This is a genomic window from Microbacterium sp. F2E (assembly GCF_020905435.1).
Taxonomy (GTDB): Bacteria; Actinomycetota; Actinomycetes; order Actinomycetales; family Microbacteriaceae; genus Microbacterium; species Microbacterium lacticum.
In genome coordinates, this window is sequence record NZ_JAJJIB010000012.1 from 1 (window position 1) to 54,091 (window position 54,091).

The 54,091-nt window shown below is 69.8% G+C and carries 67 protein-coding genes (1 of these 67 cut by a window edge); 56 read left to right on the plus strand and 11 right to left on the minus strand.

Annotation, left to right across the window (positions count from 1 at the left end; translation table 11 throughout):
- Positions 1-50: 50 nt before the first annotated feature.
- The 37 genes from LOK55_RS14420 (at position 51) to LOK55_RS10140 (ending at position 24,238) form a co-directional block, all read left to right on the plus strand.
- Entirely contained in the window at positions 51-485 is a 435-nt protein-coding gene (locus LOK55_RS14420; RefSeq protein WP_374107647.1) for a SpaA isopeptide-forming pilin-related protein, read from the plus strand.
- Positions 486-578: 93 nt separating this feature from the next.
- Positions 579-2,075, plus strand: coding sequence for a SpaH/EbpB family LPXTG-anchored major pilin (locus LOK55_RS09965; RefSeq protein WP_229935257.1), 1,497 nt, complete (start codon positions 579-581; stop codon positions 2,073-2,075).
- Positions 2,076-2,239: 164 nt separating this feature from the next.
- On the plus strand, positions 2,240-3,082 hold the full coding sequence (locus LOK55_RS09970; protein ID WP_229935258.1) for a class C sortase: 843 nt from the start codon (positions 2,240-2,242) through the stop codon (positions 3,080-3,082).
- Positions 3,083-3,419: 337 nt separating this feature from the next.
- On the plus strand, positions 3,420-4,253 hold the full coding sequence (locus LOK55_RS09975; protein ID WP_229935259.1) for a hypothetical protein: 834 nt from the start codon (positions 3,420-3,422) through the stop codon (positions 4,251-4,253).
- 515 nt (positions 4,254-4,768) lie between these two features.
- On the plus strand, positions 4,769-5,077 hold the full coding sequence (gene rpsJ, locus LOK55_RS09980) for a 30S ribosomal protein S10 (RefSeq protein WP_005050520.1): 309 nt from the start codon (positions 4,769-4,771) through the stop codon (positions 5,075-5,077).
- Positions 5,078-5,084: 7 nt separating this feature from the next.
- Positions 5,085-5,744, plus strand: coding sequence for a 50S ribosomal protein L3 (rplC, locus tag LOK55_RS09985; protein ID WP_141380851.1), 660 nt, complete (start codon positions 5,085-5,087; stop codon positions 5,742-5,744).
- Positions 5,745-5,746: 2 nt separating this feature from the next.
- Entirely contained in the window at positions 5,747-6,409 is a 663-nt protein-coding gene (rplD, locus tag LOK55_RS09990) for a 50S ribosomal protein L4 (RefSeq protein ID WP_141380850.1), read from the plus strand.
- Complete coding sequence (rplW, locus tag LOK55_RS09995; RefSeq protein WP_229935260.1) at positions 6,406-6,717, plus strand: 50S ribosomal protein L23; 312 nt, start codon at positions 6,406-6,408, stop codon at positions 6,715-6,717. The genes rplD and rplW overlap by 4 nt, the downstream gene beginning before the upstream one ends.
- A gap of 25 nt (positions 6,718-6,742) precedes the next feature.
- Positions 6,743-7,582, plus strand: a complete 840-nt coding sequence (gene rplB / locus LOK55_RS10000) for a 50S ribosomal protein L2 (protein ID WP_141380848.1) — start codon at positions 6,743-6,745, stop codon at positions 7,580-7,582.
- Positions 7,583-7,594: 12 nt separating this feature from the next.
- Positions 7,595-7,876 carry a 30S ribosomal protein S19 gene (gene rpsS / locus LOK55_RS10005; protein ID WP_229935261.1) on the plus strand — a complete coding sequence of 94 codons (282 nt, stop codon included), beginning with the start codon at positions 7,595-7,597 and terminating at the stop codon, positions 7,874-7,876.
- A gap of 36 nt (positions 7,877-7,912) precedes the next feature.
- On the plus strand, positions 7,913-8,296 hold the full coding sequence (rplV, locus tag LOK55_RS10010) for a 50S ribosomal protein L22 (RefSeq protein ID WP_196323707.1): 384 nt from the start codon (positions 7,913-7,915) through the stop codon (positions 8,294-8,296).
- Positions 8,296-9,057 (plus strand): 30S ribosomal protein S3, encoded by a 762-nt coding sequence (gene rpsC, locus LOK55_RS10015; RefSeq protein WP_229935262.1) that lies wholly within the window; start codon positions 8,296-8,298, stop codon positions 9,055-9,057. The genes rplV and rpsC overlap by 1 nt, the downstream gene beginning before the upstream one ends.
- Positions 9,057-9,476, plus strand: coding sequence for a 50S ribosomal protein L16 (gene rplP / locus LOK55_RS10020; protein WP_018171451.1), 420 nt, complete (start codon positions 9,057-9,059; stop codon positions 9,474-9,476). Before rpsC ends, rplP begins: the two co-directional genes overlap by 1 nt.
- Positions 9,476-9,793, plus strand: coding sequence for a 50S ribosomal protein L29 (gene rpmC, locus LOK55_RS10025; protein WP_277951267.1), 318 nt, complete (start codon positions 9,476-9,478; stop codon positions 9,791-9,793). The genes rplP and rpmC overlap by 1 nt, the downstream gene beginning before the upstream one ends.
- Positions 9,793-10,128, plus strand: a complete 336-nt coding sequence (gene rpsQ, locus LOK55_RS14100; RefSeq protein ID WP_141380843.1) for a 30S ribosomal protein S17 — start codon at positions 9,793-9,795, stop codon at positions 10,126-10,128. The genes rpmC and rpsQ overlap by 1 nt, the downstream gene beginning before the upstream one ends.
- A gap of 34 nt (positions 10,129-10,162) precedes the next feature.
- On the plus strand, positions 10,163-10,531 hold the full coding sequence (gene rplN, locus LOK55_RS10035) for a 50S ribosomal protein L14 (protein ID WP_141380842.1): 369 nt from the start codon (positions 10,163-10,165) through the stop codon (positions 10,529-10,531).
- A 4-nt stretch (positions 10,532-10,535) separates the two neighbouring features.
- On the plus strand, positions 10,536-10,895 hold the full coding sequence (rplX, locus tag LOK55_RS10040) for a 50S ribosomal protein L24 (protein WP_141380841.1): 360 nt from the start codon (positions 10,536-10,538) through the stop codon (positions 10,893-10,895).
- Positions 10,895-11,476, plus strand: a complete 582-nt coding sequence (gene rplE, locus LOK55_RS10045; protein ID WP_141380840.1) for a 50S ribosomal protein L5 — start codon at positions 10,895-10,897, stop codon at positions 11,474-11,476. Before rplX ends, rplE begins: the two co-directional genes overlap by 1 nt.
- Positions 11,477-11,544: 68 nt before the next feature.
- Complete coding sequence (rpsH, locus tag LOK55_RS10050) at positions 11,545-11,943, plus strand: 30S ribosomal protein S8 (protein WP_141380839.1); 399 nt, start codon at positions 11,545-11,547, stop codon at positions 11,941-11,943.
- 6 nt (positions 11,944-11,949) lie between these two features.
- Positions 11,950-12,486 (plus strand): 50S ribosomal protein L6, encoded by a 537-nt coding sequence (gene rplF / locus LOK55_RS10055; RefSeq protein ID WP_141380838.1) that lies wholly within the window; start codon positions 11,950-11,952, stop codon positions 12,484-12,486.
- A 2-nt stretch (positions 12,487-12,488) separates the two neighbouring features.
- Positions 12,489-12,848 (plus strand): 50S ribosomal protein L18, encoded by a 360-nt coding sequence (rplR, locus tag LOK55_RS10060; RefSeq protein ID WP_141380837.1) that lies wholly within the window; start codon positions 12,489-12,491, stop codon positions 12,846-12,848.
- A complete protein-coding gene (gene rpsE, locus LOK55_RS10065) occupies positions 12,845-13,537 on the plus strand; it encodes a 30S ribosomal protein S5 (protein ID WP_141380836.1) in 693 nt (230 codons plus the stop codon). Before rplR ends, rpsE begins: the two co-directional genes overlap by 4 nt.
- The gene (rpmD, locus tag LOK55_RS10070) at positions 13,537-13,722 is read left to right on the plus strand and encodes a 50S ribosomal protein L30 (protein WP_023954062.1); all 186 of its coding nucleotides are present in this window, start codon (positions 13,537-13,539) and stop codon (positions 13,720-13,722) included. The genes rpsE and rpmD overlap by 1 nt, the downstream gene beginning before the upstream one ends.
- Entirely contained in the window at positions 13,722-14,273 is a 552-nt protein-coding gene (gene rplO / locus LOK55_RS10075) for a 50S ribosomal protein L15 (RefSeq protein ID WP_229935263.1), read from the plus strand. Before rpmD ends, rplO begins: the two co-directional genes overlap by 1 nt.
- 131 nt (positions 14,274-14,404) lie before the next feature.
- Positions 14,405-15,733: a preprotein translocase subunit SecY gene (gene secY, locus LOK55_RS10080; protein ID WP_196323704.1), complete on the plus strand. Its 1,329-nt coding sequence runs from the start codon at positions 14,405-14,407 to the stop codon at positions 15,731-15,733.
- Complete coding sequence (locus LOK55_RS10085; RefSeq protein WP_229935264.1) at positions 15,730-16,317, plus strand: adenylate kinase; 588 nt, start codon at positions 15,730-15,732, stop codon at positions 16,315-16,317. Before secY ends, LOK55_RS10085 begins: the two co-directional genes overlap by 4 nt.
- 10 nt (positions 16,318-16,327) lie before the next feature.
- The gene (gene map / locus LOK55_RS10090) at positions 16,328-17,170 is read left to right on the plus strand and encodes a type I methionyl aminopeptidase (RefSeq protein ID WP_229935265.1); all 843 of its coding nucleotides are present in this window, start codon (positions 16,328-16,330) and stop codon (positions 17,168-17,170) included.
- A gap of 199 nt (positions 17,171-17,369) precedes the next feature.
- Positions 17,370-18,356: a hypothetical protein gene (locus tag LOK55_RS10095; RefSeq protein WP_229935266.1), complete on the plus strand. Its 987-nt coding sequence runs from the start codon at positions 17,370-17,372 to the stop codon at positions 18,354-18,356.
- A gap of 196 nt (positions 18,357-18,552) precedes the next feature.
- Complete coding sequence (locus LOK55_RS10100; protein ID WP_229935267.1) at positions 18,553-19,239, plus strand: thioredoxin domain-containing protein; 687 nt, start codon at positions 18,553-18,555, stop codon at positions 19,237-19,239.
- A gap of 134 nt (positions 19,240-19,373) precedes the next feature.
- Positions 19,374-19,838: a DUF5979 domain-containing protein gene (locus LOK55_RS10105; protein WP_229935268.1), complete on the plus strand. Its 465-nt coding sequence runs from the start codon at positions 19,374-19,376 to the stop codon at positions 19,836-19,838.
- Between the two features lie 132 nt (positions 19,839-19,970).
- Positions 19,971-20,192, plus strand: coding sequence for a translation initiation factor IF-1 (gene infA, locus LOK55_RS10110; protein ID WP_028496510.1), 222 nt, complete (start codon positions 19,971-19,973; stop codon positions 20,190-20,192).
- 81 nt (positions 20,193-20,273) lie between these two features.
- Complete coding sequence (rpmJ, locus tag LOK55_RS10115; RefSeq protein ID WP_005050492.1) at positions 20,274-20,390, plus strand: 50S ribosomal protein L36; 117 nt, start codon at positions 20,274-20,276, stop codon at positions 20,388-20,390.
- A 134-nt stretch (positions 20,391-20,524) separates the two neighbouring features.
- Entirely contained in the window at positions 20,525-20,899 is a 375-nt protein-coding gene (rpsM, locus tag LOK55_RS10120) for a 30S ribosomal protein S13 (protein ID WP_196323698.1), read from the plus strand.
- Between the two features lie 42 nt (positions 20,900-20,941).
- Complete coding sequence (gene rpsK / locus LOK55_RS10125; RefSeq protein ID WP_141380968.1) at positions 20,942-21,340, plus strand: 30S ribosomal protein S11; 399 nt, start codon at positions 20,942-20,944, stop codon at positions 21,338-21,340.
- 118 nt (positions 21,341-21,458) lie between these two features.
- Positions 21,459-22,448, plus strand: a complete 990-nt coding sequence (locus tag LOK55_RS10130; protein ID WP_196323697.1) for a DNA-directed RNA polymerase subunit alpha — start codon at positions 21,459-21,461, stop codon at positions 22,446-22,448.
- Positions 22,449-22,495: 47 nt separating this feature from the next.
- On the plus strand, positions 22,496-23,059 hold the full coding sequence (rplQ, locus tag LOK55_RS10135; protein ID WP_229935269.1) for a 50S ribosomal protein L17: 564 nt from the start codon (positions 22,496-22,498) through the stop codon (positions 23,057-23,059).
- Between the two features lie 87 nt (positions 23,060-23,146).
- Positions 23,147-24,238 (plus strand): GNAT family N-acetyltransferase, encoded by a 1,092-nt coding sequence (locus LOK55_RS10140; protein ID WP_229935270.1) that lies wholly within the window; start codon positions 23,147-23,149, stop codon positions 24,236-24,238.
- 26 nt (positions 24,239-24,264) lie between these two features.
- Here the strand turns inward: LOK55_RS10140 and LOK55_RS10145 are convergent, their stop codons facing one another.
- A complete protein-coding gene (locus tag LOK55_RS10145; protein ID WP_229935271.1) occupies positions 24,265-26,319 on the minus strand; it encodes an acyltransferase family protein in 2,055 nt (684 codons plus the stop codon).
- A 188-nt stretch (positions 26,320-26,507) separates the two neighbouring features.
- On the opposite strand from LOK55_RS10145, the gene LOK55_RS10150 reads away from it, so the two are divergent.
- From LOK55_RS10150 to LOK55_RS10160, 3 genes are all read left to right on the plus strand, one after another.
- The gene (locus tag LOK55_RS10150) at positions 26,508-27,413 is read left to right on the plus strand and encodes a carbohydrate kinase (protein ID WP_229935272.1); all 906 of its coding nucleotides are present in this window, start codon (positions 26,508-26,510) and stop codon (positions 27,411-27,413) included.
- 4 nt (positions 27,414-27,417) lie between these two features.
- On the plus strand, positions 27,418-28,266 hold the full coding sequence (gene truA, locus LOK55_RS10155) for a tRNA pseudouridine(38-40) synthase TruA (protein ID WP_229935273.1): 849 nt from the start codon (positions 27,418-27,420) through the stop codon (positions 28,264-28,266).
- A gap of 77 nt (positions 28,267-28,343) precedes the next feature.
- The gene (locus LOK55_RS10160; protein ID WP_229935274.1) at positions 28,344-29,027 is read left to right on the plus strand and encodes an endonuclease/exonuclease/phosphatase family protein; all 684 of its coding nucleotides are present in this window, start codon (positions 28,344-28,346) and stop codon (positions 29,025-29,027) included.
- Between the two features lie 61 nt (positions 29,028-29,088).
- Here the strand turns inward: LOK55_RS10160 and LOK55_RS10165 are convergent, their stop codons facing one another.
- The 3 genes from LOK55_RS10165 to LOK55_RS10175 form a co-directional block, all read right to left on the minus strand.
- Positions 29,089-30,255, minus strand: coding sequence for a response regulator transcription factor (locus LOK55_RS10165; RefSeq protein WP_308066658.1), 1,167 nt, complete (start codon positions 30,253-30,255; stop codon positions 29,089-29,091).
- 55 nt (positions 30,256-30,310) lie between these two features.
- Entirely contained in the window at positions 30,311-30,844 is a 534-nt protein-coding gene (locus tag LOK55_RS10170) for a peptidase M23 (RefSeq protein ID WP_229935275.1), read from the minus strand.
- A 132-nt stretch (positions 30,845-30,976) separates the two neighbouring features.
- Complete coding sequence (locus tag LOK55_RS10175) at positions 30,977-31,570, minus strand: low molecular weight phosphatase family protein (protein ID WP_229935276.1); 594 nt, start codon at positions 31,568-31,570, stop codon at positions 30,977-30,979.
- A gap of 471 nt (positions 31,571-32,041) precedes the next feature.
- Here LOK55_RS10175 and rplM point away from each other — a divergent pair, with 471 nt between their 5' ends.
- From rplM to glmM, 3 genes are read left to right on the plus strand one after another with little or no spacing between them, the layout of a single operon-like run.
- Positions 32,042-32,488 carry a 50S ribosomal protein L13 gene (rplM, locus tag LOK55_RS10180; RefSeq protein WP_141381398.1) on the plus strand — a complete coding sequence of 149 codons (447 nt, stop codon included), beginning with the start codon at positions 32,042-32,044 and terminating at the stop codon, positions 32,486-32,488.
- A 26-nt stretch (positions 32,489-32,514) separates the two neighbouring features.
- A complete protein-coding gene (gene rpsI, locus LOK55_RS10185; protein WP_141381397.1) occupies positions 32,515-33,000 on the plus strand; it encodes a 30S ribosomal protein S9 in 486 nt (161 codons plus the stop codon).
- Positions 33,001-33,005: 5 nt separating this feature from the next.
- Positions 33,006-34,349 carry a phosphoglucosamine mutase gene (glmM, locus tag LOK55_RS10190; protein WP_229935277.1) on the plus strand — a complete coding sequence of 448 codons (1,344 nt, stop codon included), beginning with the start codon at positions 33,006-33,008 and terminating at the stop codon, positions 34,347-34,349.
- 55 nt (positions 34,350-34,404) lie between these two features.
- Here glmM and LOK55_RS10195 read toward each other — a convergent pair whose 3' ends face one another.
- The gene (locus LOK55_RS10195) at positions 34,405-35,349 is read right to left on the minus strand and encodes a Ppx/GppA phosphatase family protein (protein WP_196322969.1); all 945 of its coding nucleotides are present in this window, start codon (positions 35,347-35,349) and stop codon (positions 34,405-34,407) included.
- 189 nt (positions 35,350-35,538) lie between these two features.
- On the opposite strand from LOK55_RS10195, the gene coaA reads away from it, so the two are divergent.
- The 9 genes from coaA (at position 35,539) to LOK55_RS10240 (ending at position 43,662) form a co-directional block, all read left to right on the plus strand.
- The gene (coaA, locus tag LOK55_RS10200; protein WP_229935278.1) at positions 35,539-36,486 is read left to right on the plus strand and encodes a type I pantothenate kinase; all 948 of its coding nucleotides are present in this window, start codon (positions 35,539-35,541) and stop codon (positions 36,484-36,486) included.
- A 179-nt stretch (positions 36,487-36,665) separates the two neighbouring features.
- On the plus strand, positions 36,666-38,516 hold the full coding sequence (glmS, locus tag LOK55_RS10205) for a glutamine--fructose-6-phosphate transaminase (isomerizing) (protein WP_229935279.1): 1,851 nt from the start codon (positions 36,666-36,668) through the stop codon (positions 38,514-38,516).
- A 50-nt stretch (positions 38,517-38,566) separates the two neighbouring features.
- Entirely contained in the window at positions 38,567-39,004 is a 438-nt protein-coding gene (locus LOK55_RS10210) for a holo-ACP synthase (protein WP_229935280.1), read from the plus strand.
- Positions 39,001-40,125 carry an alanine racemase gene (gene alr, locus LOK55_RS10215; protein WP_229935281.1) on the plus strand — a complete coding sequence of 375 codons (1,125 nt, stop codon included), beginning with the start codon at positions 39,001-39,003 and terminating at the stop codon, positions 40,123-40,125. The genes LOK55_RS10210 and alr overlap by 4 nt, the downstream gene beginning before the upstream one ends.
- A 120-nt stretch (positions 40,126-40,245) precedes the next feature.
- Positions 40,246-40,749 (plus strand): tRNA (adenosine(37)-N6)-threonylcarbamoyltransferase complex ATPase subunit type 1 TsaE, encoded by a 504-nt coding sequence (gene tsaE / locus LOK55_RS10220; RefSeq protein WP_141920282.1) that lies wholly within the window; start codon positions 40,246-40,248, stop codon positions 40,747-40,749.
- A 114-nt stretch (positions 40,750-40,863) separates the two neighbouring features.
- Entirely contained in the window at positions 40,864-41,544 is a 681-nt protein-coding gene (gene tsaB / locus LOK55_RS10225) for a tRNA (adenosine(37)-N6)-threonylcarbamoyltransferase complex dimerization subunit type 1 TsaB (RefSeq protein WP_229935282.1), read from the plus strand.
- Positions 41,541-42,047: a ribosomal protein S18-alanine N-acetyltransferase gene (gene rimI, locus LOK55_RS10230; protein ID WP_141381390.1), complete on the plus strand. Its 507-nt coding sequence runs from the start codon at positions 41,541-41,543 to the stop codon at positions 42,045-42,047. The genes tsaB and rimI overlap by 4 nt, the downstream gene beginning before the upstream one ends.
- Positions 42,044-43,204, plus strand: a complete 1,161-nt coding sequence (tsaD, locus tag LOK55_RS10235) for a tRNA (adenosine(37)-N6)-threonylcarbamoyltransferase complex transferase subunit TsaD (protein ID WP_229935283.1) — start codon at positions 42,044-42,046, stop codon at positions 43,202-43,204. Before rimI ends, tsaD begins: the two co-directional genes overlap by 4 nt.
- The gene (locus tag LOK55_RS10240) at positions 43,201-43,662 is read left to right on the plus strand and encodes a hypothetical protein (RefSeq protein WP_229935284.1); all 462 of its coding nucleotides are present in this window, start codon (positions 43,201-43,203) and stop codon (positions 43,660-43,662) included. The genes tsaD and LOK55_RS10240 overlap by 4 nt, the downstream gene beginning before the upstream one ends.
- A 9-nt stretch (positions 43,663-43,671) precedes the next feature.
- Here the strand turns inward: LOK55_RS10240 and LOK55_RS10245 are convergent, their stop codons facing one another.
- Positions 43,672-44,880 carry a class I SAM-dependent methyltransferase gene (locus LOK55_RS10245; RefSeq protein ID WP_229935285.1) on the minus strand — a complete coding sequence of 403 codons (1,209 nt, stop codon included), beginning with the start codon at positions 44,878-44,880 and terminating at the stop codon, positions 43,672-43,674.
- Between the two features lie 154 nt (positions 44,881-45,034).
- Between LOK55_RS10245 and groES the strand changes: the two genes are divergently transcribed.
- The 3 genes from groES to LOK55_RS10260 all read left to right on the plus strand — a co-directional run bounded on the left by groES (position 45,035) and on the right by LOK55_RS10260 (position 47,931).
- Positions 45,035-45,331 (plus strand): co-chaperone GroES, encoded by a 297-nt coding sequence (groES, locus tag LOK55_RS10250; RefSeq protein ID WP_141381326.1) that lies wholly within the window; start codon positions 45,035-45,037, stop codon positions 45,329-45,331.
- A gap of 121 nt (positions 45,332-45,452) precedes the next feature.
- Positions 45,453-46,385 carry an EamA family transporter RarD gene (gene rarD, locus LOK55_RS10255; protein ID WP_229935286.1) on the plus strand — a complete coding sequence of 311 codons (933 nt, stop codon included), beginning with the start codon at positions 45,453-45,455 and terminating at the stop codon, positions 46,383-46,385.
- Positions 46,386-46,578: 193 nt separating this feature from the next.
- Positions 46,579-47,931, plus strand: a complete 1,353-nt coding sequence (locus LOK55_RS10260) for an ABC transporter substrate-binding protein (protein WP_229935287.1) — start codon at positions 46,579-46,581, stop codon at positions 47,929-47,931.
- A 220-nt stretch (positions 47,932-48,151) separates the two neighbouring features.
- Here LOK55_RS10260 and LOK55_RS10265 read toward each other — a convergent pair whose 3' ends face one another.
- The 4 genes from LOK55_RS10265 to LOK55_RS10280 are packed head-to-tail and all read right to left on the minus strand — an operon-like array spanning position 48,152 to position 52,202.
- On the minus strand, positions 48,152-48,898 hold the full coding sequence (locus LOK55_RS10265; RefSeq protein ID WP_141381335.1) for an ABC transporter ATP-binding protein: 747 nt from the start codon (positions 48,896-48,898) through the stop codon (positions 48,152-48,154).
- Between the two features lie 47 nt (positions 48,899-48,945).
- Positions 48,946-49,956, minus strand: coding sequence for an ABC transporter ATP-binding protein (locus LOK55_RS10270; protein WP_268252497.1), 1,011 nt, complete (start codon positions 49,954-49,956; stop codon positions 48,946-48,948).
- On the minus strand, positions 49,946-50,926 hold the full coding sequence (locus LOK55_RS10275) for a branched-chain amino acid ABC transporter permease (protein WP_229935288.1): 981 nt from the start codon (positions 50,924-50,926) through the stop codon (positions 49,946-49,948). Before LOK55_RS10275 ends, LOK55_RS10270 begins: the two co-directional genes overlap by 11 nt.
- Positions 50,927-50,933: 7 nt before the next feature.
- Positions 50,934-52,202: a branched-chain amino acid ABC transporter permease gene (locus tag LOK55_RS10280; RefSeq protein ID WP_374107648.1), complete on the minus strand. Its 1,269-nt coding sequence runs from the start codon at positions 52,200-52,202 to the stop codon at positions 50,934-50,936.
- Between the two features lie 286 nt (positions 52,203-52,488).
- Between LOK55_RS10280 and guaB the strand changes: the two genes are divergently transcribed.
- On the plus strand, positions 52,489-53,991 hold the full coding sequence (gene guaB / locus LOK55_RS10285) for an IMP dehydrogenase (protein WP_229935289.1): 1,503 nt from the start codon (positions 52,489-52,491) through the stop codon (positions 53,989-53,991).
- 67 nt (positions 53,992-54,058) lie between these two features.
- Here the strand turns inward: guaB and LOK55_RS10290 are convergent, their stop codons facing one another.
- A protein-coding gene (locus tag LOK55_RS10290) for an FAD-dependent oxidoreductase (RefSeq protein WP_229935290.1) crosses the window boundary here: on the minus strand, positions 54,059-54,091 show its 3' portion. The gene runs 1,122 nt beyond the window's last position; 33 of the gene's 1,155 nt are visible here — the last part of the coding sequence; its start codon lies off the right edge, out of view — the gene reads right to left on this strand; it ends in the stop codon at positions 54,059-54,061.

The following is a 54,091-nucleotide window of genomic DNA, read 5'->3' on the forward strand; positions in this document are numbered from 1 at the left end:
ACCCCCGCCGAGACCCGGGCCGCCTACTACGCCCAGACCGCAACCGCGGCCTGAAATCCACAAAGAGATCGTCTACGAAGCTTGACACAGCCCACGGGCCCGCGCCGGCATCCACTGAGTTCGCTGTCATCGACTGCGTCGGCCAGAACCAGCCGAGCGCCGTTGCCTGCGCTGTCGACAAGGATCAGCGGGGCGGGTACTTCCAGATCGAGAACCTCGCCTGGGGTGCCTACGAACTGATCGAGACGCGTGCACCTGCAGGTTACGTCCTCGATTCCACGCCGCGACCGTTCACCGTGAGTGCGACTTCCCTGCAGGCATCGATCGGCGAGATCGTCAACGTGCAGCGCGAGAGCCCCGCGTTGCCGCTGACCGGCGGTCTCGGAAGAGACTTCTTCACCATCGTCGGCCTCGGTGTGCTCGGGCTCGGGATGGCGTTCGCGATCCTCCTGCGGATCCGGATGCGACGCCGGGAGGTCACCTAGGACTTGCCCATGAGCTCACACAACCGAACTGACGCACCACAAGCGTTCCAAGAACATCCAACAGATCTAGATCGAACGAAAGTATGGGGAGATATGACTATCAAAAGCACAGCAGTCAGGCGAGTGATCGCCGGGGCGGGGGCGTTCGCCCTGGCGGTGACGGGCGTACTCGCATCGGGCATGGCGGCTTCCGCCGTCGTCGGTCCCGGTCCTGACCAGCCCGGCGCCCCGGAGTCGGGCAGCCTGACGATCAACAAGTACAAGGGTCAGCCCACAGCGAACCCGGCCGTCGATGACCTCCTCTCCGGTGTCCAGTTCATCGTGACGCAGGTCGGTCGCACGGTCGATGGGACCTGTGAGCCGCTCGACCTGACCGAGATCTCGGAGTGGGACGGGATCGAGGCGCTGTTCCCGGCCGCAGCCGGCGCGCCGGCATCCGCGCCCTCGGATCCGTTCTGCCTCACGTCGAACGTGTACGACGAGACCACGGACGGCAACGGACAGATCGTTCTGGACGACCTTCCGTTGAGCCTGTACTTCGTGCAGGAGGGCACGGACAACGGCGACAACAGCATCGTCTCGAAGGTGCCCGACTTCTACGTCTCGGTGCCGACCTCGCTCGATGCAGCCGCCGGCTGGGAGTACGACGTCGTCGTGAACCCGAAGAACGCCGTGCTGAACCAGCCGTCCAAGGCGATCGACGAGGACCAGCAGGATCTTGTCGTCGGGTCCGATGTCACGTGGACGCTGGACGTGCCGATCCCGGTGCTGAACAACGACGAGACCTTCACCGAGGCGGTCGTCACGGATGTGCTGGATTCCCGTCTGAGCTACTCGGGAACCACGAGCGTTGAGATCGCCGGTACTCCGACGACCGACTTCGTCTACGACGCAGCTGCCGGCACCTGGACCTTCGGCGCGACCGCGCGTGCGGCCCTCGACGCGGCGGCAGAGGGCTCCAGCATCACGATCGTGTTCACCACCACGGTCAACGCCGTCGGCGACGGCTCGATCCCGAACGACGACTACAGCAGCACGTTCAACGGCACCACCATCCCGGGCGAGGTCGTGCCCTTCACCTATTGGGGTCAGCTGAGCATCCAGAAGAACGACAACTCCACTCCCGTACGCGCACTGGAGGGTGCGGAGTTCCAGGTGTTCGACGCGGCCGACGAGGGCGTGTGCCCCGCCGAGGCCCCGGCCTCGGGCGAGATCGCCACCGGTGTCTCGGACGCGAGCGGCGTAGTGCAGTGGGCCGGCGTGACCCCGACCAACGTGCTCGGACTCTGGGTGGCCAACACCCAGACCGAGGACGCGAGCGTCTCAAAGGTCTACTGCGTCTACGAGACCGTGGTGCCGGCCGGTCACACGGCTGTGCCGTTCGCTCCGGAGGTGACGATCACCCCCGGCGCCCCGGTCACCGGTGAGTCGGCCCTAACGGTGGTCAACGACAAGCAGCAGGGTCCGAACCTGCCCCTGACCGGTGGCACCGGATCGTGGGCGCTCGCGATCGGCGGCCTGCTACTCGTTGGCGGCGGTGTGGCCAGTCTGGTGATCGCGCGCCACCGTCGCGAGAAGGTCGTCGACTGATCGCCTGACGACATCGATGTGGCGGCGGCGCCTCGGTACCGCCGCCACATTCGTGTTTCGATACGGAAGGAACATAGCGCATGTATGCCGCCGATGGTGAGCCTCGCGGTCTCGGCGACCGCCGCCCCTGGCACCTTCCGGTCACCTCCGCCGTCGCGTGCATCGTGATCCTCCTCGGCACGTGCATCTTCCTCTACCCGCAGGTGGCGTCGTGGTTTTCGCAGCGTGAACAGTCGCGGGTGACGGAGCTGGCCCAGGAGTTGATGCAGAAGCCCCCCAATGACAGCGCCGCCCACCGTGCGGAGCAACTAGAGCGCGCCCACAAGTACAACGAAGCGCTGGCATCCGGCGCGGTGTACAAGGCGGGCGAGCACGTGGCCACAGGCGACGGCACCTCGACGGACGAATCGCTGGTCTACGAGGACTTGCTGCGAGTGACCGACACGGGATTCATGGGGCGCCTGCGGTACGACGCTCTCGGTATCGATCTGCCGATCTATCACGGGACATCCGATGCGACGCTCGAGGAGGGGATCGGCCACCTCGAGGGAACCTCGCTTCCCGTTGGCGGTGTGGGGACGAGAGCCGTGCTGACGGCGCACCGGGGGCTTCCCACAGCCACTCTGTTCAACGACCTCGACAAGGCAGCCGTCGGCGACACGTTTGCGATCTCGGTGCTTGGCGAGGTGCTTACCTATCGCGTTGTCGAGACGAAGGTGATCGACCCGAGCGATACCGAGTCGATCCTCGCCGATCGTGACCGCGACCTCGTGACATTGGTGACCTGTACACCGCTCGGCATCAATACGCACCGCATTCTCGTCACCGCAGAGCGGGTCACGCCAACCGCCCCGAAGGACATCGCCGAGGCGGCTAAAGCCCCCGACCTTCCGGGCTTCCCGTGGTGGATCGTGATCCTCAGCGCCGTCGTGCTCGCCCTCGGGCTGTACATCTGGCGCAGCGGCTACCCGCCCGCCGCACCTCGCGCCGCAGCCGACCCGTCCTAAGGTCGCGGTTCGGTTCCCCCGCGAGGTGGTCACTTCCATCGCGACCTGGTCACTTCGCTAGCGAGAAGGTGCACCATCTCGCGATGGAACCGACCTTCTCGGCGGAGAAGTGACCCGGTCGCGAGGTGGGGCATCGCCTCCTCCACAGGAGACCCTGCGCGGGAGTTGTCCACGGATCCGGGGATGCCGCGCCCACGGGGCGTGCGTGTCGGGCACAGTGCCAGGCATGACACCTCGTCCCGACTCCGCACAGCTCTTGCCCCGGTTTCCGGTACAGGACCCGGGAATCCCCGTTGAGTCCCTCACGCGCGTGCGCTCCGGTGCACTCGTTCGTACCGTGGAGTGGGAAGCGCTCTTCGCAGAGGGGCGGCTGCGCACCCTCGCGCGCGCGGTCGCCAACCGCGCGGCCACTGCGCTTGCCACCTTCTCGCACACGACGGCGGCGGCGCTGCACGGCATCCCGGTGTACCGCGACCGCGGCGACCGTGTGCACCTGATCGTGCCGGGGGAGCACACGCGCAAGGATTCGCGGGATGTCGTGCGGCACCACTACGCGCTCGCGGAGAGCGAGGTGGTCGTGCTTGCCGGCTTGCGCGCGACCGGGCTCGATCGCACCGTGTACGACGTCATCCGCACGACTCCCATGGCTGCGGCAGTCGTCTGTTTCGACGCGGCGCTGCGCGCTGTCGCCTGGGACGAGGATTCCCGCACCTACGACCGTGAGCTGGCCGAGCGGTTCCGGGCGTCGATCTTGGAGAGGATCCGTCGAGGGACCGGCGCCCGCGGCATCCGACAGGCGCGGTTCGTGACCGAGTTCGCGGACGGTCGCGCACAGCTGCCGGGAGAGAGCGTGACGCGCTTGTGGATGTACCAGCTCGGCATCCCGCGGCCGGAGTTGCAATACCGTGTCGACCTCACCGGCGGCCGGTACGCGCTCCTCGACTTCGCGTGGCCCCACCTGGGACGCTGGCAGGATTTCGACGGCGAGAGCAAGTACACCGACCCGGACCTTCTCGCGGGACGAACTGCCGAGCAGGTGCTCCAGGAGCAGCAGGTGCGCGAGCGTGAGGTCATCCGAGCCACCGGCTGGTCCGTGACGCGCCACGGCTTCGCCCAGATGGCCACCTTCGACGCTTTCGCCGCCTATCTCCGCTCCATCTACCTCCTCTGACCCCACCGCCTCGCACCTCACCGCGTCTCACCCCACCGCCGACCTGGTCACTTCTCCGCCGAGAAGGTGCTTCGCGCCGCGAGGAGGTGCACCTTCTCGGGAGCAAACCCACCACCTCGCGGGAGAAGTGACCAGGTCGGGGACACGACCACCACCTCGGCGACGGGCGGGGCGACACGCGGGGCGCGACACGCCCGGGTTTGCGACACGCCCGGGCGGCACGTAGACTAGTGAGGTTCCACATTCCTGCGCCGCTTCGGCGAGAGCGGGATCACTGCCAGGGCAGTGCATAGATCGGCGGCAGTCCTCGGGACTGCGGCGGGAGTCTAGGCCGCGGGCAGCAGAACAACTCAATCCGATCCTCCTGCAAAGGGAAGCCGTGCGCGTGCGTGCGGCGATCGGGCCTGACATCAGAACAGTGGTGCGCCTCGAAAGAGTAGTGCCCGGCACAGATCCCTGTGCCTCGTGCGTCCAATGCCCCCGAGGTAAGACGCGAGAAAGAGAGTGAGCAGACAATGGCGGGACAGAAAATCCGCATTCGCCTGAAGTCGTATGACCACGAGGTCATCGACACGTCGGCGCGCAAGATCGTCGACACCGTGACCCGTGCGGGCGCGACCGTCGTCGGCCCCGTGCCGCTTCCGACCGAGAAGAACGTCGTGTGCGTCATCCGGTCGCCCCACAAGTACAAGGACAGCCGCGAGCACTTCGAGATGCGCACCCACAAGCGCCTCATCGACATCATCGACCCGACGCCCAAGGCCGTCGACTCGCTGATGCGTCTCGACCTCCCGGCCGACGTCAACATCGAGATCAAGCTCTGAGGTCCTCATGTCTGACATCAACACCAAGGTTTCCAAGGGCCTGCTGGGCACCAAGCTCGGCATGACGCAGGTCTGGGACGAGAACGGCAAGCTCGTTCCCGTCACCGTCATCGAGGTCGCGCCCAACGTCGTGACCCAGGTGCGCACGCCTGAGCGCGACGGCTACAACGCCGTGCAGATCGCCTACGGCCAGATCGACCCCCGCAAGGTCAACAAGCCCCAGACGGCCCACTTCGAGGCCGCCGGGGTCACCCCGCGCCGCCACCTCACCGAGGTGCGCACGGCGGATGCCTCTGACTACTCACTCGGTCAGGAGCTCACCGTCGATGCCACCTTCGAGGCCGGCCAGCTGGTCGACGTCGTCGGCACCAGCAAGGGCAAGGGCACCGCGGGTGTCATGAAGCGTCACAACTTCAAGGGCGTCTCCGCTTCGCACGGTGCGCACCGCAACCACCGCAAGCCCGGTTCGATCGGCGCCTCGTCGACCCCGAGCCGCGTCTTCAAGGGCATGCGCATGGCCGGCCGTATGGGTGGCGAGCGCGTGACCGTCCTCAACCTCACGGTGCACGCCGTCGACGCCGAGAAGGGTCTGCTGCTCGTCAAGGGCGCCGTCCCCGGTGCTCGTGGCCGCATCGTCTACGTCCGCAACGCAGTGAAGGGTGCCTGATCATGGCTGACTCGACTCTCGCGCTCGACGTCCTGAAGGCCGACGGCAAGAAGGCCGGCTCCGTGGAGCTGCCCGCCGCGATCTTCGACGTCAAGACGAACATCCCCCTCATCCACCAGGTCGTCGTCGCGCAGCTCGCGGCGGCTCGCCAGGGCACCCACTCGACCAAGCGTCGCGGTGAGGTCTCGGGCGCCGGCCGCAAGCCCTTCAAGCAGAAGGGCACGGGTAACGCCCGTCAGGGCTCGATCCGCGCGCCGCACATGACCGGTGGTGGCATCGTGCACGGCCCGAAGCCGCGCGACTACTCGCAGCGCACCCCCAAGAAGATGATCGCCGCCGCCCTGCTGGGTGCGCTGAGCGACCGCGCCCGGGGTGGCCGTCTGCACGTCGTCGACTCCTTCGGCATCGAGGGCACGCCCTCGACCAAGGCTGCCGCTGCGGTCCTCGCCCAGCTCGCTCCGACCAAGAACGTCATGGTCGTCATCGAGCGCGGCGACGAGCTGACCCTCAAGAGCATCCGCAACCTCGGCTACGTCCACGTGCTCGAGGTCGGCCAGCTCAACGCCTACGACGTGCTCGTCTCCGACGACATCGTCTTCACCAAGGCCGCCTACGACGCGTTCATCGCGGCGAAGGCCGGCGAAACCTCGGAGGTCTCGGCATGAGCACTGCGAACGTCTCCCTGAACAAGGACCCGCGCGACATCATCCTGAAGCCGGTGGTTTCGGAGAAGAGCTACGGCCTGATCGACGAGGGCAAGTACACGTTCCTCGTGGACCCGCGCGCCTCGAAGACCGAGATCAAGCTCGCCATCGAGAAGATCTTCGGCGTCAAGGTCGCCGCGGTCAACACGCTCAACCGCGCGGGCAAGACCCGTCGCACCCGCTTCGGCACCGGCAAGCGCAAGGACACCAAGCGTGCCATCGTCACACTGAAGTCGGGCACCATCGACATCTTCACGGCCGTCGGCTGACCGCTGGGATAGAGGACTACACACCATGGCTATTCGCAAGTACAAGCCCACGACCCCGGGTCGCCGCGGTTCGTCGGTGGCCGACTTCGCCGAGATCACCCGGTCGACGCCTGAGAAGTCGCTGCTGCGCCCGCTGTCCAAGACCGGCGGTCGCAACAACCAGGGCCGCATCACGACCCGTCACATCGGTGGTGGACACAAGCGCCAGTACCGCGTCATCGACTTCCGTCGCAATGACAAGGACGGCGTCAACGCCAAGGTCGCTCACATCGAGTACGACCCCAACCGCACCGCGCGCATCGCGCTGCTGCACTACGTCGACGGCGAGAAGCGCTACATCCTCGCGCCGAACAAGCTGGCGCAGGGCGACATCGTCGAGTCCGGTGCCTCGGCCGATATCAAGCCGGGCAACAACCTGCCGCTGAAGAACATCCCCACCGGTACGGTCATCCACGCCATCGAGCTCCGCCCCGGCGGCGGCGCGAAGATGGCGCGCTCGGCGGGCGCCTCGGTGCGTCTCGTCGCCAAGGACGGCCCCTACGCCCAGCTGCGTCTGCCCTCGGGCGAGATCCGCAACGTCGATGCGCGCTGCCGCGCGACCATCGGCGAGGTCGGCAACGCGGAGCAGTCGAACATCAACTGGGGCAAGGCCGGCCGCAAGCGTTGGAAGGGCGTGCGCCCGACCGTCCGCGGTGTCGCCATGAACCCGGTCGACCACCCGCACGGTGGTGGTGAGGGCAAGACCTCCGGTGGCCGTCACCCCGTCACTCCCTGGGGCCAGGCTGAGGGTCGCACCCGCCACCCCAACAAGGAGAGCGACAAGTACATCGTCCGCCGTCGCAACGCCGGCAAGAAGCGCAAGTAGGAGTAGAGGAAGATGCCTCGCAGCCTGAAGAAGGGCCCCTTCGTCGACGAGCACCTGCTCCGTAAGGTCGCCTCGCAGAACGAAGCCGGTACCAAGAACGTCATCAAGACCTGGTCGCGCCGTTCGATGATCATCCCCGCCATGCTGGGACACACCATCGCCGTGCACGACGGACGCAAGCACATCCCGGTGTTCGTGTCCGAGGCCATGATCGGCCACAAGCTGGGCGAGTTCGCGCCCACCCGCACCTTCCGCGGCCACGAGAAGGACGACAAGAAGGGTCGCCGCCGCTAACGCGGGGCGCCTCAGAGAGGACAGAGGAGGAGACAAATGGTGGATTCCATCGCACGCGTTAAGCACATCCGCGTGACCCCTCAGAAGGCTCGTCGTGTCGTCGCGCTCATCAAGGGCAAGCAGGCTCAGGAGGCCCTGGCCATCCTGAAGTTCGCGCCGCAGGCCGCCAGTGAGCCCGTCTACAAGCTCGTGGAGTCGGCGATCGCCAACGCCCGCGTGAAGGCGGACAAGGACGGCGAGTACCTGGACGAGCAGGACCTGTACGTGAGCAACGCGTACGTCGACGAGGGCACGACGCTCAAGCGTTTCCGCCCCCGCGCCCAGGGTCGCGCGTTCCAGATCAAGAAGCGCACGAGCCACATCACGATCCAGCTCGCGACCCCCGAGGTCGCCGAGACCAACAAGAAGGCGAGCAAGTAATGGGACAGAAGGTCAACCCGTACGGCTTCCGCCTCGGGATCACCACCGACCACGTGTCGCGGTGGTTCTCCGACTCGACGAAGCCGGGTCAGCGTTACGCGGACTACGTGGCCGAGGACATCAAGATCCGCAAGCTCCTGCAGACGCAGCTCGACCGCGCCGGCGTCAGCGGGATCGAGATCGAGCGCACGCGTGACCGCGTCCGCGTCGACATCCACACCGCCCGCCCGGGCATCGTGATCGGCCGCCGCGGCGCCGAGGCCGAGCGCATCCGCGCCGACCTCGAGAAGCTCACCGGAAAGCAGATCCAGCTGAACATCCTCGAGGTGAAGAACCCCGAGGCCGACGCTCAGCTGGTCGCGCAGGGCATCGCCGAGCAGCTCTCCGCGCGCGTGGCCTTCCGTCGCGCGATGCGCAAGGGTCTGCAGGGCGCCCAGCGTGCCGGTGCCAAGGGCGTCCGCATCCAGGTCTCGGGCCGTCTCGGCGGCGCCGAGATGAGCCGGTCGGAGTTCTACCGCGACGGTCGTGTGCCCCTGCACACCCTGCGCGCGAACATCGACTACGGCTTCTACGAGGCCAAGACCACCTTCGGCCGCATCGGCGTGAAGGTCTGGATCTACAAGGGCGACCTCACCAACAAGGAGCTCGCGCGCGAGCAGGCGAACGCGCCGAAGGCGCCCCGTGGTCGCGATGACCGTGGTGGCGACCGTCGCCGCGGCCCCCGCAACGACGCACCCGTCGCAGAAGGAGCATCGGCATAATGCTTATCCCCCGCAAGGTCAAGTACCGCAAGCAGCACCACCCCGGCCGTTCCGGCCAGGCGACCGGCGGCACGAAGGTCTCCTTCGGTGAGTTCGGCATCCAGGCGCTGACCCCCGCGTACGTGACGAACCGTCAGATCGAGTCCGCTCGTATCGCGATGACCCGTCACATCAAGCGTGGTGGAAAGGTGTGGATCAACATCTACCCCGACCGTCCGCTCACCAAGAAGCCCGCCGAGACCCGCATGGGTTCGGGTAAGGGTTCGCCGGAGTGGTGGGTCGCCAACGTCAAGCCGGGTCGCGTCCTCTTCGAGGTCGCGGGCGTGAACGAGGAGCTCGCACGCGAGGCCCTCACCCGGGCAATCCACAAGCTGCCGCTGAAGGCACGCATCATCAAGCGCGAGGAGGGCGACGCGTAATGGCCGTCGGAACCAAGACGCTCGCACCGAGCGAGCTCGACACCTTCGAGGACCAGCGCCTCGTCGAGGAGCTGCGCAAGGCCAAGGAAGAGCTGTTCAACCTGCGCTTCCAGTCGGCCACCGGCCAGCTCGAGAGCCACGGCCGCATCCGTGCGGTCAAGCGCGACATCGCGCGGCTCTACACCGTGATCCGTGAGCGCGAGCTGGGCATCCGTTCCACGCCCGCCCCCGTCGAGGCCGCGCCGAAGACGAAGAAGAAGGCGACGAAGAAGGCGGATGCCGCCGGCGACGCCGCTGCGAAGGAAGAGGCTGAGTGATGGCCACCAAGAAGGCTGAAGAAGCTGTCGTCGAGACGGCGGAGGGCCACGAGCACGCCGCGCACGACGTGCGCGACGCGGAGGCCCGCGGCTACCGCAAGGCCCGCCGAGGCTACGTGACCAGCGACAAGATGGACAAGACGATCGTCGTCGAGGTCGAGGACCGCGTGAAGCACCCCCTCTACGGCAAGGTCATCCGTCGCACGTCGAAGGTCAAGGCCCACGACGAGCTGAACGCCGCCGGCATCGGCGACCTCGTGCTCATCAACGAGACCCGTCCGCTGAGCGCCACCAAGCGCTGGCGTCTGGTCGAGATCCTCGAGAAGGCCAAGTAAGGCCTCGGCCTGCTTGGAACCCAAGGAGTAACAAGTGATTCAGACAGAGTCCCGCCTCAAGGTCGCCGACAACACCGGCGCCAAGGAGCTGCTCACGATCCGCGTGCTCGGTGGCTCGAACCGCCGCTACGCGGGCCTGGGCGACATCATCGTGGCGACCGTCAAGGACGCGATCCCCGGCGGCAACGTCAAGAAGGGCGACGTGGTCAAGGCCGTCGTCGTCCGCACCGTCAAGCAGACCCGTCGTGCCGACGGGTCCTACATCAAGTTCGACGAGAACGCCGCCGTCATCCTGAAGAGCGACGGGGAGCCCCGCGGCACCCGCATCTTCGGACCGGTCGGTCGTGAGCTTCGTGACAAGAAGTTCATGAAGATCGTCTCGCTCGCCCCGGAGGTGATCTGACCTTATGGCCAAGATCAAGAAGGGTGACCTCGTTCAGGTCATCACAGGCAAGAAGCAGGACAAGGGCGGCGACCGCGGCAAGCAGGGCAAGGTGCTCGACATCCTCGTCGGGCAGAACCGTGTCATCGTCGAGGGCGTCAACTACGTCACCAAGCACACCCGCGTGGGCCAGACCCAGCGGGGCACCAAGACGGGCGGCATCGAGACGATGGAAGCCCCGATCCACATCTCCAACGTCGCCCTCGTCGACCCCTCGACCAAGAAGCCGACCCGTGTCGGTCACCGCGTCGAGGAGCAGACGAAGGACGGCGTGAAGCGCACCGTCCGCGTGCGCTACGCGAAGAAGAGCGGTAAGGACCTCTGATGAGCACCACCACTGCCACGGAGACTGGCAAAATCCAGCCCCGTCTGAAGCAGAAGTACAACGCCGAGATCAAGAAGGCGCTGCAGGACGAGTTCGGCTACGACAACGTCATGCAGATCCCCGGGATCGTCAAGGTCGTCGTCAACACCGGTGTCGGTGAGGCGGCTCGCGACTCCAAGGTGATCGATGGTGCGGTCGACGACCTCACCAAGATCACCGGCCAGAAGCCGGTCGTGACGAAGGCTCGCAAGTCCATCGCGCAGTTCAAGCTGCGCGAGGGTCAGGCCATCGGCGCGCACGTCACCCTCCGCGGTGACCGCGCGTGGGAGTTCCTCGACCGTCTCGTGACGCTCGCTCTGCCCCGCATCCGCGACTTCCGGGGCCTGTCGCCCAAGCAGTTCGACGGCAACGGCAATTACACGTTCGGCCTGCAGGAGCAGTCGGTCTTCCACGAGATCAACCCGGACAAGATCGACCGCGTCCGCGGCTTCGACATCACGGTCGTCACGACCGCGAAGTCGGATGCCGAGGGCCGCTCGCTCCTGCGTCAGATCGGCTTCCCCTTCCAGTCCGAGGACTGATCGACCCATCAAGAAGGTCGGGTGTCGCGTAACGGCATCCGAAACCACGTGAACAAAGGAAACAACACATGACGATGACAGACCCGGTCGCAGATATGCTGACCCGTCTGCGCAACGCGAACTCGGCGCACCACGACTCCGTGTCGCTGCCGAGCTCGAAGCTCAAGACCAACATCGCCGAGATCCTCAAGCAGGAGGGCTACATCTCCTCCTGGGAGGTCTCGGACGCCCGCGTCGGGCAGACCCTGACGCTGACGCTCAAGTACGGCCCGAACCGCGAGCGGTCGATCGCCGGCATCAAGCGCGTCTCGAAGCCGGGTCTGCGTGTCTACGCACGCTCGACCGAGATCCCCACCGTCCTCGGTGGCCTCGGTGTCGCGATCCTGTCCACCTCCTCCGGTCTTCTCACCGACCGTCAGGCCGAGCAGAAGGGCGTGGGTGGGGAAGTCCTCGCCTACGTGTGGTGATCTGACATGTCGCGTATCGGACGTCTCCCCATCGTCATCCCCGCCGGCGTCACCGTTTCGGTGGACGGCCAGGATGTCGCCGTCAAGGGCCCCAAGGGCGAGCTCGCGCTCTCCGTGGCCAAGCCCATCGAGGTCTCCGTCGAGGACGGCCAGGTCCTGGTCTCCCGCCCCGACGACGAGCGCGAGTCGCGGTCGCTCCACGGCCTGACCCGCACGCTCATCAACAACAACATCATCGGCGTCACCGAGGGCTACACCAAGGGCCTCGAGGTCGTCGGCACCGGTTACCGCGTCGCGCAGAAGGGTGCCGCGGTCGAGTTCGCGCTCGGCTTCTCGCACCCGGTGCTCGTGGAGCCCCCGGCCGGCATCACGCTGACCGTCGAGGGCAACAACAAGGTCACCGTCAGCGGCATCTCCAAGCAGGCGGTCGGCGAGGCCGCCGCGAACATCCGCAAGATCCGCAAGCCCGAGCCGTACAAGGGCAAGGGTGTGCGGTACGCCGGCGAGGTCGTCCGCCGCAAGGCCGGAAAGGCTGGTAAGTAATCATGGCTGTGAAGTCGAAGTCCGACGCGCGTTCGCGTCGTCACGCCCGCCTTCGCAAGAAGATCGTGGGCACCGAGGCGCGTCCGCGCCTGGTCGTCACCCGTTCGGCCCGCCACGTGTTCGTGCAGCTCGTGGACGACAGCAAGGGCCACACCGTGGCCTCGGCATCCACGCTCGAGAACGACCTGCGCGCGTTCGACGGTGACAAGACCGCCAAGGCCCGCAAGGTCGGCGAGCTGGTCGCCGAGCGTGCGAAGGCCGCCGGCGTCGAGGACGTCGTGTTCGACCGCGGTGGCAACCGCTACGCGGGTCGTGTCGCGGCGATCGCCGAAGGCGCGCGCGAGGGAGGTCTGAACCTGTGAGTGACGCAACTACTCAGAATGTGGAGAACGACGTGACCGCAGAGGCCACTGAGCAGACGGCCGCCGCCGAGGCGCCCGTCGAGCGCGAGCGCGAGCCGCGCCGCGGAGGCCGCGAGCGCAGCCAGACGCGTGACCGCGGTGGGCGTGACGCCGACAAGAGCCAGTTCCTGGAGCGCGTCGTCACCATCAACCGTGTGTCGAAGGTCGTCAAGGGCGGTCGCCGCTTCAGCTTCACGGCGCTCGTCGTCGTGGGCGACGGCAACGGTCTCGTGGGCGTCGGCTACGGCAAGGCGCGTGAGGTCCCCCTCGCCATCTCGAAGGGTGTCGAAGAGGCCAAGCGCAACTTCTTCCGCGTTCCCCGTGCCGGCTCGACGATTCCCCACCCCGTCCAGGGTGAGGCCGCCGCCGGTGTGGTGCTGCTGCGCCCCGCCGCTGCCGGTACCGGTGTCATCGCCGGTGGTCCCGTCCGCGCCGTGCTCGAGTGCGCCGGCATCCACGACGTGCTCTCGAAGTCGCTCGGCTCGTCGAACACGATCAACATCGTGCACGCGACTGTCGAGGCACTCAAGAGCCTCGAGGAGCCCCGTGCGGTCGCCGCCCGTCGAGGTCTCGACTTCGACCAGGTGGCCCCCGCGCGTCTGATCCGGGCCGAGGCTGACGCCGCGGCCGCAGCGAAGGCAGGTGTCTGATGGCCGCGCGCCTGAAGGTGACCCAGGTCAAGTCCAAGGTGAGCGAGAAGCAGAACCAGCGTGACACGCTGCGTTCGCTGGGTCTGAAGCGGATCGGCGACTCGGTCGTCCGTCCCGACGACGCGCAGACGCGCGGTTACGTCAAGACCGTCGCCCACCTCGTGAAGGTTGAGGAGATCGACTGATGGCCGAGAAGGCTGAGAAGGTGACCGAGAAGGTCGCCGAGAAGAAGAGCACGGCTGCGAAGAAGCCTGCTGCGAAGAAGGCGCCCGCGAAGAAGGATGCCGAGGTCTCGCGCCCCGGTGTGCTGAAGGTGCACCACCTGCGTCCCGTCCCCGGGGCCAACACCGCCAAGACCCGTGTCGGTCGCGGTGAGGGCTCGAAGGGTAAGACGTCGGGCCGTGGTACCAAGGGCACGAAGGCGCGCTACCAGGTCAAGGTGGGCTTCGAGGGTGGGCAGATGCCCCTCCACATGCGCACTCCGAAGCTGCGCGGGTTCAAGAACCCGTTCCGCGTCGAGTACCAGGTGGTCAACCTCGACAAGCTCGCGGAGCTGTACCCGACCGGTGGCGACGTCACCGTCAGCGACCTCGTCGCCAAGGGTGCCGTGCGCAAGAACGAGAAGGTCAAGGTGCTCGGCACCGGCGACATCTCGGTCAAGCTGACGGTGTCCGTCGACAAGGTCTCGGGTTCGGCCGAGCAGAAGATCGTCGCCGCGGGCGGCGAGATCAAGTAAGTCCACGGCAGGGGCCGGCACGACCACTCGATTCGTTCGAGGACCGGGTGCCGGCCCCTGTTGCCGTACTCTGGGAGACGGTGTCTGCGGCCACGGCCGCCTGACCCGTCCGACCACTGGAGGAAATCCCCTTGTTCAGCGCCATCGCGCGGGTCTTCCGCACTCCGGATCTCCGCCGGAAGATCTTCTTCACCCTGTTCATCATCGCGATCTATCGCCTGGGTGCGCACGTCCCGACCCCGTTCGTGAACTACCCGAACGTGCAGAGCTGTCTGCGTGAGACCGGCTCGGCCAGCGAAGGCCTGCTGTCTCTGGTGAACCTCTTCTCCGGCGGTGCGCTGCTGCAGCTGTCGATCTTCGCGCTGGGCGTCATGCCCTACATCACCGCGACGATCATCGTGCAGCTGCTGCGCGTGGTGATCCCGCACTTCGAGGCGCTGTACAAGGAGGGCCAGGCCGGTCAGGCCAAGCTCACCCAGTACACCCGCTACCTCACGATCGCGCTGGCGCTCCTGCAGTCGACGACCCTCGTCACGGTCGCCCGGTCGGGCCAGCTGTTCGGCACCACCTCGATCGCTTCCTGCAACAGCCTGCTGACCAACGACGCGTGGTGGGCGCAGCTGCTCATGATCATCACCCTGACCGCCGGCACGGGCCTCATCATGTGGTTCGCCGAACTCGTCACCGAGCGCGGTGTCGGCAACGGCATGTCGATCCTCATCTTCACCTCGATCGCGGCGACCTTCCCGGCCGCGATGTGGTCGATCGCGCAGTCGCGCGGCTTCGAGGTGTTCCTCCTCGTCCTCATCGTCGGCATCATCGTGATGGGTCTCGTCGTCTTCGTCGAGCAGTCGCAGCGGCGCATCCCCGTGCAGTACGCCAAGCGCATGGTCGGCCGTCGCACGCTCGGCGGCACGAACACCTACATCCCGATCAAGGTCAACATGGCCGGCGTCGTGCCCGTCATCTTCGCCTCGTCGCTGCTGTACATCCCTGCGCTGATCGCGCAGTTCAACCAGACGCCGGATGCCAATGGCAACGTGCCGGGCTGGGTGACGTGGATCCAGTCGTACCTCACCCAGGGCGATCACCCGCTGTACATGCTGCTGTACTTCCTCCTGATCGTCGGGTTCACGTACTTCTACGTCGCGATCACGTTCAACCCGGTCGAGGTCGCCGACAACATGAAGAAGTACGGCGGCTTCATCCCGGGCATCCGTGCCGGACGCCCGACGGCCGAATACCTCGACTACGTGCTCACGCGCATCACCCTGCCGGGCGCGATCTATCTGGGTCTGATCGCCCTGCTGCCGCTGATCGCGCTGGCGACGGTGGGTGCCAACCAGAACTTCCCGTTCGGCGGCGCCTCGATCCTCATCATCGTGGGTGTCGGTCTCGAGACGGTGAAGCAGATCGACGCTCAGCTGCAGCAGCGTCACTACGAAGGGCTCCTGCGATGACGCTTCCGCGGCTTCTGATCATCGGACCCCAGGGGTCGGGCAAGGGCACGCAGGGCGCGCGCGTCGCCGAGGCGTTCCGGATCCCGGCGATCTCCACCGGCGACGTCTTCCGCGCGAACGTCAAGGAGGGTACGCCCCTCGGGCAGCAGGTGCAGGCGATCATCGAGGCGGGCGACCTCGTTCCCGACGAGCTCACCGGCGCGATCGTGCGCGACCGCCTCGCGCAGGACGACGCCGCCGGCGGCTTCCTGCTCGACGGCTACCCGCGCAACATCGGCCAGGTCGGCGACCTCGACGCGTTCCTCGAGGAGCGCGACGAACCGCTCACCGGCGTGATCGAGCTGTCGGTGCCCCGCGAGGAGTCGATCCGCCGCATCGCGCTGCGGGCCGCCGAGCAGGGGCGCAGCGACGACAACGACGAGTCGATCGCGAAGCGGCTCTCGATCTACGAGTCCGAGACCGCGCCGATCCTCGACGTCTACCGCGACCGCGGCGTCGCGTTCGAGGTCGACGGCGTGGGCACGCTCGACGAGGTGTTCGAGCGGATCATCACGGCGCTGGCCGCGCGCGGCATCGTCGCCTGAGCGGCTGACCGTGGGACTGCGCCGCTCACTGTACAAAACGCCCGCCCAGCTGCGGGCGATGGTCGAACCCGGCCTCATCACCGCCGCTGCGCTCGACGCGGTGCGGGCGCTCATCGCGCCGGGCGTGACGACGGGCGAACTGGATGCCGCGGCATCCGCCGTCATCACCGCCCGCGGTGCGCAGTCGAACTTCCAGCTGGTGCGCGGCTACCGGCACACGACGTGCGTGTCGGTGAACGACCAGGTGGTGCACGGGATCCCCGGAGACCGGGTGCTGGAGCCGGGCGACATCGTGTCGATCGACGCCGGTGCGCAGCTGCGCGGCTGGAACGGCGACTCGGCGATCACGATCGTCGTGCCGGGCGGCGACCCCGTCGTCACCGCGGCGCGCGAGCGTCTGTCGGAGGTCACGCGCGGCTCGCTCTGGGCCGGGGTGGCGGCCCTGGCATCCGCTCGCCGCGTCGGTGAGATCGGCGATGCCGTGCAGGGCTACATCGAGCGTGCCGCCGCAGAAGACGGTCGCGAGTACGGCATCCTGCGCGACTACGTCGGGCACGGGATCGGCCGCAAGATGCACGAGGGGCCGACGGTGTTCAACTACCGGGTCGCCGACCTCGGACCCGAGGTGCGTCCGGGGCTCTGCCTCGCGATCGAGCCGATGGTGACCGCCGGATCGGATGCCACGTTCGTCGAGGACGACGACTGGACCGTCACCACCGTCGACGGCTCCGACGGCTCGCACTGGGAGCACAGCGTCGCCGTGCACGAGGGCGGTATCTGGGTGCTGACCGCCCCCGACGGCGGCGCCGCCGACCTCGCTCCCTTCCACATCACCCCCACCCCCCTCGCCTAACCCCGGTTTCCCCGCCGAGCCGCTACGCCGCGTGCGAGCCGCTACGCCGCGGACGGTACGGATCGTGGCGGTTCGGCCGCGCCGTAGCGGCTCAGCGCAGAGGGCGGGGAGTTCTCCACAGGGGGCGAGTTTGTGGATTCGTCCACCGACTGGGGGGTGGGGCGTCCAGAGAGGGCGGCACTGGGCCAGGGTGAGCGGCATGCTCATTCACGAAGCACGTGCGGCGATCAGGTCCCGCGCCCAGATCGAGGCCGCGGGACTGTCGACACGCGAGATCACTGCGCGCGTGCGCGCCGGCACACTCGTCCGCATCGACCAGGGCTGGTACGCGGATGCCACGGCCTGGCGCGACTCGTACACGGAAGGTCGGCACCTCATGCGCGTCGTCGCGGCCGACGCGCGCCGCACCGGCGGCTCGGACCTCGTGTACTCGCACACGGCGGCCGCGGTGATCTGGCGGCTGCCGCTGTTCCGCATCGAGCCGCAGCGCGTCCACCTCAGCGGTCGCAGCGCGAGCGGGCACGTCCTGGCATCCACCCCGACCGTGGCCCGGCACGAGGTCGCCGTCCCCACCGCCGACACCGTCGAACGCGAGGGGCTGCGCTGCACCTCGCTGCCGCGCACCGTCGCCGACCTGCTTCGCGGGACGAGCGAAGAGACCGGCCTCGCCCTCGCGGACGCGGCCGTACGCCTGCGGGCCTATGACGAGAGGACCGGCCTCTACGACGAGGCCGCCGCGGAGGCACTCCGGGCGCAGGTCGCCGCCCGCCTGCCGCGCGGGGGACGCGGCGTGCGTCAGGCGCGTCGGATCCTCGGGCTCGCGGACGGCCGGGCGGCGTCGCCGGGCGAGAGCGTGAGCCGGCTCTACCTGCTCGACCTCGGCTTCGCGGTGCCGCGCCTCCAGGTCGCCATCCCGGGCCCCGCCGGCCGGAACTACTACGTCGACTTCGGGCTCGACGACGCGGATGCCTGGGGCGAGTACGACGGCGAAGGCAAGTACCTCGATCCGCGGCTGCGGGGCGCGGGCGTCGATGCGGCGCAGGTCGTCCTCGAGGAGAAGATGCGCGAGGACTGGATCCGCGGCACGACCCACCGTCGCTTCCCCCGCTGGGGGAAGGCCCACACCGTCTCCGCCGCCGCCCTCGGCGCCCGCCTCGCCGCCTTCTCCGTCCACCCGCCTCGCTGACCCCCGCCGAGCCGCTACGCCGCGTCCGACCCGCCATGGTCCGGACCGTCCGCGGCGTAGCGGCTCGCACGCGGCATAGCGGCTCGGCGAGAGGGGAGAGGGAGAGGGAGGGGGCGGGGTTCTCGGGGGATGCATAGGTGGGGATGGGGGAAGATAGGAACGCGCGGCGTGGGCCGCAGGTGAGAGAGGCACAGACATGGCGAATGCGGCAGCGGGCAAGACCAACTGGTTCGCGATCTGGGTGAGTGTGGCCGTCGTGGCGGTCGTCGCCGTGGTCGTCGCGCTCGTCGTCTGGATGAACAACAGCGCGACCGACCCCGGCACCGCGCCGAGCGGGTCGGGCATCGACCAGCAGACCGGCGCCGTCGTCGTCGGCTCGGGCGAGCAGACCCTCGACATCTACATCGACTTCATGTGCCCGGCCTGCAGCCAGTTCGAGCAGACGTACGGCGACGAGATCCTCGACCTCGTGAACGACGGCACGATCACCCTGAACATCCACCCCATCGCGATCCTCGACCGCTATTCGCAGGGCACGGAGTACTCCACCCGCTCCGCGAACGCGATGTACTGCGTCGCCGAGGCCGACCCCGACGCCGCCGTCCCGTTCATGCAGGCCATGTTCGCCCAGCAGCCCGACGAGAACTCCACCGGCCTCACCGACGACGAGATCCTCGCGATCGCGAAGAGCGTCGGCGTCGAGGGCATCGACTCGTGCGTGACCGACGGCACGTACAAGAAGTTCGTCGCCTCGATGACCGACAAGACGCCGATCGCCCCGGGCTCGAGCGGCATCGGCACCCCGACGATCGCGGTCAACGGCGAGGTCATCTCCAACACCACCATCCCGGCCAAGGGCCAGTTCAAGACGCTGTTCCAGTAAGCGGCAGGGATGCCTGGACGGGCCGTGCCGAGCGATCGGTGCGGCCCGTCCGCCGTCTCCGCCGAGAGCGCCGAGACGAGACCAGCGAGACGAGCGCAGCCGGTGCCCCCCGGGTTCGTCTGGGCGGAGCCCGTGTGGACGGTGGACGGCGAAGTCACCGACTCGCCGACGGCCTGAGCTTCGACGACTCGTTCTCGGGCACGGTCGTCTGCACGGCGGACGGGCAGTCGACGACCTATCCCTGGACCGCGTCGGCGGGCGAGGCGACGGCCGCGACCGAGGTGCCGGTCGGGAGTTCGTGCACCGTCACCGAGACGACGCCCGCGAACCCCGCCGGCGGCACGTGGCAGTCGCCGGTGATCACCCCGGCATCCTTCACGGTGGATGCCGCGGGCACCGCGATCTCGGTGACCGTCACGAACACGCTGCAGCCCGACGAGCCCGTGACGCCCGTCGAGCCCGACCAGCCGCTGCAGCCGGGGCTTCCCGGCACGGGCGGCACGGTGCCGTGGTGGGCGATCGCGCTCGGCGGTGTGCTCGTCGTGGGCGGCGCGTCGGCGCTGATCGTGGCGGCGCGTCGCCGCCGGCACGGTGAATGACCGGCGGTTTGCCGCGCGACGAAGTATCACCTACACTGGATCTTTGGTGCCTTGCGCCTTCATTGGCGTGTCGCAGCACCGAACAATCCCATCCACCGCAGACCGACCGGTCTGCCGAGCGTAAGCGAGCGTATGGCGAAGAAAGACGGAGTCATCGAGATCGAGGGTGTGATCTCCGAGGCGCTGCCCAATGCGATGTTCCGCGTTGAGCTGACCAACGGGCACAAGGTCCTCGCGACGATCTCCGGCAAGATGCGGCAGAACTACATCCGCATCATTCCCGAGGACCGAGTCGTCGTGGAGCTCTCGCCCTACGACCTCACCCGCGGACGCATCGTCTACCGCTACCGCTAGACCGGTCGAGAAGTAACACCCCTCCGCCCAGAGCGCCGCTCGGGCGCGGAGTCGGGTGAAGACAGCGAGCAAGGAAACATCATGAAGGTCAACCCGTCCGTCAAGCCCATCTGCGACCACTGCAAGGTCATCCGTCGTCACGGTCGCGTCATGGTCATCTGCAAGTCGAACCCGCGTCACAAGCAGCGCCAGGGCTGAGCGTCAGACGAGCTCACTCACAACTCAATACACACAACAGGCAGCGTCAGATTCCGCGCGAGCGGAGGACACCCCGGGTGGAGGCCCGGGCACCGATGCTGCTCCACACCTCCACCTACTCCTAGGAGAACCGCATGGCACGTATTGCCGGCGTTGACATCCCGCGCGACAAGCGCGTGGTGATCGCCCTCACCTACATCTACGGCGTCGGCCGTACCCGCTCGGTCGAGATCCTCAAGGCCACCGAGATCGACGAGTCGATCCGCGTCAAGGACCTTTCCGCCGACCAGCTCGTCGCACTCCGCGACTACATCGAAGGCAACTACAAGGTGGAAGGTGACCTGCGCCGCGAGGTCGCCGCAGACATCCGCCGCAAGGTCGAGATCGGCTCGTACCAGGGTCTGCGCCACCGTCGCGGCCTTCCCGTGCGCGGCCAGCGCACGAAGACCAACGCGCGTACCCGCAAGGGCCCCAAGCGCACCGTCGCCGGCAAGAAGAAGGCGCGCTAAGCGCAGCGCCCGGTCAACACAGGGTTTTAGGAGAACACGCACATGGCACAGGCCAAGACCGCCGCGCGCAAGCCGCGCCGCAAGGAGAAGAAGAACATCGCGCTGGGCCACGCCCACATCAAGTCGACGTTCAACAACACGATCGTCTCGATCACCGACCCCTCGGGCGCCGTGATCAGCTGGGCGTCCTCGGGTGGGGTGGGCTTCAAGGGCTCGCGCAAGTCCACGCCGTACGCCGCAGGCATGGCCGCCGAGTCGGCCGCCCGCCAGGCGCAGGAGCACGGCGTGAAGAAGGTCGACGTCTTCGTGAAGGGCCCGGGTTCGGGCCGCGAGACCGCGATCCGTTCGCTGACCGCCGCGGGCCTCGAGGTCGGATCGATCTCCGACGTCACCCCGCAGGCACACAACGGCTGCCGCCCCCCGAAGCGCCGCCGCGTCTGACTCTCGATGACGGATGCCACGGACACCGTGGCATCCGTCGCCGTCGACTTTCCACAACTCAACACCTCTTGCAATCGCACGTGTCATATAGCGGGCACGTGACGGAAAGGAACACATAGTGCTCATTGCACAGCGTCCCACTCTGACCGAGGAGAAGATCGGCGAGTTCCGCAGCCGATTCGTGATCGAGCCGCTCGAGCCCGGCTTCGGTTACACCATCGGCAACGCGCTGCGTCGCAGCCTGCTCTCCTCGATCCCCGGGGCTGCGGTCACCAGCATCCGCATCGACGGCGTGCTGCACGAGTTCAGCACCATCCCGGGCGTGAAGGAGGATGTCACCGAGATCATCCTCAACATCAAGCAGCTCGTGGTCTCGTCGGAGCGCGACGAGCCGATCACCGCCTACCTGCGCAAGACCGGCGCCGGTGAGGTCACCGCCGCCGACATCTCCGCTCCGGCCGGTGTCGAGGTGCACAACCCCGAGCTCGTCATCGCGACGCTCAACGACTCGGCCCGCTTCGAGCTCGAGCTGACGATCGAGCGTGGCCGCGGCTACGTCTCGGCGACGCAGAACCGCAACGAGTACGCCGAGGCCGGGCAGATCCCGATCGACTCGATCTACTCGCCCGTGCTGAAGGTCTCGTACCGCGTCGACGCCACCCGTGCCGGTGAGCGCACCGACTTCGACAAGCTCGTGCTCGACGTCGAGGCGAAGCCCTCGATCACCCCGCGCGACGCCGTCGCCTCGGCCGGTCGCACGCTGACCGAGCTGTTCGGTCTCGCCCGCGAGCTGAACGTCGAGGCCGAGGGCATCGAGATCGGCCCCGCGCCGGTCGCCGAGGTCGTCTCGGGCGAACTGTCGATGCCGATCGAGGATCTCGACCTGTCGGTCCGTTCGTACAACTGCCTGAAGCGCGAGGGCATCAACACGGTGTCCGAGCTCGTCGCCCTCTCGGAGACGCAGCTGATGAACATCCGCAACTTCGGTCAGAAGTCGGTCGACGAGGTGCGCGACAAGCTCATCTCGCTCGGTCTGTCGCTGAAGGACTCCGTGCCCGGCTTCGACGGCGCGCACTTCTACGGCGGCTACGACGACGAGACCATCTGATCGACGCCCGACCGGTCTGCTGACATTTTCCCTCTGGAGTAACTGACATGCCCAAGCCCACCAAGGGTCCCCGCCTCGGAGGCGGCCCCGCCCACGAGCGCCTGCTGCTCGCCAACCTCGCCGCCGCGCTCTACACGCACGGTGCGATCACGACGACCGAGACGAAGGCCAAGCGCCTGCGTCCGCTCGCCGAGCGCCTCATCACCTTCGCCAAGCGCGGCGACCTGCACGCCCGTCGCCGGGTGCTGTCGGTCATCGGTGACAAGGAAGCCGTGCACGTGCTGTTCGCTGAGATCGCGCCGCAGGTCGCCGACCGTGAGGGGGGCTACACCCGCATCACGAAGATCGGCAACCGCAAGGGCGACAACGCCCCCATGGCCCGCATCGAGCTCGTGCTCGAGCCGGTGAACCCGAAGCCGAAGTCGGCCAAGAAGTCGGCCGCCGCGGCGCCCTCCGCCGAGGCTCCGGCCGAGGAGGTCGCCGTCGAGGGGACCCGCGCCGAGGTCGAGGTCGAGGAGACCCAGGCCGCCGAGGCCGGCGCCGAGTCGCAGGCCGAGGGCGAGGCTGCTGAGGCCGCCGCTGCCGACGCCGTCGAGGAGAAGTCCGAATAAGCGTCTCCCCTCGTTTCGAGGCCCGCACCCTTCCGGGGGTGCGGGCCTCGTGCGTTGCGGCGGGGAAGGCGCGGGTAGGGTGACAGCGTGACCGAGTCGAGCCTGATCTCCCGTATCGACCGCCTGCGCCACGGCGCTCCGACGGGGATGGCCCAGCACGAGGCCGTCGCGCAGTGGCGCCCGCCGACCGAGGCCGACATCGATGGCATCCATGCGGTCGCGGCGGCCGCCGACGCGGTCGACCACCCGAACTGGGGGACGGCGCGGGAGGAGATCGCCGACACCTTCGATCTGCCGCACATCGACCACGCCCGCGACTCGCTGGTGGCGGTGGATGCCGAGGGCGCGATCATCGCGTTCGGATCGGCGTTCCTGCACCCGGCGCGCGTGGGCGTACTCACGGTGAACCTCGCCGGCGCGGTGCATCCCGACTGGCGTCGCCGCGGCATCGGCACGGCGCTGTTCGGCTGGCAACGGGCGCGGGGACTGGAGGCGGTCGCGGAGGCCGCCGCCGAGGTCGGCGCCGGCGACGGCGCCGCGGGTGCGGGCGGTGCCGAGGATGCGGGCACGGCGTGGACGGCCGACCTCAAGACCTACGCCGAGGAGGGCAACCTCGACGCGCGCGCCATCGCGGAGAAGGCCGGCTTCACCGCCGAGCGCTGGTTCACGTCGATGGAGCGCGACATGCGGCTGCCCGTGCCCGAGATCACGGCGCGCGACGGCGTCACCGTCGTCCCCTACACGCGCGATCGCGACGACGACGCGCGCCTCGCGCACAACGACTCCTTCCGCGACCACTGGGGCAGCCAGCCCTCGCAGCCCGAGACGTGGGCGAAGTTCGTCGGCGGGCCGTTCTTCCGCCCCGACCTGTCGCGGCTGGCGATCAGTGCCGACGGCGCCGTGGTGGGCTATTCGCTCGTGTCGGTCAACGAGGACGACTGGGTGGCGATGGGCGCGTCGAGCGGGTACATCGAGCTCATCGGTGTGGTGCGCGCGTATCGCGGGCGCCGGATCGCCCCCGCGGTGATCGCGGGCACCCTCACGGCGATCCAGGCCGCCGGGCTTGAGCGCGCCGTGCTCGACGTCGACACTGCGAGCCCGACGGGCGCCCACACGCTCTACGAGGGGCTCGGCTTTCACCCCACCGAGCGGTCGGTCGCGCTCGTCGAGCGGGTCTGACGGCGGCGGATCCGACGCGGGGTGCGTCAGCGGGCGTCGAGTGCCCGTCCCTCCGCCTGCGCCAGCGCCCAATGGACCATGCCCGCCCGGTAGCCGACGTCGGCGGGACGGTTGGCGAGCGCGTCGAGGGCTCCCGCGACGGTGTCGGCGTAGACCGCGCCCCCGGTCGGACCCGGGTGGATCTGGTCGCCGGCGAGCAGGTCGACCTTCGGCGCGATCGCCCGTGACCAGTCGGCGACCGCAACTCGCGGATGGGTCGCGGCGAACGAGGTGAGCTCGGTGTTGACCCCGTCGATCCAGTCGCGCGGGGCGAACGCGTTCACGAGCACCAGGCAGCGCTCCGGGCCCACCGCGTCGTACAGGGTCTGCAGCTCCTCGTCGTCGACCGGGCCGTTCGTGCCGAGCCCGATGACGACGTAGTCGCGCAGGGCGCCCTGTGCGGCGAGGGTCTGCACGATCTCGCCGCCCTGCCACATCGACCGCGACACGGCCGCGTCGATCTGCATCCCGGGCCGTTCGTCGAGCAGGCCGCCGGCCGAGGCGAGCATGACCGAGTCGCCGACCGCCGTGATCCGGTCGCCGGGGACGGGGGTGTGGACCGGCGGCAGCGGGCGGCCGTCGTCGGCCCGCGGCGGTCGGGCCGCGACGCCGGGCGCCGGCGGAAGGGCGCCAGGTACGGCCTCCCCCGGTGCGGCCGACGTAGACGCGGACGGCTCCGGTGCGCGCGGCGTGGGGCTGGCCGCGGGCGGCGTGGGGGTGCCGTTCGGCGCGGGGGCGGCGGATGCCTCGGCGAGCGCCTCGAGGCCCGCCTGCACGACGGCCTCGCTCGAACTCACCGGGGGAGCGGCGGCCACCGCGGCGGCGGTGCCCACCGCGCCGAGCGCGCCGGCGGCGACGACGGTGATCGCGCCGAAACGGCGCACCGGGGTGGCGCGCAGTCGGAGGCCGAGAGCGCGCACGGCGCCGCGCGCGCCGAGTCGGCGAACGGGCTGCTCGAGCACGCGGTACGACACCGCCGACGCGCCGAGGGTCACCACGAGCGCGGTGACGCCCACGGCGAGTGGAATGGCGGTGTCGACGATCGTTCCCGTGGCGGCGATCGTCAGCAGCACGACCACCGGCCAGTGCCAGAGGTAGATGCCATAGGAGCGCTCGCCGACCCAGCGGAGCGGAGCGACGTCGAGCGCCCGGCCGAGGGGCGAACCGGGCGAGACCGCGGCCGCGATGACGACCGCCGTCAGCACCGACGCGATGAGCGGAACGGCGGGGTAGACGGACGCGCCGTCCGGCCACGACGACACCACGAGGAGCCCGATCAGCGCCGCACCGCCGACGAGAGGCATCCCCACCGCGATGCCGGCGCGGCCCGTCGTGGGAGTGGCACCCCCGGCGGTCGCGCTGCCGGCCATCCTGCTGCTCGAACGGTCGAGGGCGAAGGCCAGCGCGACGCCGAGCAGCAGGCCGAACGCGTGCGTGTCGGTGCCGTAGTAGGCGCGCGTGAGGGTCGCGCCCGACGCGAGCGCACCGACCGCCCAGGTCGCCGACCCGGCGGCGAGGACGAGCGCCGCTCCCACCCGCATCCAGCGGCGTCGGGCCAGCATCAGCACGGGAAGCATCAGCGGCCAGACGAGGTAGAACTGCTCCTCGACCGCGAGCGACCACAGGTTTCGGAACAGCTCGGGCTCGCCGGCGCTGAAGTAGGTCGAGCCGCCGGCGATCGCGAGCCAGTTGTACGAGAACGTCGCCGCGCCGAGCGCCTGCCGCCCGAGTCCGACGAGCACATCCCCGCCGATCAGCCAGGCGAGACTCGCGCAGACCGTCACGACCGCGGCGAGGGCGGGGAGCAGCCGCCGCGCGCGGCGTTTCCAGAACGCGGCGAGGGCGATCCGCCCGGTCGCCGCGCGCTCGCGCAGCAGCAGCGAGGTGATGAGAAAGCCCGAGATGACGAAGAACACGTCGACGCCGACGAAGCCCGATCGCAGGAACCAGGCCGGGAAGAGGTGGTAGAGCACGACGATCAGCACGGCGACGGCGCGCAGGCCGTCGAGCCCGGCGTAACGGGGCGCGGTGGGTGTGATCATGATCCAGAGGCGGTGCGAAGCGGGCGGCCGAAAGTCGGCGGGGGCGCCGCGGCGGGGCGGGGCGGATGCCGACGGTGGAGCCATCAATTCTACGTCCGCCACCTGTGCGACGCGCGCACGGAGGGCGACGAACACGGGTCCGGATGCCGGCGTTCGCGGTGGGCGCCGGAGTCGGGTAGGACTGAGGCATGGATACGGATGTGCTGGTCGTCGGCGAGGCCCTGATCGACATCGTGGCCGGTGACGACGGCGCCGATCGTGAGCTCGTCGGCGGCAGCCCTGCGAACGTCGCGGTCGGTCTCGCGCGGCAGGGGCACGCGACGCGGCTGCTCACGCGTATCGGCCGCGACGAGCGCGGCCGGCGCATCGCGACCCAGATCGAGGAGTCGGGCGCCCGCGTCGACGAGCGCTCGTTCACCGACGCACCGACCTCGACCGCGCGGGCGCGGCTGCGCCCCGACGGCTCGGCCGAGTACGAGTTCGCGATCGACTGGGCGGTCCCCGCCGCCGACGCCCGCGACCTCGCCGGCGTGCGCGCCGTGCACACCGGATCGATCGCGCTCTTCCTCGAGCCGGGCGGCACGGCCGTGCTCGACACGCTCCGCGCCGCGGCGGCAGCGGGCGCGATCGTGAGCGTCGACCCGAACATCCGGCCCGCGCTCGTCGGCGACCACGCCGGCGCGCTCGCGAGGTTCGGCGAGGCCGTGGCATCCGCCGATCTCGTCAAGCTGAGCGATGAAGACGCGCGCTGGCTGTACCCCGATCTCGACGACGAGGAGGTGCTCACGCGGATCGCGGAGCTGGGGCCCGCTCTCGTCGTGATCACCCGCGGAGGGGAGGGCCTGCTCGCGCGCGGTGCGCACGGCGTCGTCGCTGCGGCCCCGTACGTCGTGACGGTGGCCGACACGATCGGCGCGGGCGACGCCGCCATGGCGAGCCTCGTGTCGAGCGTGCTGGACGACCCGCGGGTGCTCCCCGAGGCGTACGCGCTCGAGACGGTCCTCCGCCGCGCGGCGGTCATGGCCGGCATCACGGTCTCGCGCGCGGGCGCCAACCCGCCGACGCGTGCCGAGGTCGACGCCCGGCTAGGCTGACCGGGTGCGCCTGCGCCTCGATCTCGCCTACGACGGCACCGGCTTTCGCGGCTGGGCCCGCCAGCCGGGCCTGCGCACCGTGCAGGGCACGCTCGAGACCGCGATCGCCCGCGTACTCGGCGGCGATCCGCAGCTGGTCGTTGCGGGCCGCACCGATGCCGGCGTGCACGCGTCGGGCCAGGTCGCCCATCTCGATCTGAGCGACGCGCAGCGCGCGCGGCTCGAGAAGGGGCGGAACCCGACACCCGCAGCGCTCGCCGCCCGACTGACGGGGGTGCTCGGTCCCTACCCCGACGTCGCCGTGCACCGCAGTGCCGAGGCGCCCGCGGGGTTCGACGCGCGGTTCTCCGCCGTCTGGCGGCGCTACGAGTACCGCATCGCCGACCTCGAGACCTCCTACGACCCGCTCGAGCGGGGACGCACGACGACGGTGAAGGCGCGCCTCGATGTCGAGGCGATGGATGCCGCGGCCCGCTCGCTGATCGGACTGCACGACTTCGCCGCGTACTGCAAATGGCGCGAGGGCGCGACGACGATCCGCACCCTGCTCGAGTTCGGCTGGCGGCGCGACGAGCACGGGATCCTCGTGGCGAACGTGAAAGCGGATGCCTTCTGCCACAGCATGGTGCGCGCGCTCGTCGGCGCGTGCGCGGCGGTCGGGGAGGGGCGCATCGACGTGTCGGAAGCCGCGGCGATCCGCGACGCCGGCATCCGCACCAGTGAGACGAAGGTGCTCGCCGCGCGCGGACTCACCCTGACCGAGGTCGGCTACCCGGCCGACGACCTGCTCGCGCTGCGTGCCGAGCAGACGCGCGCACGCCGTTCCCCCGCCGGCGACGGCGGTGAGGACTGACCGGAAAGCGACCGCACGGGGAACACTGTGTCGAGTCGGAGCGCGTTCATGGGTTGCGGCTCTAGGCTGGCGGCACGATGAAGGTGATCTCGTACAACCTCAACAAGCACAAGGCGATCGGCGAGCTCGACGATCTGGTCGAGGCGACCGGCGCCGACATCCTGTGCCTGCAGGAGGCGGTGTCCGGTGAGCTCGCTCCCGAGATCGCGGGGCTGCAGCTCGTGGAGGCGACGGCGCGCAACCGTCTGGGGCTCGCGGTCTACCTGCGCCGGAACAGCTTCGACGCCCTCGAGGTGCGCTCGCTCGCGCTGAAGAAGTCGCTGCACGACCGGGTGCTCAAGCCCGCGGAGGAGCGGATGCTCGCGGTGCGGCTCCGTGACATCGACCACGGGCGCGAGTTCATCGTCGCGAGCTTCCACGCGGCCCCGCTCACCGCGCTGAATTCGCTGCGCCGCAAGCAGATCTCCGCCGCGCTCGGCGAGCTCGCGAGCCTCGGAGACAACCTGCCGATCCTCATGGTCGGCGACTACAACTACCCCGTGTTCAAGGAGAACCTCGGCCAGAAGGTGCGCGAGGCGGGATACGAGCTGAGTCTCAGCGACGCCCGCACCTACACGCGGTACAAGTTTTTCCGCGGGCACTACGACTTCGCGACGAGCGTGGGGTTCGACATCGACACCATCACGACACTGCCGCAGGGGCGCAGCGACCACCTGCCGATCCTCGTGACGGCGACGCCGAAGACGGCATCCATCGTCTGAGCGGTCCGCGTGCGCGCGGCGTCGGGTTGACCCAGTCTTGAGCGAAAACTGAGTCGGCGAATCAGAGAGTACTGGTGCTCGGCGTGCCGCCCGGCACGATCGCACGGTATCCCACGGCGCGGAGCGTCTCGATGACGCGGGGTTCGGCGGCGCTGTCGCCCAGCTTGCGGCGCAGGTTCGTCATGTGCGTCTCGATCGCGCGCTCGTCGGCGTCGGACACCAGGCTGCGACCGCCGCCGTGCCCTGGCCGCAGCGCGCCGGCGAGGTGCGCCTTGCTGCGCACCTCGGGGGCGGCTTCGAGGAGCGTCGCCAGCAGTTCGAACTCGGTGCGGGTGAGCAGCACGGGGTGGCCGTCGATGGTGACGCTGTGGGTGGCGCGATCGACGACGAGACCGGCGTTGCCGGACAGCCGCGACGGAGTGGCCGAGGGCAGCACGGCGACGGGGGCGGGCTGCGGGTCGGCGTCGCGCGCGCTGTCAGCGCCGGCCGGGGCGGAACCGCGCGGTCGGCGTCGCTGGGCCGCCAGCACCCGCGCGCGCAGCTCACGCGCGCGGAACGGTTTGGTGACGACGTCGTCGGCGCCGACGCTGAATCCGAGGACCGCATCGGCCTCTTCGGTGAGGGCGGTGATCAGCAGGATGTAGGTGTTGCTGTGCTCGCGGATGCGGCGGGCTGTCTCATACCCGTCGATGCCCGGCATGTTCACGTCGAGGGTGGTGATGTCGGGGTCGTGGCCACGGACGGCATCCACGCCGTCGAAACCGTTGTCGACCGCGAAGACGTGGAAACCGGCGCTCGTGAGCACCTGGACGAGGAGGTCTCGAACGTCGGCATCATCGTCGATGACGACGGCGGTCTGCCGTGCGGCCTCGCCAATCGGCGACCCCCTTGCTGCGTGTGTTGGTCCGATTGTGCCAGACTCCGCGGGCCGCTTCCGCGTCGCTCGAGGCGCGGATGCCTCCTCGATCGATCCAGGGCGGTGGGATGAGCCACACCAGGGCGTCGACTCCGACCCCGTCGATCGTGATCTCCCACCCCTCGGCCTGATCGCTTCGCCGACGCTCGAACCGGTGGTCGCCTGGATGAGCGCGACGGGGGAGCGGAACCCCTGCTTCTTGGCGATCGAGTCTTTGCCGAGTTCGACGCGCGACTGCCGGGCGATCTCGCTCGCGACCGAGGCGAACGCCGCATCGACGTGTCGCTTCAGCGCACCGAAGGCGGCGTTCACCGCGATGAGCTCACCCGGCGTGAGCGCCGCGGCGGGGTGCTCCGCGACCCGTGCCTCACGGATCGAGCCCGCTCTCTTCGCCGGAGAGCGCCTCGATGAGCGACACAGCGCGGGGCCAGTACCAGGCGTAGTGGTCGGGATCCTGGTTGATCTGCGTGCGGTGCGCGACGAGAGTCGGTGCGAGGGTGTCACGGTCGGGCACGCGCATGATCATCGCGCGGTAGAAGAGCATCGCAGATATATAGGGGTCGAGCCGTTCTGCCCGGCTGCCCCAGCCGTCCTGCTGTTGGAAGAGTCCGATCGAGGTCGTCGGCGTCCCGTCGGGGTTGGTGACCCCGCTCGTCTCCCAGTCGCCATGGTCGATGTTCCGCAGCGACGACTCGCCCATCGCGGTCATGATCCCGATCGCCTGGTCGCGCACCGACAGGCCGAGGTCGCGCGCGGCGCGCATGATCGTCGCGGCGTTGTCGCGCTGCTCCTGGTCGTAGTCGGCGACGACCGGCGGTGAGCTGAGTGGAGCGAGCGAGCGGATGCCCGAGAACGCCCCCAGGGCGGATGCCACGATCAGTCCCGCAGCGAGCAGAGGCATCCCGGCGATCGCGATGACCGTCCAGACGCGATCCCGTCTCCTGGGTGGCGTGCGCACCATAGAGGGCATCGTCGCACGGCGGGCTGAACGGATGCCGGGGCGCGCGCAGCGATCGGCGGTGACGCGCGGCGGTCAGCGTGTGGCGAGTGACACCACTCGGGCGACCTGATCGAGCCCGGGGCTCATCTGAGCTGCGGACAACTGATAGGTCGCCCACGGGCGGCGATAGGGGTCGACGACGTCGTCGTCGGCGGGGTCGTCGGGCGGAGCGCTCAGCCCCCGCCTGGCCGCGACGATCGCCACCGCCGCCCGCACGCGTGCTGCCGCGTCCGGTCCCGCGGATGCGACAGCGCTGACGATGTCGGCGTCCGGAATTCCGGTCGCGAGTCGGGCGAACTCGCGAACGGTGAAGGACGAGCGCAGTCGCGCCGGGGCTAGCTGGGCGACTCGTCCTCGGTGCTCCCGGCTCATCGCGAGGACCAGGTCGGGCGAGTCGAGGTGGGCCGCTGTGAGGTAGCGGGACCGATGCGCGCTCGCTGCCCCGGCGTCGGTGCCCATGGCCACGACAAGGCGCTGCGCCTCCGGCGTCATCGGCGCCGCATCCAGTCCCTGTGTGCCCGCGCTGTGCACGCGCCCGCCCAGCCGTTCGAGGGTGCCGCGCAACACCACTTCCGCCAGCGGCGACCGGCAGATGTTTCCCGTGCACACGACGAGGATCTCGAACATGCCGTCAGCGTATCGAGCGCACCGGGCGTGACCGGCGGCGCGGGCGGAAAACGCGGCGGCGCGGCGATGGCGGCGCGGAGCGCGACCCGATAGGGTTTGAGGTGTTGCGGATCCCGACCGCGACATGATCCGGCGCGACTCCTGCCAACCTGCACTCCGCTGCGGGCGGGCGGAGCTCGTACCCGCAGACCCCCGGCTGTGTCCCCCACACAACCGGCTCGGTGTTCGCCGACCCCCACGCGCGGACACCATCCGGGAGGCCGAGGCTCGAACCCGGCCTCCCGGACTTCTCTCGCAGTTTGGCCGAGGCATCCACATGGCGTAGACTCGACGTTTGGTGTCCGTGCTGCCTGCGGCCGGCGCCACGAACGTGAGCCCTCCACTGGCGTGTTCCCTCCGATCACCGGAACGGAACCACCCCGGAGTGGGATTCACGAACCTCTCCGTTCGAATCAAGAAAGCAGCACTACTGTGACGCGCACCTACACCCCCAAGGCCGGTGAAGTGACCCGTGAGTGGGTCGTCATCGACGCGACCGACGTCGTTCTCGGACGCCTCGCCTCGCACGCCGCCGCGATCCTCCGCGGCAAGAACAAGCCCACCTTCGCCAACCACATCGACACCGGTGACTTCGTCGTCGTCATCAACGCCGACAAGGTTGCGCTGACGGGTCAGAAGCTCCAGAAGAAGATGGCCTACCGTCACTCGGGCTACCCGGGCGGCCTCACGGCGACCTCCTACGCGGAGCTGCTCGAGAAGAACCCGGTCCGCGCCGTCGAGAAGGCGATCCGCGGCATGCTCCCCAAAAACAGCCTGGGTCGCCAGCAGCTGTCGAAGCTGAAGGTCTACGTCGGTGCCGAGCACCCGCACGCGGCTCAGCAGCCCACTCCCTACACCTTCGACCAGGTCGCCCAGTAAGCGCCGCCGACCACAAGGAACAGATCATGGCGAACATCGCTGACTCCATCGAAGAGACCCCCGAGTCCTACACCACCGAGACCGCGGCCGCTCCGGCCGCCGCCGCCCCGCGCCCCGTCCTCTCGGTGCCCGGTTCGGCTGTCGGTCGCCGCAAGCAGGCCATCGCCCGCGTGCGCCTCATCCCCGGCTCCGGCACCATCACGGTCAACGGCCGCGAGTTCGAGGACTACTTCCCGAACAAGCTGCACCAGCAGCTGATCACCGACCCCTTCACCCTGCTCGACCTCACGGGTGCGTACGACGTCATCGTCCGCATCTCGGGCGGCGGCCCCTCGGGCCAGGCCGGCGCGCTGCGCCTCGGCATCGCCCGCGCCCTCAACGAGATCGATGCCGAGAACAACCGTCCGGCCCTCAAGAAGGCCGGCTTCCTCTCGCGCGACGCCCGCGTCATCGAGCGCAAGAAGGCTGGTCTCAAGAAGGCCCGCAAGGCTCCGCAGTACTCGAAGCGCTAAATCCTATGGCGCTGTTCGGGACGGACGGTGTGCGGGGGCTCGCGAACGGCACCCTCACCGCCGACCTGGCACTCACCCTGGCCCAGGCGACCGCTGTCGTCCTGGGCCAGGGGCGCATCGCCTCGGCCCGCAAGGCCGCCGGCAAACGCCTCACCGCGGTGGTCGCGCGCGACCCGCGCATCTCGGGGCAGTTCCTCTCCGCCGCCGTCGAGGCGGGCCTCGCCTCGTCGGGCGTCGACGTGCTCGAGGCGGGCACCCTCCCCACTCCGGCGACGGCCTTCCTCATCGACGACATCGACGCCGACTTCGGCGTGATGATCTCGGCCTCGCACAACCCCGCGCCCGACAACGGCATCAAGATCTTCGCCCGCGGGGGAGTGAAGCTGCCCGACATCGTCGAGCAGCGCATCGAAGAGGCCATGACCGGCCCCAAGCTCCAGCCCACCGGCGGTGACGTGGGGCGCGTGACGCGATTCTCGGATGCCGAGGACCGCTACGTCATGCATCTTCTGGCCTCTCTGCCGCACCGCCTCAACGGGCTCCACGTCGTCGTCGACTGCGCGCACGGCGCGGCCTCGGGCGTCTCGCCGGAGACCTTCCGCAACGCCGGCGCCAAGGTGACCGTCATCGGTGCCGACCCCGACGGCATCAACATCAACGACGGCGTCGGATCGACCCACCTCGACAAGCTCGCCGCCGAGGTCGTGCGCACCGGCGCCGACGTCGGCATCGCGCACGACGGCGACGCCGACCGCTGCCTCGCCGTCGACGCCGACGGCACCATCGTCGACGGCGACCAGATCATGGCGATCCTCGCCCTCTCGATGAAGGAGCGCGGCGTGCTCCGCGGCGACACGCTCGTCACGACGGTCATGAGCAACCTGGGCCTGCACCGCGCGATGGCCGCGAACGGCATCCGCGTCGAGACGACCGCGGTCGGCGATCGGTACGTGCTCGAGCGCATGAACGAGGGCGGCTACTCCCTCGGCGGCGAGCAGAGCGGCCACGTGATCATGAGCCGCTTCGCCACGACCGGCGACGGCGTGCTCACCGGACTGCACCTGTGCGCCGAGATGGCGCGCACCGGCAAGACGCTCGCGCAGCTGGCATCCGTCATGACCGTCTTCCCTCAGGTGCTCGTCAACGTCCGCGGCGTGGAGCGCACCCGCGCGACCGACGCCGACGTCGTCGCCGCCGTCGAGGTGGCCGAGCGCGCCCTCGGCGACAGCGGGCGGGTGCTCCTGCGCCCCTCGGGCACCGAGCAGATGGTGCGCGTGATGGTCGAGGCGGCGTCGGAGGCGGATGCCCGGCGCATCGCCGACGAGCTCGCCGACATCGTGCGCGGCTGACGGATTCGGGTTCGCTTGCGGTCCGCATCCGGCGGGCGGTCCGCTCGGTGCGGCTTCAGCCGGCGGGCTCTGACCAGCTGAGCGACTCGATGTAGCGCAGTAGCACGCCTTCGCGAAGCGCCCACGGACTCACTTCGAGCTCCTCGACGCCGAGCGCGGTCATGGCGGTGTGCAGCACCACGGCCGCCGCGACGATCTGGAAGGTGCGGTCGGGCGTGATGCCGGGAAGCTCCTGCCGGGCCGAGGCGGGAAGGCGCGCGAGCCGCGGGATCCACGAGCCGAGCGCCGTGCGCGGCAGCAGCATCCGCTCGCTGCCCGACCACCCCGCCGCCGGGTATCCGGCGAGCTTCGCGAGCGAGCGGATCGCCTTCGACGACCCGACGACGTGGTTCGGCTTCGGCTGCGCGGCCATGAGCGCGGCGATCGGGGCGAGCGTGACGGCGGCGTGGGCGCGCAGGCGTTCGACGGCCTCCTCGCCCGGCGGGTCGTTCGGGAGGAACTCGACGGTCGCGCGGCCGGCGCCCAGCGGCACGGATGCCGCGACCTCGGGCAGCTCGTCGGCGCCGGCGGCGAGTTCGAGCGATCCACCGCCGATGTCGAACAGCAGGATCTGCCCCGCCGACCACCCGAACCACCGGCGGACGGCGAGGAACGTGAAGCGCGCCTCGCTCTCGCCCCCGAGCACCTGCAGGTCCTGGCCGAGCGCCTCCTCGATGCGGGCGATCACCTCGGCGCCGTTCGTCGCGTCGCGGACGGCGCTCGTGGCCGTCGCGAGCAGCTCCGACACGTTCTCACGCTCGGCGACGACGCGCGCTTCGGCGACGGCCGAGACCAGGGCATCCACACCCTCCTCGCTGATCGAGCCGTCGGGTTCGAGGTAGCGCATGAGGCGGAGCACCGTGCGGGTGCTGCTCGTGGCGAGCGGCCGGCCGCCGGGGTGTACATCGGCGACCAGCAGGTGAACCGTGTTCGAGCCGATGTCGAGTACTCCGAGGCGCATGCGGCCAGCGTAGCGGCGGGCGGGGTGGGCGCCGCGCGCCTGCCACGTGGGGTGACGGTGCGGGCGGGGTGCGCGCCGCGTGCGCGCCGGTGCGCGCCGGTAGAGTGGGCGCCGGTGCGTGACGGTGCGCGCCGGTGCGTGACGGTGCGCGCCGCGTGCGCGCCGGTGCGCGCCGGTAGAGTGGGCGCGATGTCCACCGACGAACAGGCGACCGACGTCGCCTCGCTGTATCGCGAGGTCGACCGCGCGGAGTGGGCGGCGCTCGCGCCGGGTGTGCCCAACCCCCTCACCGAGACCGAGGTCGTGCAGCTGCGCGGCATCGGCGACCGCCTCGACCTCGCCGAGGTGCGCGAGGTGTACCTGCCGCTCAGCCGACTGCTGTCGACGTACGCCGAGAACACCAAGCGCCTGGGCGGTCAGGTCTCGTCGTTCCTGCGCGAGCCCGACGCGACGACGCCGTTCGTCGTCGGTGTCGCCGGCTCGGTCGCGGTCGGGAAGTCGACCATCGCGCGCCTGCTCCGCGAGTTGATGAGCCGCTGGCCCGGCACCCCGCGGGTCGAACTCGTGACCACCGACGGATTTCTCTACCCGAACGACGAGCTCGAACGCCGCGGCATCATGCACCGCAAGGGCTTTCCCGAGTCGTACGACCGGCGTGCGCTCGTGCGGTTCCTCACCGACGTGAAGTCCGGCGCCGCGGAGGCGCGGGCACCCTTCTACTCGCACATGCGCTACGACATCATGCCCGACGCGCACATCACGGTGCGCCGCCCCGATGTCGTCATCGTCGAGGGGCTGAACGTGCTCTCCCCGCCGCCGACGCCCAACGACGTCGCGGTGAGCGACCTGTTCGACTTCTCGATCTACGTCGACGCCGACGCCGACGACATCGCGCAGTGGTACGTGCACCGCTTCCTCGCGCTCCGGCAGGGCGCGTTCAACAACCCGAGCTCGTTCTTCAAGGTGTTCGCCGACCTCTCCGATGCCGAGGCCGTCGACACCGCGATGGGCTACTGGAACGACATCAACCTGCCGAACCTCCGCGAGAACGTCGAACCCACCAAGCACCGCGCGACCCTCGTGCTGAACAAGGCCGCCGACCACACCGTCGAGAGCGTCCTCCTCCGCAAGCTCTGACCCCGGCATCCTCCCCACCGCCGAGCCGCCATGATCTGTGCGAGCCGCCACGATCCGGCCCGCACATCCCGTAGCGGCTCGCATGGGGGATAGCGGCTCGGCGTGAGGGCCGCGGCATCCCCCGGCGGCGCGGGGTTTGGCAGGGATCCGCGCAAACGGGCGCGGCTACCCTAGAGCGCATGTGTGGAATCGTCGGATACGTCGGCCCGCGGGACAGCCAGGCCATCCTCCTCTCGGGGCTCGCCCGGCTCGAATACCGCGGCTACGACTCCGCCGGCATCGCGGTCATCGACCAGGGCGGCTCCCTCGACATGCGCAAGCGCGCCGGCAAGCTGAAGGTGCTGCGCGACGACCTGGCATCCCACCCCATGCCCGACGGCACGACGGGCATCGGGCACACGCGCTGGGCGACGCACGGCGGGCCGACGGATGCCAACGCGCACCCGCACCTCGCCGACGATGACCGCCTGGCGGTCATCCACAACGGCATCATCGAGAACTTCGCCGAGCTGAAGGCCGACCTGCTCTCCCTCGGATACACCTTCCGCTCCGAGACCGACACCGAGGTCGCGGCGGTGCTCCTCGGGCACGAGTACCGGGCATCCGGCGATCTCGTCACGGCGTTCCGCTCGATCGTGCGCCGCCTCGAAGGCGCGTTCACGCTCCTCGCGATGCACCAGGACCAGCCCGGCCTCGTCGTCGGCGCCCGCCGCAACTCGCCGCTCGTGATCGGCCTCGGCGACGGCGAGAACTTCCTCGGCTCCGACGTCGCGGCCTTCGTCGAGCACACCCGCAACGCCCTCGCGATCGGGCAGGACGAGATCGTCGCGATCACCCCCGAGGGCGTCGAGATCACCGACTTCGACGGCAGCGCCGTCGAGGCCTCTCCCTTCGAAGTGGTGTGGGATGCCTCGGCCGCCGAGAAGGGCGGATGGTCTTCCTTCATGGCGAAGGAGGTCTCCGAGGAGCCCGACGCCGTCGCGAACACGATCCGCGGCCGCGTGCAGGACGGGCAGGTCGTGATCCCGGAACTCGACGGACTCGACGAGATCTTCACGGGTATCCGCCGCATCATCGTCATCGCGTGCGGCACGGCCGCCTACGCCGGTCAGACCGGCGCCTACGCCATCGAGCAGTGGACGCGTGTGCCCGTGTCGGTCGAGCTCGCGCACGAGTTCCGCTACCGCGATCCGGTGCTCGGCGACGACACGCTCGTCGTCTCGATCAGCCAGTCCGGCGAGACCATGGACACCCTCATGGCCGTCAAGTACGCACACGAGCGCGGCGCGAAGACGCTGTCGATCTGCAACACCCAGGGAGCCACGATCCCGCGCGAATCGGATGCCGTGATCTACACGCACGCGGGGCCTGAGGTGGCCGTGGCATCCACCAAGGCGTTCGTCGCGCAGATCACCGCGCTGTACCTCCTCGCCCTGCACGTCGCGCGGGTGCGCGGGTCGCTCGCCGCCGCCGAGGCGGCCGATCACGTGCGTGAGCTCGAGGCCGTGCCCGGCAAGATCTCGCGCGTCCTCGAGACCGAGCAGGCCCACATCGAGCAGTTCTCGCGCTGGATGGCCGACACGCAGTCGGTGCTCTTCCTCGGCCGGCACGTCGGCTACCCGATCGCGCTCGAGGGCGCGCTCAAGCTCAAGGAGATCAGCTACATCCACGCCGAGGGCTTCGCCGCCGGCGAGCTCAAGCACGGTCCGATCGCGCTCATCGAGCCGGGCCAGCCGGTGTTCGTGATCGTGCCGTCGCCGCGCGAATCGGCCGAGCTGCACAAGAAGGTCGTCTCGAACATCCAGGAGATCCGCGCGCGCGGCGCCCGAGTGATCGTCGTCGCCGAAGAGGGGGATGCCGCCGTGCTGCCCTTCGCCGACGAGGTGCTGCACATCCCGCTCGCCGGCCCCTTCTTCGAACCGCTGCTCGCCGTCGTGCCGCTGCACATCTTCGCGATGGGCCTCGCGACCGCGAAGGGCCTCGACGTCGACCAGCCCCGCAACCTCGCCAAGTCCGTCACGGTGGAGTGAGGGCGGCCGGCCGGGCGGTCGGCGCCGCGGGCGGTGGGTAGGCTGACGGGGTGATCGTCGGAATCGGCGTCGACCTCGTCGACATCCCGCGCTTCGAGCGTTCGCTCGCGCGGACGCCGCGGCTTCTCGACCGGCTGTTCACGCCGGCCGAGCAGACGCTCAAGCCGCACTCGCTCGCCGCGCGCTATGCCGCCAAGGAGGCCCTGATCAAGGCCCTCGGGGGTTCCGACGGCGTGCACTGGACCGACATCGAGGTCGCCTCCGAGCCGAGCGGCCGCCCCGTGTTCGCCCTCGCCGGCGAGACCGCCGCGACCGTCGAAGCCCGCGGCATCACCGCCGTGCACCTCTCGCTCAGCCACGACGGCGGCCTCGCGATCGCGTACGTGGTGGCCGAGGCACCCGATGCGCCGATGGATGCCTCGGGGGCCGGCGCGTCCGCCGGTGCCGTGGCCGAGGCATCCGTCGACCCGACCGGAGGCGCCCGATGAGCCACCTGCCCGCCGGCGTGATGCGCGAGACGCTCATCGACACCGCCGCGATCACCGAGAACGTGCGGCACCTGCGGCGCCTCACCGACTCGGAGGTGATCGCCGTCGTCAAGGCCGACGGCTACGGTCACGGCGCCGTGCGCTCCGCGATCGCGGCGCTCGCCGGCGGCGCGACGCGTCTCGGGGTCGCCGACGTGTCCGAGGCGATCGCCCTCCGCCGTGCGGGGATCGACGCGCCGATCCTCGCCTGGCTGCACGCGCCGGGCGCCTCGTTCGTCGAGGCCGCCGGACGCGGGATCGAGCTCGGTATCTCGAGCTTCGATCAGCTCGTCGCCGCGGCGTCCGCCGCCACCGCCGACCGCGCCGTCGGCGTGCACCTCAAGGTCGAGACGGGGCTCGGGCGCAACGGCATCGCGCCCGCCGACGCGCCCGTCGTGTTCGCCGAGACGGCACGACTCGAGCGCATCGGCAAGCTCCGCGTGGTCGGCATCTTCAGCCACCTCTCCAACACGAGCGCGGACGACGACCGCGCCGCCCTCTCCCGGTTCCAGGAGGCGCTCGCGCTCGCGGCGCGGCTCGGGCTCACCCCTCCGCTCACGCACATCGCCGCCTCGCACGCCGCCATCGACCTGCCCGAGGCGAGGCTCGGCTGCGTGCGGATCGGCATCGGGATGTACGGACTGTCGCCCTTCGCCGACCGCAGCTCTGCCGACCTCGGTCTGCGCCCCGCGATGACCCTCCGTGCGGCGGTCGCCGCCGTGCGCCGGGTGCCGGCCGGGCAGGGCGTCTCGTACGGCTACACGCATCGCACCGACGCCGACACGACGCTCGCGCTCGTCCCGCTCGGCTACGCCGACGGCGTGCCCCGCGCGGCATCGGGGTCGGGCGCCGTCCGCATCGGCGGCGAGACCTTCCCGGTCGCGGGCCGCATCGCCATGGACCAGTTCGTCGTCGACGTCGGCGATCACCCGATCGCGGTCGGCGACGAGGCGCTGCTCTTCGGCGACCCGACGCTCGGCGCCCCGCCGGTGGAGGCGTGGGCCGACGCCGCCAACACGATCAACTACGAGATCGTCACCCGCATCGGGCCGCGCGCGGTGCGCCGCGAGGGGGCGCGGTGATCTCGTTCGCCGTTCGCACTTCCGTCTCCGCGCCGCGGGCCCGGCGCGGCGGCCCCGGGTTTCGGCGGAATGCCCGCGGCGACCGACGCGTTCGGACTGAACTGTGAACGGGAGGATGCCATGAGCGGGCTCGACGAGTTCGTCGGCGACCGCGAGATCGCGTCGCCCGACGAGATGGAGAACCTCGGCCGCCGGTTCGGCGCGGCGCTCGGCGCCGGAGACCTCGTCGTGCTCACCGGCCCGCTCGGCGCCGGCAAGACGACCCTCACGCGGGGCATCGCCGCGGCGCTCGGCGTGCGCGGCCGCGTGCAGAGCCCGACCTTCGTGATCGCGCGCACGCATCGCTCGCTCACCGACGGTCCGCCCCTCGTGCACGTGGATGCCTACCGTCTCGGCACCGACGGAGAGCTCGACGACCTCGACATCGACTTCGCCCACTCGGTCGTCATCGCCGAGTGGGCCGCGCCCTACGCGGCGGCCGTCGCCGACCGCTGGTGGGAGGTCGAGATCGACCGCGGATGGTCGGGCACCGGCGTCGACAACGCGTGCGGCACCGCGGGCCCGCACGTCGCCGACATGGAGGACGCCGCGCCGCGGCTCGTCCGCATCTCGCGCCGGCCATGACCTCGCGACGGTCGACCTCGGCGTAGGGTGCCGCAACCCGCCCCGGCACCGCATCCACCCGGACACCCCCATCCGGACACCCCACCCGCACCGGCCCCGACTACCCTGGATGACGTGATCCTCGGCATCGACACCTCCCTCGGCACGGCCGTCGCCGTCGTCGACCGCGACGGTGCGGTGCGAGCCGACCGTGCGAGCGAGAATCCTCTCGGGCACGCCGAGGCGATCGGTACGCTCCTGGTCGACGCGCTGACGGACGCCGCCCGTGGCCCGATCGGGCAGACCGGCGCCGCCGAAGAGGTTGCGCTGACGCATGTCGCCGCAGGCATGGGTCCCGGTCCCTTCACCGGGCTCCGGGTCGGCATCGCCGCGGCGCGCGCCTTCGCGCTCGGCCGGGGCATCCCGGTCGTCGCCGTCCCGAGTCACGACGCGGCGGCGCTCGGCGCGCTGCTGTCTGCGGCGCTCGCCGACCCCTTCGGCGACCCGCCCCGCTTCGCCGTCGTCACCGACGCGCGCCGCCGCGAGTTCGCCTACTCCGTCTACGACGGGCTCGACGACGACGGCATCCCCGTGCGCGCGGCCGGCCCTGCCCTCGCACCGCGCGCCGAGATCGACGACGTGCTCGCCGGGATCGGCGGCGAGCGGCTCGACGTCACCGCCATCCCGGCGGCGATGGTCGCCACTCTCGCCGCGCGCGCGCTCGCCGCGGGCCGAGAGCTCACGGGCCCCGAGCCGCTGTACCTGCGCGCTCCCGACGTGACCCTGCCTGCCGCCCCGAAGCGGGTGGGCGCATGAACCTGCGCACCGCGACCGCCGACGACCTCGGCGCGATCATGGCCCTCGAGCGGGCGTCGTTCCCGACGGATGCCTGGAGCGAGACCCTCATGGCCGCCGAGCTCTCCTCGCCGCACGGCCGCTACGTCGTCGACGTCGAGGCCGGGCGCCTCGCCGGCTACGGGGGAGTGCGCGCCGTGCAGGGCGCCGCCGACGCGGACATCCAGACGATCGCGATCGCCGAGCACGCCCGCGGAACGGGACGGGGGCGCGCGCTCCTGCACGCGCTGCTCGCCGCGGCTCGGGAGCGCGGGGCCCGCGAGGTGTTCCTCGAGGTGCGCGCCGACAATCCGGTCGCCGAATCGCTGTACGTCTCCGAGGGCTTCACCGAGATCGCCCGCCGCCCGCGCTACTACCAGCCCGATGACGTCGACGCCGTCGTCATGAGGCTCGATCTCGTCGGCTGGGCGGTTGCCCAGCGGCCGGCCGACTCCGTCGCGTCCGAGGCGGGGGCCTGCTCATGAACGCCCTCCCGACCCGAGACCGGCTCCCCGCTCACACCGCCGAGAACCGCGAACCGCTCGTGCTGGGCATCGAGACGAGCTGCGACGAAACCGGCATCGGCATCGTGCGCGGCTCGACGCTGCTGAGCAACACGATCGCGAGCTCGATGGACGAGCACGCCCGCTACGGCGGCGTCGTGCCCGAAGTCGCCGCGCGCGCGCACCTCGAGGCGCTGCAGCCGACGATCGAAGCCGCCGTCGCCGAGGCCGGCATCACGCTCGACGAGATCGACGCCGTAGCCGTCACGAGCGGGCCGGGTCTCGCCGGGGCGCTCATGGTCGGCATCGGCGCCGCGAAGGCCCTCGCGGTGAGCCTCGACAAGCCGCTCTACGCGGTGAACCACCTCGTCGGCCACATCGCCGCCGACCTCCTCACCGGCGAAGATGTCGAGTACCCGACGATCGCGCTCCTCGTGAGCGGCGGTCACACCTCGCTCCTCCTCGTCCGCGACCTCGTCTCCGACGTGGAACTCCTCGGCGAGACCCTCGACGACGCCGCCGGCGAAGCCTTCGACAAGGTCGCCCGCATCCTCGGCCTGCCCTATCCCGGCGGCCCCGAGATCGACCGCGCCGCCGCGACCGGCGACCCGGCCGCGATCCGATTCCCGCGGGGCCTCTCCAAGGCATCCGACCTCGCGGAGCACCGCTACGACTTCTCCTTCTCGGGGCTGAAGACCGCCGTCGCGCGCTGGGTCGAGCAGGACGCCGCCCGCCAAGCGGAGAGCGGAGACGCCCCCGCCATCTCGGTGCCCGACGTCGCCGCGTCGTTCCGCGAAGCGGTCGTCGACGTGCTCGTGACGAAAGCCCTGGATGCCTGTGCGCGCTACGGCGTGCCGCGCCTGCTGCTCGGCGGCGGCGTCATCGCCAACCGGCGCCTGCGCGAGGTCGCGCTCGAGCGGGCGACCGCGGCCGGCGTCGCGGTGCGGATCCCGCCGCTCAGCCTCTGCACCGACAACGGCGCGATGATCGCCGCGCTCGCCGCGCAGCTCATCATGAGCGGCCACCGCCCGTCGACCCTCGCCTTCGGCGCCGACTCCACGCTGCCGGTCACCGAGATCCAGGTCGACGAAGTCGAAGCAGGCGAACAGACCCGCGACGAGTCGGCGGCAGTCCGATGAGCGAGCGCGACGAACGGATGCCCCGCCCCGCCGGCCCCGCCGAGGCGCCCACCGTCGCGGGCGCCTCCGACGACGTGACGGTCGCCGACTCGGCGGCGCTGCCCGGCGAGCACCGCGGCGGTTTCCAGAGAGAGTTCACCGAGCCCGTCCCGATCACCGAGACCACCGTGGTCGAGCCCGAGTGGGCGACCGCGCCCGCCCCCTCCGCCGACAGCGCGCTGCCGCGCAGCGGCGCCTGGGCGCTCGTCTTCGGCATCCTCGGGCTCGCGGTGTCGTTCCTCGTGGGCTGGGCCTTTCTCATCGGCCTCGTCGGCGCGGGCCTCGCGATCGCCGCACTCCGCCGCCCGTGGGAGTCGCGTCAGCTCGCCGTCTGGGCGCTCTGCCTGAGCCTCGTGTCGGTCGTCTACAGCGCGGGCTGGCTGTGGTGGGCGTCGACGCAGGGCCCGCTGTTCGGCTGACGCCCCCCCTCAGACGCGGTCGGCCAACAGGGTCACGCGACGGTCGCCGACGCGCGTGACGAACAGCGTCGCCTGCTCCGGACCGCGCAGCTTGAGCTTCGTGCGCAGGCTAGCCGGGTCGACGTCGACCCCGCGCTTCTTGATCTCGAGGGTGCCGATGCCGCGCTCCCGCAGCGCCTTGCCGAGCGCCTTCGGGTCGTTCGGCAGCTGCTCGCGCACGCGGAAGCTCTGCACGAACGGGCTCGCCGTGCCGTCCGAGGAGCCTGCGGCCGGGGCATCCGAGGTCAGATACGCGATCTTCGCGTCGATCATCCCGGCATCCAGCGACCGCGCGACCTCGCCGATCAGCCGGGCGCGGATGACCGCGCCCTCGGGCTCGTGCAGGTACGCGCCGAGCTCCCGCACCGGAGCGTCGTCGGCATCACCCGCCGCGGTGAGCTCGGTCGCCGAGCCGCCGCGGATGACGAGCGCCGAGCGACGGATGCCCGGCCGCGCGAGCTTTCCCGTCCAGACGACCAGCTCCACGGTCGAGCCGTCGACCGAGATCCACTGCGCCTCGGCGTCCTCCGGGATCAGGGTCCGGTCGAACGCCGGACCGAGCTTCACCCCGGCGGGAACGCGGGCGGCGAGATCCCACACCCAGTCGAGCGGCGGCGACCAGTCGCCCGCGCCCACGCGGGTGGTCTCGGTGTGGCCCGCGGTGCGGCGGGCGGGGTCGAGCCAGACGGCGTCGACGCCCGCGAGGTCGACCTCCTCGGCGCGCGCGTGCCGCACCTGCGCCTGCTCGCCGAACGGGGCGAGGTTATAGGCGGCGAGGGCCGCGGTGACCTCGTCGGCGTCGACCGCGACGACGTCGAGACCGATGCCGGCGAACGCGAGCGCGTCGCCGCCGATGCCGCAGCCGAGATCCGCGACGCGGGCGACGCCGGCATCGCGGAACCGGCCGGCGTGACGCGCGCCGACCTCGAGTCGAGTCGCCTGCTCGAGGCCCGCCCGCGTGAAGAGCATGCGGTCGGCGAAGGCGCCGAACTTCGCCCGTGCGCGGCTGCGCAGGCGCGCCTGCCCCACCGCCGCCGCGACGAGATCGGGGGAGAGGCCGGCGGCGCGCAGACGCGACACCGTCGCGGCGACGTCGTCGGTGCCGTCGATCGCCCCGAGGTCGTCGACCAGGCGCAGGCCCTCCGGGGTGAGGAGCGCGGTCAGCTCGGCGAGTTCCATCCGGCCAGCCTAGAAGACCCCGCCGAGGTGGCCGCGGCCGGGATTGGCACTCGCGTTGCACGAGTGCCAACGGCACCCTAGACTTGGCGTTAGCACTCCGACGTGTCGGGTGCTAATCAGTCTTTTCCGTGTCAACGCCAGAAAGAGGTAAACCGTGTCGGTTTCCATCAAGCCGCTCGAGGACCGCATCGTCATCAAGCAGGTCGAGGCCGAGCAGGTCACGTCCAGCGGTCTCGTCATCCCCGACACCGCCAAGGAGAAGCCCCAGGAGGGCGAGGTCGTGGCCGTGGGCCCGGGCCGCATCGACGACAACGGCAACCGCGTTCCGCTCGACGTCGCCGTCGGCGACCGCGTGATCTACTCGAAGTACGGCGGCACCGAGGTCAAGTTCGGCGCCGACGAGTACCTCGTGCTCTCGGCGCGCGACGTGCTCGCGGTCGTCGTCCGCTGACGAACCCACAACGACAGAAGGGCCCGGATGCCTCGGCATCCGGGCCCTTCGTCGTCTTTCCGACGGTGCATGGCAGTCGCCCGCGGTCCGGGGCTGTCAGGACCGTTCTAGAGTGAGACTCATGACACCGACCGCTCCCGCACGCGAGGAGCGGCTCGGCGCGATCTACGCGTTCGGCGCCTACTTCTTGTGGGGCTTCATGCCCCTCTACTTTCTGCTGCTCGCCCCGATCGGGCCGTGGGAGGTCGTCGTCTGGCGCATCCTCTTCTCCCTCGTCTTCTGCGCGATCCTGCTGACCGTCACCCGCACCTGGCCGAAGCTCCTCGCGATCCTGCGCGACCGGCGCCTGGTGTTCTGGACGATCATCGCGGGCCTGCTGATCTACGTGAACTGGCAGGTCTTCCTCATCGGCATCCTCACCGGGCACGTCATCGAGGGGAGCCTCGGCTACTTCATCAACCCGATCGTCACGGTGCTGCTCGGCGTGCTCGTGCTGCACGAGCGGCTGCGGCCGGCGCAGTGGGCGGCGATCGCGATCGCGGTGGTCGCGGTGGTCGTGATCATCGTCGCGTACGGAACCTTCCCCTGGATCGCGCTGACTCTCGCGGCGTCGTTCGGCGCGTACGGCCTCGTGAAGAAGCAGATCGGCCCGAAGGTCGACGCGATCAGCGGCCTCACGCTCGAATCCCTCTGGCTGACGCCGATCGCGCTCGTGCAGCTCATCGTCGTCGCGAACACCACCGGACTCGTGTTCGGCACCCAGGGCGCCGGGCACACAGTGCTCGTCACCCTCGCCGGGGTCATCACCGCCGTCCCGCTCCTGCTCTTCGCCGCTGGCGCGCGGCGCGCACCGCTCGTCGTGATCGGCCTCCTGCAGTTCGTCGCCCCGATCATGCAGTTCCTCACCGGATGGTGGATGCTGGGCGAGCCGATGCCCCTCGAGCGCTGGATCGGATTCGGCCTCGTGTGGGTCGCGCTCATCGTGCTGATGGTCGACTCCATCGCCTCCGCGCGGGGCTCCCGCCGGGCATCCGCCGTTGTCGACCTCGCCTGACCGGCTCCGCTGCGGCGCGTCTCCCGCACCGGGGCGCCCGCACGGCACGACCGGGAACGGGTCGTTATCGCACCGTGACCGTCCTGTATCACACCGTTAACGCATCGCAACAATTAGGGTGCCCCCCGCCTACTAGGTTTATCCACAACCCGGCGGGGGTCCCGTGCCCGCGCCGCCGACACCAAGGAGCAAAATGGGCCTCTTCACCCGTTCGCGCGCCGCACGGATCCTGGGCGGCATCGCCCTGGTCGGTGCGGGCGCTCTCGTTCTGGCCGGTTGTTCCGGCTCGTCGAGCCCCGAGTCCTCGGGGTCTGCCGATGCAGGCTTCGAGTTCCCGATCGACTGCAACGCGGCCGAGCCGGCGGCGTACACGCCGACCTACAACTCGACCTCGACCGGTCCGGGCACCGACCTGACCTACAAGATCGGCACCGCGCTGCCGGTCACCGGCAACCTCGCCTTCCTCGGCCCGCCCGAGATCGCGGGCACCGAGTACGCCGCCTCCGAGGTCAACGCCGCGGCCAAGGGCGTCACGGTCGACCTCATCCAGGGCGACTCGGGCGACACCGACAACAAGGCGTACGAGACCGAGATCCCGCGTCTGCTGGGCGAGGGCGCCACGGCCATCATCGGCGCCGCGTCGTCGGGCACGTCGCTGCAGTTCATCGACCAGGTGATCGCGGCGAACGCCATCCAGTTCTCGCCGGCGAACACCTCGGCGGCCTTCACCGGGTACAAGGACAACGGCCTGTACTGGCGCACCGCCCCCTCGGACGTGCTCCAGGGTGAGGTGCTCGGCAACCAGATCGCCGCCGACGGCAACGAGACGCTCGGCATGATCGTGCTCAACGACTCCTACGGCACGGGCCTCGCCTGCTTCACCAAGAAGGCGTTCGAGGCGGCCGGCGGCAGCGTCGTCGCCGCGTCGCTCTACAACACGGGTGACACGAACTTCTCGGCCCAGGTCGAGGACGTGCTGGCGGCCAAGCCCGACGCGATCGCGCTGATCACCTTCGAAGAGGTCAAGACGATCATCCCCGAGCTGAAGGGCGCCGACTTCCCCGCCGACAAGATGTACTTCGTCGACGGCAACCTGTCGAACTTCGGCGACGAGTTCGACCCGGGCACGCTGACCGGGGCGAAGGGCACCTATCCGGCCGTCGACCCGGCGAAGATCTCGACGTTCCGCGACGCGCTGCAGGCGTTCAACACGGCGCAGGGCAACGCGGAGCTGACCGACTTCACCTACGCGCCGGAGTCGTACGATGCGGTCATCCTCCTCGCCCTGGCGGCGCTCGAGGCCGGCTCCACCGCCGGGCCCGATGTCGCCGCGCACCTGCAGCAGGTGTCGGGTGGCTCGGGTGACGGCAAGAAGTGCACGTCGTATGCGGAGTGCGCCGACATCATCATCTCGGGCGCCGTCGCCGACTACGACGGCGTCTCCGGACCGATCACGTTCAACGACGTGGGCGACCCGACCGAGGCGACGATCGGCATCTTCCAGTACGGCGACGACAACAACTACAAGTTCCTCAACATCGGCTGAGCCGACGAGGTCAGGCGGGGCCCCGGTCTTCGGACCGGGGCCCCGCTGCTGTGCGCGGAGGAGCGGCGAACGGATGCCTCGCACGCACCGCACCACGGATGCTTCGCCCGCCCGCACCACGGATGACTCGCGCGCCCGCACGCGCGCACGAATCAGCCCCGCACCACGGATGGTGCGGGGCTGATTCGAGCTCGCCGGGCGCGGATGCGGGAAACTCCCGTCAGGCGCCGAGCGTGCCGAGGTAGAGGCCGATCACGTTCGGATCGTTCAGCAGGTCGCGACCGGTGCCGGTGTAGGCGTCGCGGCCCTGATCGAGCACGTAGCCGCGGTCGCAGATCTGCAGGCAGCGCCGGGCGTTCTGCTCGACCATGATCGTGGTGACGCCTGCCTTGTTGATCTCCGAGACCCGCAGGAACGCCTCGTCCTGACGCGAGGGCGACAGACCGGCCGACGGCTCGTCGAGCAGCAGCACGTGCGGGTCCATCATGAGCGCGCGGCCCATGGCGACCATCTGGCGCTCGCCGCCCGAGAGCGACCCCGCGCGCTGCTGCAGCCGCTTGCCGAGGTCGGGGAAGATCGACGTCACGAAGTCGACGCGTTCGCGCAGGCCCCGCGGGCGCTGATAGGCGCCCATCTGCAGGTTCTCGGCGATCGTGAGGCTCGGGAAGACGTTGTTGGTCTGCGGCACGAACCCGACGCCCTTGGCGACGAGCTTGTTGGCGCGCAGGCCCGTGATGTCTTCTCCGTTGAGGGTCACCGACCCCGAACGCACCTTCACCTGACCGAAGATCGCCTTGAGCATCGTCGACTTGCCGGCGCCGTTCGGCCCGATGATGCCGATGAGCTCGCCCTTGGCGGCGGTGAGGTTCGCACCGTTCAGGATGTTGACGCCCGGGAGGTACCCGGCGACGACGTCGTCGAGCACCACGACGTTCTCCGCGGGGGCCGTGGCCGTCGAGGCGGACATCGACGCCGAGGCGGACGACGCCGACTGCGGGGCGGGGGCTGAACTGCTCACGTGAGGTCCTCCGTCTGCTCGTCCTTGCGCTCCGCGTCGTCGACGATCGCGCGGTCGATCTCGTGCGTCGCCTCGACGAGCTCCGTGGCGTCCGCCCCCAGCTCGCCCTCGTACCGGCCCGTGACGACGCCGAGGTCGACGTCCTGATGGGCGCCGAGGTAGGCGTCGATCACCGCGGGGTTCTTCATCACCGTGTCGGGCGGGCCCTCGGCGACGACCCTGCCCTCGGCCATGACCACCACCCAGTCGGCGATGTGGCGCACCATGTGCATGTCGTGCTCGACGAACAGCACGGTCATGCCGAGATCCTTGAGATCGAGGATGTGGTCGAGCAGCGACTGGGTGAGCGCCGGGTTCACGCCCGCCATCGGCTCGTCGAGCATGACGAGGGTCGGGTCGCTCATGAGGGCGCGCGCCATCTCGAGGAGCTTCCGCTGGCCGCCCGAGAGCGACGCGGCGAAGTCCTTCTCCTTGGAGTCGAGTGTGAACCGCGTCAGCAGCTCGCGCGCCTTCGTCTCGTTCTTCTTCTCCTGCGCGTTCCACAGGAACGGGAAGATGCTCGCCCACAGGTGCTCGCCGGTCTGGTGCGTGGCGCCGAGCTTCATGTTCTCGAGCACGGTCAGCAGACCGAGCGACTTGGTGAGCTGGAAGGTGCGCACCTGACCCATCCGGGCCGCCTTGAAAGCGGGGATGCCGGCGAGGTTCGTGCCGTCGAACGACCAGGTGCCCGTGTTCGGCTTGTCGAACCCGGTGAGCAGGTTGAACAGCGTCGTCTTGCCGGCGCCGTTCGGGCCGATGAGCGCGGTGATGGCGTTCCGCGGGATCTCGAGGTGGTCGACGTCGACGGCGGTGAGACCGCCGAACACGCGCGTCACCCCGTCGATCACGATGATCGGGTCGACCTTGGCGACGCCCGGGCGGATCTCGCCGCTCGGGTCGGCGGGGTCGACGCGGTGGAGGCCGGTGGACTTGGGGCGCGGCGTCGGGGCCACGGTGTCAGCGGACAAAGGTCAACTCCTTCTTGCTGCCGAGGATGCCCTGCGGGCGGAAGATCACGATCAGCATGAGCGCGATGCCGACGAGCACGAAGACGAGCATCTGGCTCTGCTCGACGGTGAGGAAGGGGAGGAGCCCCGCCTGCACCATCGCCGGCAGCAGGTTCGACAGGAACGCACGCACCATCCAGAAGAGCACCGCGCCGAGCACCGGGCCGAAGATCGTCGCCGCACCGCCGAGCAGCAGCGCCGTCCACACGAAGAACGTCTGCGAGGTGACGTACACGTTCGGGTTGACGTTCGTGCCCATCGCCGTGATGATGCCGCCCGCGGCGATGATCATGCCGCCGACGATGAGAGCCTGCATCTTGAAGGCGAAGACGTTCTTGCCGAGCGAGCGCACGGCATCCTCGTCTTCACGGATGCCTCGGATCACGCGGCCCCACGGGCTGCTCATCAGCAGCCAGACGAACAGCACCACGATCGCGATCGTGATGACGCCGACGACGATCACCCACCACTGGTCGGACTGATAGGTCCACGGCCCGAAGCCCCATTTGCCGGGAGGCAGGGGGTTGCTGGCGCGGAAGGATGCCTGGAAGCCGCTCAGTCCGTCGGCCGAACCCGTCCACTGACGGAAGCTCGAGGTGAGGAAGAGGAGGCGCAGCACCTCGGCGGCCGCGATCGTGACGATCGCGAGGTAGTCGCCGCGCAGGCGCAGCGTCGGGATGCCGAGGATGATCGCGAAGACGACCGCGGCCAGCAGGCCGATGAGTGCCGCGACCGGCCACGCCAGGCCGAAAGTGAGGATCGAGATCGCGAAGCCGTATGCGCCGATGGCCATGAATCCCGCGACGCCCATGTTGAGCAGGCCCGCGAAGCCGAAGTGCACGGAGAGGCCGATCGCCGCGAGGGCGTACCCGAGGGTCGCGGGGGCGAGGATCTGCGCGAACGTGTTGTTGAGAATCTGCAGCCAGTTCATGATGTGCCTAACCGATCCGCTCTCGGCGTCCGAGGATGCCCTGCGGACGGAACAGGAGGATGACGATCAGCACGACCAGCGCGCCGACGTACTTCAGGTCGGACGGGATCCACAGGGTCGACACCTCGACGAGCAGGCCCACGATGATCGAGCCGATCAGCGCGCCGAACGCCGTGCCGAGACCGCCGAGGGTCACCGCCGCGAAGATGAGGAGCAGGATGCTCGTGCCCATGTCCCACTTGATGCCGGGGCGGAAGTAGGCCCACAGCACACCGGAGAGGCCGGCGAGCCCCGCCGCGACGATCCAGACGATGCGGACGACCCCGTCGACGTCGATGCCGCTCGCCGCCGCGAGCGACGGGTTGTCGGAGACGGCGCGGGTCGCGCGGCCGATGCGGGTGCGCATGAGCCACCACGCGAACAGGCCGATGACGATCAGCGAGACCGCCATGCTGATCACGTCGGTGACCGTCAGGCGGATGGGGCCGAGGCCGGGGATCGTCTGCGAGACGGCGCCCGGGAGCTGCTCGGTGCCGCCGCCGACGAACATCTGGTAGAGGTAGCGCAGCGCCAGCGACAGACCGATCGAGACGATCATGAGCTGCACGGTGCCGAGGCCCTTGCGCCTCAGGGGGCGCCACAACCCGGCATCCATTGCGAATCCGAAACCCGCCGAGAGCACCACGGCGATCGGGATCGCGATCCAGATCGACCAGCCCACCCCCGTCGAGAAGAGGAGCGCCATCAGCGCCCCGAAGGTGACCATCTCTCCGTGCGCGAAGTTCGACAGGCCGGTCGTGCCGAACACGAGCGACAGGCCGATCGCGGCGAGGGCGAGCATGAGGCCGAAGTTGAGGCCGTTGACCACGCGCGAGGCCAGTTGGTCGGCGAAGCTCGTCGTCTGGCGCTCGGCCGCCACGAGGGTGAAGTTCTTCGTGACTGAGCTGCCCGCCCCGAACGTCGCTTCCTGCGTGAAGGCGAACCCGTCGGGGGCCTCGACGCCGCTCGGCAGGCTCGACTTGACGAGCTCGATCGTCCAGACCGTCTCCTTGTCGGGCACGCCGATGCGGGCGCGGCCGTCTTCGTCGGTGGTGGCCTCGCCCTCGAAGTCGCCGCCCCTCGCGATGACGGTCGCGCCGGCGACGGCCTCGCCGCCGGAGCGCACGTTCACGACGATCGTGTAGGGGAGATCGGTGCTGTCGTCACCCCCGTCGTCGCCCGAGGCGGCGAAGGATGCCCCCGGCATGCTCAACAACAGGGCGACGGCGGCGAGCATGCCGCCGAGGGTCAGCACCAGCCACCGCAGTGGGCTGCGCGCAGCGACGGTCGTGGGACTCAAAGGTTCCTCCAGTCAGCGCACCCGTCGGGTGGGGCGGTCGCATCGGCAGTGATCAACGACGGTACGAGCGTAATGTGTCCGGATTGTTTCGACCACTGACTCGTTATCGGAATGTTCTCGTCGGATCGTCGTGGGGGGTGCGGCGAGGTCTCGCCGTGCGGAATGAACGCGGTCCCGCGCGACTTACAATCGATGCACGCGCGCGCGAGGGGCAGGAGAGCCAGTGGAGTACAACGACCCGTTCGGTTTCGTCGGTCTGACCTATGACGATGTGCTGCTCCTTCCGGGGCACACCGACGTCATCCCGTCAGAGGCCGACACGTCCTCGCGGGTGACCCGCCGCATCACGGTGGCGACGCCGCTGCTGTCGGCGGCGATGGACACCGTCAGCGAGGCGCGCATGGCGATCGCGATGGCCCGCGAGGGTGGCCTCGGCATCCTGCACCGGAACCTCTCCATCGCCGACCAGGCCGCGATGGTCGACCAGGTCAAGCGCAGCGAGTCGGGCATGATCACCGACCCGATCACGACGACGCCGGACGCGACGATCGACGAGGTCGACAAGCTCTGCGCGCAGTACCGCATCTCCGGTCTGCCGGTGATCGACGACGCCGGCACACTCGTCGGCATCATCACGAACCGCGACATGCGCTTCGTGTCGGGCTTCGAGCGGCAGACCACCAAGGTGCGCGACGTGATGACGACCGAGGGGCTCGTGACCGGGCGCGCCGGCATCGGCGCGAACGAGGTCATCGCCCTGTTCGCGCAGCACCGGGTCGAGAAGCTGCCGCTCATCGACGACGCGGGCAAGCTCGCCGGACTCATCACGATCAAGGACTTCGACAAGAGCGAGAAGTACCCCCTCGCGACGAAGGACGACCAGGGACGGCTGCGCGTGGGCGCGGCGATCGGCTTCTTCGGCGACGCGTGGGAGCGCGCCGAGGCCCTCCGCGACGCCGGGGTCGACGTGATCGTCGTCGACACCGCGAACGGACAGTCGCAGGGCGTCATCGACATGGTGACGCGGCTGAAGACGGATGCCACGTTCGAGCACATCGACGTCATCGGCGGCAACGTCGCGACGCGTGAGGGCGCGCGGGCGCTCATCGACGCGGGTGTGGACGCCGTGAAGGTCGGCGTCGGTCCGGGGTCGATCTGCACGACGCGCATCGTCGCGGGCGTGGGCGTGCCGCAGGTCACGGCGATCTGGGAGGCGTACCAGGCCGCCCGCGAGGCGGGCATCCCGATCATCGCCGACGGCGGTCTGCAGTACTCCGGCGACATCGCCAAGGCGCTTGTCGCCGGGGCCGACACCGTCATGCTCGGGTCGCTCCTCGCCGGCACCGACGAGTCGCCGGGCGAGATCGTCTTCCAGAGCGGCAAGCAGTTCAAGCTCTACCGCGGGATGGGCTCGCTCGGGGCGATGCAGACGCGCGGCAAGAAGACCTCGTACTCGAAGGACCGTTACTTCCAGGCCGACATCCCCTCGGACGACAAGCTGATCCCCGAGGGCATCGAGGGCCAGGTCGCGTACCGCGGCCCCGTGTCGGCGGTCGCGTACCAGCTCGTCGGCGGCCTGCGTCAGTCGATGTTCTACGTCGGCGCGCGCACGATCGAGGAGCTGAAGGCGCGCGGAAAGTTCGTGCGCATCACCGCCGCGGGCCTCAAGGAGAGCCACCCGCACGACGTGCAGATCGTCGTCGAGGCGCCCAACTACAAACGCTGAGCCCGGGGGCGGCGCGCCGCGGCGTCCCAGCACGACTGCCCACAAGTCGACGCGCGAGCGGGCGCGTTCAGCGCAGCCGGAACGCGGGGTCGGCGCGGGC

What these genes read in the sequence shown, in the direction of transcription:
- glmM (WP_229935277.1), top strand. Translation starts at nt 33,006, where the DNA reads ATGGCGCTGTTCGGGACGGACGGTGTGCGGGGGCTCGCGAACGGCACC.
- LOK55_RS10280 (WP_374107648.1), bottom strand. Translation starts at nt 52,202, where the DNA reads ATGCTCGCCGCCGTCGCCCTGTTGTTGAGCATGCCGGGGGCATCCTTC.
- rplE (WP_141380840.1), top strand. Translation starts at nt 10,895, where the DNA reads ATGAGCACCACCACTGCCACGGAGACTGGCAAAATCCAGCCCCGTCTG.
- LOK55_RS10195 (WP_196322969.1), bottom strand. Translation starts at nt 35,349, where the DNA reads ATGCGCCTCGGAGTACTCGACATCGGCTCGAACACGGTTCACCTGCTG.
- LOK55_RS10175 (WP_229935276.1), bottom strand. Translation starts at nt 31,570, where the DNA reads ATGTTCGAGATCCTCGTCGTGTGCACGGGAAACATCTGCCGGTCGCCG.
- rpmD (WP_023954062.1), top strand. Translation starts at nt 13,537, where the DNA reads ATGGCCGCGCGCCTGAAGGTGACCCAGGTCAAGTCCAAGGTGAGCGAG.
- rpmJ (WP_005050492.1), top strand. Translation starts at nt 20,274, where the DNA reads ATGAAGGTCAACCCGTCCGTCAAGCCCATCTGCGACCACTGCAAGGTC.
- LOK55_RS10100 (WP_229935267.1), top strand. Translation starts at nt 18,553, where the DNA reads ATGGCGAATGCGGCAGCGGGCAAGACCAACTGGTTCGCGATCTGGGTG.
- rpsM (WP_196323698.1), top strand. Translation starts at nt 20,525, where the DNA reads ATGGCACGTATTGCCGGCGTTGACATCCCGCGCGACAAGCGCGTGGTG.
- rimI (WP_141381390.1), top strand. Translation starts at nt 41,541, where the DNA reads ATGAACCTGCGCACCGCGACCGCCGACGACCTCGGCGCGATCATGGCC.
- rplB (WP_141380848.1), top strand. Translation starts at nt 6,743, where the DNA reads ATGGCTATTCGCAAGTACAAGCCCACGACCCCGGGTCGCCGCGGTTCG.
- rpmC (WP_277951267.1), top strand. Translation starts at nt 9,476, where the DNA reads ATGGCCGTCGGAACCAAGACGCTCGCACCGAGCGAGCTCGACACCTTC.
- rpsH (WP_141380839.1), top strand. Translation starts at nt 11,545, where the DNA reads ATGACGATGACAGACCCGGTCGCAGATATGCTGACCCGTCTGCGCAAC.
- tsaE (WP_141920282.1), top strand. Translation starts at nt 40,246, where the DNA reads ATGAGCGGGCTCGACGAGTTCGTCGGCGACCGCGAGATCGCGTCGCCC.
- LOK55_RS10245 (WP_229935285.1), bottom strand. Translation starts at nt 44,880, where the DNA reads ATGGAACTCGCCGAGCTGACCGCGCTCCTCACCCCGGAGGGCCTGCGC.
- rplW (WP_229935260.1), top strand. Translation starts at nt 6,406, where the DNA reads ATGAGCACTGCGAACGTCTCCCTGAACAAGGACCCGCGCGACATCATC.
- LOK55_RS10170 (WP_229935275.1), bottom strand. Translation starts at nt 30,844, where the DNA reads ATGCCTCTGCTCGCTGCGGGACTGATCGTGGCATCCGCCCTGGGGGCG.
- rpsC (WP_229935262.1), top strand. Translation starts at nt 8,296, where the DNA reads ATGGGACAGAAGGTCAACCCGTACGGCTTCCGCCTCGGGATCACCACC.
- rplQ (WP_229935269.1), top strand. Translation starts at nt 22,496, where the DNA reads ATGCCCAAGCCCACCAAGGGTCCCCGCCTCGGAGGCGGCCCCGCCCAC.
- rplC (WP_141380851.1), top strand. Translation starts at nt 5,085, where the DNA reads ATGTCTGACATCAACACCAAGGTTTCCAAGGGCCTGCTGGGCACCAAG.
- rpsK (WP_141380968.1), top strand. Translation starts at nt 20,942, where the DNA reads ATGGCACAGGCCAAGACCGCCGCGCGCAAGCCGCGCCGCAAGGAGAAG.
- LOK55_RS10275 (WP_229935288.1), bottom strand. Translation starts at nt 50,926, where the DNA reads ATGAACTGGCTGCAGATTCTCAACAACACGTTCGCGCAGATCCTCGCC.
- LOK55_RS10150 (WP_229935272.1), top strand. Translation starts at nt 26,508, where the DNA reads ATGGATACGGATGTGCTGGTCGTCGGCGAGGCCCTGATCGACATCGTG.
- LOK55_RS10265 (WP_141381335.1), bottom strand. Translation starts at nt 48,898, where the DNA reads ATGTCCGCCTCGACGGCCACGGCCCCCGCGGAGAACGTCGTGGTGCTC.
- rpsI (WP_141381397.1), top strand. Translation starts at nt 32,515, where the DNA reads ATGGCGAACATCGCTGACTCCATCGAAGAGACCCCCGAGTCCTACACC.
- LOK55_RS09965 (WP_229935257.1), top strand. Translation starts at nt 579, where the DNA reads ATGACTATCAAAAGCACAGCAGTCAGGCGAGTGATCGCCGGGGCGGGG.
- LOK55_RS10145 (WP_229935271.1), bottom strand. Translation starts at nt 26,319, where the DNA reads ATGATCACACCCACCGCGCCCCGTTACGCCGGGCTCGACGGCCTGCGC.
- rplR (WP_141380837.1), top strand. Translation starts at nt 12,489, where the DNA reads ATGGCTGTGAAGTCGAAGTCCGACGCGCGTTCGCGTCGTCACGCCCGC.
- rpsS (WP_229935261.1), top strand. Translation starts at nt 7,595, where the DNA reads ATGCCTCGCAGCCTGAAGAAGGGCCCCTTCGTCGACGAGCACCTGCTC.
- rplV (WP_196323707.1), top strand. Translation starts at nt 7,913, where the DNA reads ATGGTGGATTCCATCGCACGCGTTAAGCACATCCGCGTGACCCCTCAG.
- rplO (WP_229935263.1), top strand. Translation starts at nt 13,722, where the DNA reads ATGGCCGAGAAGGCTGAGAAGGTGACCGAGAAGGTCGCCGAGAAGAAG.
- LOK55_RS10085 (WP_229935264.1), top strand. Translation starts at nt 15,730, where the DNA reads ATGACGCTTCCGCGGCTTCTGATCATCGGACCCCAGGGGTCGGGCAAG.
- infA (WP_028496510.1), top strand. Translation starts at nt 19,971, where the DNA reads ATGGCGAAGAAAGACGGAGTCATCGAGATCGAGGGTGTGATCTCCGAG.
- rplP (WP_018171451.1), top strand. Translation starts at nt 9,057, where the DNA reads ATGCTTATCCCCCGCAAGGTCAAGTACCGCAAGCAGCACCACCCCGGC.
- LOK55_RS10095 (WP_229935266.1), top strand. Translation starts at nt 17,370, where the DNA reads ATGCTCATTCACGAAGCACGTGCGGCGATCAGGTCCCGCGCCCAGATC.
- tsaD (WP_229935283.1), top strand. Translation starts at nt 42,044, where the DNA reads ATGAACGCCCTCCCGACCCGAGACCGGCTCCCCGCTCACACCGCCGAG.
- LOK55_RS10260 (WP_229935287.1), top strand. Translation starts at nt 46,579, where the DNA reads ATGGGCCTCTTCACCCGTTCGCGCGCCGCACGGATCCTGGGCGGCATC.
- rpsJ (WP_005050520.1), top strand. Translation starts at nt 4,769, where the DNA reads ATGGCGGGACAGAAAATCCGCATTCGCCTGAAGTCGTATGACCACGAG.
- rplX (WP_141380841.1), top strand. Translation starts at nt 10,536, where the DNA reads ATGGCCAAGATCAAGAAGGGTGACCTCGTTCAGGTCATCACAGGCAAG.
- glmS (WP_229935279.1), top strand. Translation starts at nt 36,666, where the DNA reads ATGTGTGGAATCGTCGGATACGTCGGCCCGCGGGACAGCCAGGCCATC.
- rarD (WP_229935286.1), top strand. Translation starts at nt 45,453, where the DNA reads ATGACACCGACCGCTCCCGCACGCGAGGAGCGGCTCGGCGCGATCTAC.
- LOK55_RS10160 (WP_229935274.1), top strand. Translation starts at nt 28,344, where the DNA reads ATGAAGGTGATCTCGTACAACCTCAACAAGCACAAGGCGATCGGCGAG.
- coaA (WP_229935278.1), top strand. Translation starts at nt 35,539, where the DNA reads ATGTCCACCGACGAACAGGCGACCGACGTCGCCTCGCTGTATCGCGAG.
- alr (WP_229935281.1), top strand. Translation starts at nt 39,001, where the DNA reads ATGAGCCACCTGCCCGCCGGCGTGATGCGCGAGACGCTCATCGACACC.
- rpsQ (WP_141380843.1), top strand. Translation starts at nt 9,793, where the DNA reads ATGGCCACCAAGAAGGCTGAAGAAGCTGTCGTCGAGACGGCGGAGGGC.
- rplF (WP_141380838.1), top strand. Translation starts at nt 11,950, where the DNA reads ATGTCGCGTATCGGACGTCTCCCCATCGTCATCCCCGCCGGCGTCACC.
- LOK55_RS10240 (WP_229935284.1), top strand. Translation starts at nt 43,201, where the DNA reads ATGAGCGAGCGCGACGAACGGATGCCCCGCCCCGCCGGCCCCGCCGAG.
- rplD (WP_141380850.1), top strand. Translation starts at nt 5,747, where the DNA reads ATGGCTGACTCGACTCTCGCGCTCGACGTCCTGAAGGCCGACGGCAAG.